At 70.2% G+C, this 43,356-nt stretch carries 37 protein-coding genes and 6 pseudogenes; 16 read left to right on the forward strand and 27 right to left on the reverse strand.

Translation table 11 applies throughout. The features are described 5' to 3' along the window. Together I0C86_RS16660 and I0C86_RS16665 are read right to left on the reverse strand one after the other, a co-directional pair. The coding region (locus tag I0C86_RS16660; RefSeq protein ID WP_196202152.1) for a hypothetical protein at window positions 1-807 on the reverse strand (807 nt) is incomplete at its 3' end. 97 nt (window positions 808-904) lie between these two features. Further along, on the reverse strand, window positions 905-2,764 hold the full coding sequence (locus tag I0C86_RS16665; protein ID WP_196202153.1) for a phosphoenolpyruvate carboxykinase (GTP): 1,860 nt from the start codon (window positions 2,762-2,764) through the stop codon (window positions 905-907). 505 nt (window positions 2,765-3,269) lie between these two features. Here I0C86_RS16665 and I0C86_RS16670 point away from each other — a divergent pair. The 3 genes and pseudogenes from I0C86_RS16670 (at window position 3,270) to I0C86_RS16680 (ending at window position 5,268) form a co-directional block, all read left to right on the forward strand. Beyond that, window positions 3,270-3,749: a GtrA family protein gene (locus I0C86_RS16670; RefSeq protein ID WP_230394277.1), complete on the forward strand. Its 480-nt coding sequence runs from the start codon at window positions 3,270-3,272 to the stop codon at window positions 3,747-3,749. 62 nt (window positions 3,750-3,811) lie between these two features. Beyond that, window positions 3,812-4,261: pseudogene (locus tag I0C86_RS43480) on the forward strand (GtrA family protein); the annotation flags it as partial. Window positions 4,262-4,767: 506 nt separating this feature from the next. After that, the gene (locus I0C86_RS16680; protein WP_323373683.1) at window positions 4,768-5,268 is read left to right on the forward strand and encodes a MaoC/PaaZ C-terminal domain-containing protein; all 501 of its coding nucleotides are present in this window, start codon (window positions 4,768-4,770) and stop codon (window positions 5,266-5,268) included. A 65-nt stretch (window positions 5,269-5,333) separates the two neighbouring features. Here the strand turns inward: I0C86_RS16680 and I0C86_RS16685 are convergent, their stop codons facing one another. From I0C86_RS16685 to I0C86_RS45070, 3 genes and pseudogenes are all read right to left on the reverse strand, one after another. Beyond that, entirely contained in the window at window positions 5,334-5,909 is a 576-nt protein-coding gene (locus I0C86_RS16685; RefSeq protein WP_196202156.1) for a PH domain-containing protein, read from the reverse strand. A gap of 158 nt (window positions 5,910-6,067) precedes the next feature. Then, a pseudogene (locus I0C86_RS45065) lies at window positions 6,068-6,514 on the reverse strand (biotin--[acetyl-CoA-carboxylase] ligase); the annotation flags it as partial. Window positions 6,515-6,676: 162 nt separating this feature from the next. Beyond that, a pseudogene (locus I0C86_RS45070) lies at window positions 6,677-7,090 on the reverse strand (biotin--[acetyl-CoA-carboxylase] ligase); the annotation flags it as partial. A 114-nt stretch (window positions 7,091-7,204) separates the two neighbouring features. Here I0C86_RS45070 and I0C86_RS16695 point away from each other — a divergent pair. Then, a complete protein-coding gene (locus tag I0C86_RS16695; RefSeq protein WP_196202158.1) occupies window positions 7,205-8,797 on the forward strand; it encodes an acyl-CoA carboxylase subunit beta in 1,593 nt (530 codons plus the stop codon). A gap of 106 nt (window positions 8,798-8,903) precedes the next feature. Here I0C86_RS16695 and I0C86_RS16700 read toward each other — a convergent pair whose 3' ends face one another. From I0C86_RS16700 to I0C86_RS16720, 4 genes are all read right to left on the reverse strand, one after another. Beyond that, the gene (locus I0C86_RS16700; RefSeq protein ID WP_230394279.1) at window positions 8,904-10,040 is read right to left on the reverse strand and encodes a ketopantoate reductase family protein; all 1,137 of its coding nucleotides are present in this window, start codon (window positions 10,038-10,040) and stop codon (window positions 8,904-8,906) included. 55 nt (window positions 10,041-10,095) lie between these two features. Then, window positions 10,096-10,836: a M50 family metallopeptidase gene (locus I0C86_RS16710; RefSeq protein WP_196202159.1), complete on the reverse strand. Its 741-nt coding sequence runs from the start codon at window positions 10,834-10,836 to the stop codon at window positions 10,096-10,098. Window positions 10,837-11,013: 177 nt separating this feature from the next. Next, window positions 11,014-11,274 (reverse strand): hypothetical protein, encoded by a 261-nt coding sequence (locus tag I0C86_RS16715; RefSeq protein WP_196202160.1) that lies wholly within the window; start codon window positions 11,272-11,274, stop codon window positions 11,014-11,016. 59 nt (window positions 11,275-11,333) lie between these two features. Then, entirely contained in the window at window positions 11,334-13,382 is a 2,049-nt protein-coding gene (locus tag I0C86_RS16720; protein ID WP_196202161.1) for a serine/threonine-protein kinase, read from the reverse strand. Between the two features lie 92 nt (window positions 13,383-13,474). On the opposite strand from I0C86_RS16720, the gene I0C86_RS16725 reads away from it, so the two are divergent. The 6 genes from I0C86_RS16725 to I0C86_RS16750 all read left to right on the forward strand — a co-directional run bounded on the left by I0C86_RS16725 (window position 13,475) and on the right by I0C86_RS16750 (window position 18,278). Further along, window positions 13,475-13,696 (forward strand): acyl-CoA carboxylase subunit epsilon, encoded by a 222-nt coding sequence (locus tag I0C86_RS16725; RefSeq protein WP_196202162.1) that lies wholly within the window; start codon window positions 13,475-13,477, stop codon window positions 13,694-13,696. Window positions 13,697-13,820: 124 nt separating this feature from the next. Further along, entirely contained in the window at window positions 13,821-14,240 is a 420-nt protein-coding gene (locus I0C86_RS16730) for a hypothetical protein (RefSeq protein ID WP_230394280.1), read from the forward strand. A gap of 61 nt (window positions 14,241-14,301) precedes the next feature. Next, the gene (locus I0C86_RS16735; RefSeq protein ID WP_196202163.1) at window positions 14,302-15,618 is read left to right on the forward strand and encodes a hypothetical protein; all 1,317 of its coding nucleotides are present in this window, start codon (window positions 14,302-14,304) and stop codon (window positions 15,616-15,618) included. Beyond that, window positions 15,615-16,769: a type VII secretion-associated serine protease mycosin gene (gene mycP / locus I0C86_RS16740; protein ID WP_407676313.1), complete on the forward strand. Its 1,155-nt coding sequence runs from the start codon at window positions 15,615-15,617 to the stop codon at window positions 16,767-16,769. The genes I0C86_RS16735 and mycP overlap by 4 nt, the downstream gene beginning before the upstream one ends. Window positions 16,770-16,845: 76 nt before the next feature. Further along, a complete protein-coding gene (locus I0C86_RS16745) occupies window positions 16,846-17,532 on the forward strand; it encodes a Maf family protein (protein ID WP_196202164.1) in 687 nt (228 codons plus the stop codon). A 92-nt stretch (window positions 17,533-17,624) separates the two neighbouring features. Beyond that, window positions 17,625-18,278, forward strand: coding sequence for an O-methyltransferase (locus I0C86_RS16750; protein ID WP_196202165.1), 654 nt, complete (start codon window positions 17,625-17,627; stop codon window positions 18,276-18,278). A 116-nt stretch (window positions 18,279-18,394) separates the two neighbouring features. On the opposite strand, the gene I0C86_RS16755 is transcribed toward I0C86_RS16750, so the two are convergent. From I0C86_RS16755 to I0C86_RS16765, 3 genes are all read right to left on the reverse strand, one after another. Next, a complete protein-coding gene (locus I0C86_RS16755; protein WP_196202166.1) occupies window positions 18,395-19,150 on the reverse strand; it encodes an ABC transporter permease in 756 nt (251 codons plus the stop codon). A 36-nt stretch (window positions 19,151-19,186) separates the two neighbouring features. Beyond that, the gene (locus I0C86_RS16760; protein ID WP_196202167.1) at window positions 19,187-20,143 is read right to left on the reverse strand and encodes an ATP-binding cassette domain-containing protein; all 957 of its coding nucleotides are present in this window, start codon (window positions 20,141-20,143) and stop codon (window positions 19,187-19,189) included. Window positions 20,144-20,267: 124 nt separating this feature from the next. Next, window positions 20,268-20,981 carry a PadR family transcriptional regulator gene (locus I0C86_RS16765; protein ID WP_323373684.1) on the reverse strand — a complete coding sequence of 238 codons (714 nt, stop codon included), beginning with the start codon at window positions 20,979-20,981 and terminating at the stop codon, window positions 20,268-20,270. 297 nt (window positions 20,982-21,278) lie between these two features. Between I0C86_RS16765 and I0C86_RS16770 the strand changes: the two are divergent. Then, window positions 21,279-23,035: pseudogene (locus I0C86_RS16770) on the forward strand (acetyl/propionyl/methylcrotonyl-CoA carboxylase subunit alpha). A gap of 39 nt (window positions 23,036-23,074) precedes the next feature. Continuing rightward, window positions 23,075-24,514 (forward strand): GuaB1 family IMP dehydrogenase-related protein, encoded by a 1,440-nt coding sequence (locus tag I0C86_RS16775; RefSeq protein WP_196202168.1) that lies wholly within the window; start codon window positions 23,075-23,077, stop codon window positions 24,512-24,514. Between the two features lie 28 nt (window positions 24,515-24,542). On the opposite strand, the gene I0C86_RS16780 is transcribed toward I0C86_RS16775, so the two are convergent. From I0C86_RS16780 to I0C86_RS16815, 8 genes are all read right to left on the reverse strand, one after another. Next, the gene (locus tag I0C86_RS16780) at window positions 24,543-25,154 is read right to left on the reverse strand and encodes a TetR/AcrR family transcriptional regulator (RefSeq protein WP_196202169.1); all 612 of its coding nucleotides are present in this window, start codon (window positions 25,152-25,154) and stop codon (window positions 24,543-24,545) included. A 55-nt stretch (window positions 25,155-25,209) separates the two neighbouring features. After that, the gene (gene thrS, locus I0C86_RS16785) at window positions 25,210-26,457 is read right to left on the reverse strand and encodes a threonine--tRNA ligase (protein ID WP_323373686.1); all 1,248 of its coding nucleotides are present in this window, start codon (window positions 26,455-26,457) and stop codon (window positions 25,210-25,212) included. Window positions 26,458-26,676: 219 nt separating this feature from the next. Next, entirely contained in the window at window positions 26,677-27,540 is an 864-nt protein-coding gene (locus tag I0C86_RS16790) for a transglutaminase family protein (RefSeq protein ID WP_323373685.1), read from the reverse strand. Between the two features lie 112 nt (window positions 27,541-27,652). Further along, window positions 27,653-28,606 (reverse strand): alpha-E domain-containing protein, encoded by a 954-nt coding sequence (locus I0C86_RS16795; RefSeq protein ID WP_196202171.1) that lies wholly within the window; start codon window positions 28,604-28,606, stop codon window positions 27,653-27,655. Next, complete coding sequence (locus I0C86_RS16800) at window positions 28,600-30,234, reverse strand: circularly permuted type 2 ATP-grasp protein (RefSeq protein ID WP_196202172.1); 1,635 nt, start codon at window positions 30,232-30,234, stop codon at window positions 28,600-28,602. The genes I0C86_RS16795 and I0C86_RS16800 overlap by 7 nt, the downstream gene beginning before the upstream one ends. Before the next feature lie 80 nt (window positions 30,235-30,314). Beyond that, the gene (locus I0C86_RS16805) at window positions 30,315-31,394 is read right to left on the reverse strand and encodes a hypothetical protein (RefSeq protein ID WP_196202173.1); all 1,080 of its coding nucleotides are present in this window, start codon (window positions 31,392-31,394) and stop codon (window positions 30,315-30,317) included. Continuing rightward, the gene (locus tag I0C86_RS16810; RefSeq protein WP_196202174.1) at window positions 31,391-31,735 is read right to left on the reverse strand and encodes a PadR family transcriptional regulator; all 345 of its coding nucleotides are present in this window, start codon (window positions 31,733-31,735) and stop codon (window positions 31,391-31,393) included. The genes I0C86_RS16805 and I0C86_RS16810 overlap by 4 nt, the downstream gene beginning before the upstream one ends. Before the next feature lie 143 nt (window positions 31,736-31,878). After that, on the reverse strand, window positions 31,879-32,265 hold the full coding sequence (locus I0C86_RS16815; RefSeq protein WP_196202175.1) for a hypothetical protein: 387 nt from the start codon (window positions 32,263-32,265) through the stop codon (window positions 31,879-31,881). Window positions 32,266-32,500: 235 nt separating this feature from the next. Between I0C86_RS16815 and cutA the strand changes: the two genes are divergently transcribed. Then, complete coding sequence (gene cutA, locus I0C86_RS16820; protein ID WP_196202176.1) at window positions 32,501-32,833, forward strand: divalent-cation tolerance protein CutA; 333 nt, start codon at window positions 32,501-32,503, stop codon at window positions 32,831-32,833. Here cutA and I0C86_RS16825 read toward each other — a convergent pair. From I0C86_RS16825 to I0C86_RS16840, 4 genes and pseudogenes are all read right to left on the reverse strand, one after another. Beyond that, a pseudogene (locus I0C86_RS16825) lies at window positions 32,757-33,962 on the reverse strand (helix-turn-helix domain-containing protein). The gene cutA and the pseudogene I0C86_RS16825 overlap by 77 nt on opposite strands. Window positions 33,963-34,168: 206 nt before the next feature. After that, the gene (locus I0C86_RS16830; protein WP_196202177.1) at window positions 34,169-35,383 is read right to left on the reverse strand and encodes a WD40 repeat domain-containing protein; all 1,215 of its coding nucleotides are present in this window, start codon (window positions 35,381-35,383) and stop codon (window positions 34,169-34,171) included. Beyond that, entirely contained in the window at window positions 35,380-35,907 is a 528-nt protein-coding gene (locus I0C86_RS16835) for a SigE family RNA polymerase sigma factor (protein WP_196202178.1), read from the reverse strand. Before I0C86_RS16835 ends, I0C86_RS16830 begins: the two co-directional genes overlap by 4 nt. 290 nt (window positions 35,908-36,197) lie before the next feature. Continuing rightward, window positions 36,198-37,601 (reverse strand): NAD(P)H-quinone dehydrogenase, encoded by a 1,404-nt coding sequence (locus I0C86_RS16840; RefSeq protein WP_196202179.1) that lies wholly within the window; start codon window positions 37,599-37,601, stop codon window positions 36,198-36,200. A 106-nt stretch (window positions 37,602-37,707) separates the two neighbouring features. On the opposite strand from I0C86_RS16840, the gene I0C86_RS16845 reads away from it, so the two are divergent. Next, complete coding sequence (locus tag I0C86_RS16845; RefSeq protein WP_196202180.1) at window positions 37,708-38,163, forward strand: gamma-glutamylcyclotransferase; 456 nt, start codon at window positions 37,708-37,710, stop codon at window positions 38,161-38,163. Between the two features lie 99 nt (window positions 38,164-38,262). Here the strand turns inward: I0C86_RS16845 and I0C86_RS16850 are convergent, their stop codons facing one another. Then, complete coding sequence (locus tag I0C86_RS16850; protein ID WP_196202181.1) at window positions 38,263-40,215, reverse strand: sensor histidine kinase; 1,953 nt, start codon at window positions 40,213-40,215, stop codon at window positions 38,263-38,265. A gap of 132 nt (window positions 40,216-40,347) precedes the next feature. Between I0C86_RS16850 and I0C86_RS16855 the strand changes: the two genes are divergently transcribed. Then, window positions 40,348-41,085 (forward strand): ABC transporter ATP-binding protein, encoded by a 738-nt coding sequence (locus tag I0C86_RS16855; protein WP_196202182.1) that lies wholly within the window; start codon window positions 40,348-40,350, stop codon window positions 41,083-41,085. A gap of 58 nt (window positions 41,086-41,143) precedes the next feature. Then, window positions 41,144-41,959, forward strand: a complete 816-nt coding sequence (locus tag I0C86_RS16860) for an ABC transporter permease (protein ID WP_196202183.1) — start codon at window positions 41,144-41,146, stop codon at window positions 41,957-41,959. 95 nt (window positions 41,960-42,054) lie between these two features. On the opposite strand, the gene I0C86_RS16865 is transcribed toward I0C86_RS16860, so the two are convergent. Further along, entirely contained in the window at window positions 42,055-42,813 is a 759-nt protein-coding gene (locus tag I0C86_RS16865; protein WP_196202184.1) for an SCO6745 family protein, read from the reverse strand. Between the two features lie 98 nt (window positions 42,814-42,911). Beyond that, window positions 42,912-43,356: pseudogene (locus I0C86_RS16870) on the reverse strand (hypothetical protein); the annotation flags it as partial.

A 43,356-nucleotide genomic window follows, 5' to 3' on the forward strand; every position in this document is an offset into this window, starting at 1 on the left:
GGTCAGCGCCGCTGCCGCCACCAACGGTCCACCATCCCGGACCAGGCCGTCGACGCCCAGTAGCGCCCAGCACAGCGGCAGATCGACCAGCAACACCAGTACGGTGATCAGCACCAGCAGCCCAGCAGCCCACCGCTTGCCCCGGAGCAGGAAGAACGTGCTGAACAGCACCGCGTAGCTGACCCCGATACCGACGACGAACCACAGCACCACGGTAGGCGCGGTGACCAGCCGCCCGTCGAGGATCGTGCCGATTGCCACCAGAGCGGGCACCAGGGTCAGCGGGGCGTAGGTGAACGCCGCGACCCGAGCGGTGAGCAGCCAGCCGGCGACCGGGGGCCGGCGTGGGGCGACCTCCCGCCAGGAGACGCCGCGCCGGTCCACCACCAGTCGGTTGGGGTGCCGGACCAGGTGTTCCCGTACCGACGCCGACCGGTACAGCAACCACACCACCGCGGCACAGAGCGCGGTCAGTGCGGCGAATCCGAGCAGTCCCGGCAGGGCGGGCACACCGGCCCGGGGAACGACCAACCGACCGACCGCGAACACCGTGGTCACCGCGAGGATCAGTCCGAGTGGGCGAGCGCCGGCCCGGGCCCGCCGGACGTGCCAGATCAGGATCAGGAAGCCGAGCGTACGCAGCAGGGCCCAGCCGCTGCGTACCGCCAGGCCGAAGCCCCGGTCCGGGGCGTACCACCAGTTGAGCACGTCGACCGCGACGGTGGCCGCAGCGGTCGCCGCGAGCAGCCAGGTCAGGACGCGGACGGCTGACGGCCGCCGGACAGGGGTCTCGGCGGCCGTCGTCATGCCCTCGATGATGCCCGGTACGGGCGACCCGCACACCCGGGCGTTGTGTTAGGAAGGGGCCCTTCTACAACAGAAAGCGATAATGGGGGGCCCTTCCTTACCTCCGGTCCACCCCGACGCGGGTGGCTTCGTCGTCCAGGCGGGCACGGAGGGCGTCCAGTTCCGCCCAGAGGACGCCGGGCAGTTTGTCGCCGAACTTCTCGAACCACTCGTTGATCATGGGCAGTTCGTCGCGCCATTCCTCGACGTCGACCCGCATGGCGATCCGGAGGTTCTCCATGTCCATGTCGAGCCCGTTGACGTCCAGCGCGTCGACCGTCGGTACGAAGCCGATCGGCGTCTCGACCGCGTCGCCCCGGCCCTCCAGCCGCTCGACGATCCACTTGAGCACCCGCGAGTTCTCACCGAACCCGGGCCAGATGAAGTCGCCGTCGGCGTTCTTCCGGAACCAGTTGACGTAGTAGATCTTCGGCAGCTTCGCCTCGTCGCCGTCGGTGCCCTTGCCCATCTCGATCCAGTGCCGGAAGTAGTCTCCGGCGTGGTAGCCGATGAACGGCAGCATCGCCATCGGGTCCCGGCGGACCACGCCGACCTCACCGGAGGCCGCGGCGGTGGTCTCCGAGGAGAGCGTCGCACCCATGTAGACGCCGTGCACCCAGTCCCGGGCCTCGGTGATCAGCGGGATGGTGTCCTTACGCCGCCCGCCGAACAGGATCGCGTCGATCGGTACGCCGCGCGGGTCGTTGAACTCGTCGGCGACGATCGGGCACTGCAGCAGCGGGCTGCAGAACCGGCTGTTGGCGTGCGAGGAGAGTTCGCCGCTCTCCGGCGTCCAGTCCCGACCCTTCCAGTCGATGAGGTGGGCCGGCGGCTCGCTCATGCCCTCCCACCAGATGTCACCGTCGGGAGTCAGCCCCACGTTGGTGAAGATGGAGTTGCCCTGGTCGATGGTGCGCATCGCGTTGGCGTTGGTCTTCCAGCCGGTGCCGGGGGCGACACCGAACAGTCCGAACTCGGGGTTGACCGCGTAGAGCCGGCCGTCCTCACCGAACCGCATCCAGGCGATGTCGTCGCCGATGGTCTCGACCTTCCAGCCGGGGATGGTCGGTTCCAGCATGGCCAGGTTGGTCTTGCCGCACGCCGACGGGAACGCGCCGGCGATGTAGTGCACCCGGCCCTCGGGCGAGGTGAGCTTCATGATCAGCATGTGCTCGGCGAGCCAGCCCTCGTCCCGGGCCATCACGCTGGCGATCCGCAGTGAGTAGCACTTCTTGCCGAGCAGCGAGTTACCGCCGTAGCCGGAACCGAAGGACCAGATCTCCCGGGTCTGCGGGAAGTGCGAGATGTACTTGGTGTCGTTGCAGGGCCACGCCACGTCCGCCGCCCCGGGCTCCAGCGGGGCACCGATCGAGTGCAGTGCCCGGACGAAGTCGGCGTTCGCCCCCATCCCGCTCAGCACCTTCGTGCCCATCCGGGTCATGATGCGCATGGACGCGACCACGTACGGGCTGTCGGTGATTTCCACCCCGAACATGGGCTTCTCCGCCTCCAGCGGCCCCATGCAGAACGGGATGACGTACATCGTGCGGCCGCGCATCGAACCCCGGTAGAGGTCTGTCATGACGCGCTTCATCTCGGCCGGTGCCATCCAGTTGTTGGTGGGGCCGGCGTCCGCCTCGTCCATCGAGCAGATGAAGGTCCGGTCTTCCGCCCGAGCCACATCGGAGGGATCGGTACGTCCCCAGAAGGAGTTCGGCTTGCGGGCCGGGTCAAGCCGCACCAGCGTCCCGGCGTCGACCAGCTCGTCGGTGAGCCGCTGCCACTCCGCTTCCGACCCGTCGACCCAGACGACCTGGTCGGGGCTGGTGAGCTCGGCGACCTCTTTGACCCAGGCGAGTAGTTTCGAGTGCCTTGTCGGAGCCTGATCGAGACCCCGGATGGTAGCCGGAGCGGCCATGACATATCTCCTTTGGTCGACGCTGACCGAATCCAGGGCGCGCGGTGCCTGCGGGCCGGCGACCGCGTCGCCGTTGAAAGCCTGGGATTTCCGTCAGCGTAAACCGAATGGCGGTTGACGGCAGCGAGACTGGTTGTGAAGAACTGCACAAGATGCTGGTGCGCTGCGGCAATTCGATTCTTTCCCCGCTCCCACGCGCAGTTTCACGCAAATCCTTCAGAGCCATTGCATTACGTCACGACATCCTCACCGTCTCCACCGGTGTCAGCACGACGCTGGCGTCACACCGGAAACTGCAGTCCGCCCCGGGCGTCGTCCGTGGACGGACCCCGATCGCCACTACCGCCCGTACGGGCGGTTCGTCCGGCCGGTCGCGGCGCCCGCGAGTCGGCCGTAGCGGGCCGTGAGGAAGTCCCTCAACCGGTAGGCTCAACCCGTGTCCTCGACCGCCACCGGCGAACAACCTTCCCCTCCGGGCGCACGGCACGGCTTCTTTCGAACCCTGTTGGACCGTTTCGGCCACCTCGTCCATGAGTTGGGCAAGTTCGGGATGGTCGGCGCCGTGGCCTTCACGGTCGACTTCGTGCTGTTCAACTACGCCAACGCGAGCCTCGGCTGGGAGACGCTGACCGCCAAGACGTTCTCCACCGTCATCGCCGCGACCGTCGCTTTCGTCGGCAACCGGTTCTGGACCTGGCGACACCGGGAACGATCCGGGATGGCCCGCGAGTATTCGCTGTACTTCCTCTTCAACGCCGTCGGCCTGGGGATCGGCCTGGCCTGCCTGGCCATCAGCCACTACGGGCTGGGCAGCATCTGGCCCGGCGTGTTCAAGTCCCTGGTCGCCGACAACATCTCGGCGAACTTCGTCGGCGCCGCACTCGGCACGTTCTTCCGGTTCTGGTCGTACCGACGGTTCGTCTTCGTCGGTCCCGCCGCATCGGACGCACCAGAGGTGATCACGCAGAGTCACAAGCGGCCGTGAGCGGGGACCCATCGTCGAACTGTCGGCTCACCCGGCCCGCCCGTCTGCCTTAAGGTGTTCGAATGCGTTTCGTCCGTCTGTTGCCTGAACGCTGGCAGAAGCTCCTCCGTGAGGTGCTGAAATTCGGCGCTGTGGGTGGCGTGAACGCCGTCATCAACTACGCGGTGTTCAACGCCCTCGCGCTCACCGTGTTCGCCGACGGGCAACTGAAGGCGAACGTCATCGCAACCGTCGTCGCCGCCTGCTCGTCCTATCTGCTGAATCGGCACTGGACGTACCGGGACCGGCCGAAGTCGGCGATGCGGCGCGAATACCTGCTCTTCTTCGTGTTCAACGCCACCGGCCTGGCCATCGAGCTGGGTGTGTTGGCGGTCGCGAAGTACGGGCTCGGGATCAGCGGTCTCCTCGCGCTAAACGTCGCGAAGACCGTCGGTGTGGGGCTGGCCACGATCTTCCGGTTCTGGTCGTACCGCACCTTCGTCTTCCGGAACACTCCGCCCACGTCGTCCGACGTCGGCTCGAACGCGACGGTGATGGACGCGCCGGTGATGAAGACGTCGACGCCCCGATCCGACTCGGACAGGCGGCCGGACGGGGAGTTTCTGGCCGAGTTGGACCCGGTGGCCGAGCTGGCCGAGGCGGTCAACGAACTGACCGAGTCCGACCACGACCACGACCACGACCACGACCACGACCACGACCACGATCGGGATCGGGATCGGGATCGGGATCGGGATCGGACGACGGCGACCGGCAGTCCCGGAGCCGGCGCACCGGCCGTGAACGGCACGCAGGCGGCGAACGGCACGCAGGCGACAAACGGCGCTCCAGCCGTGAACGGCACGCAGGCGACAAACGGCGTACCGGACGGAGCGGCATCCGGGACCGAACCGGCCCCCGTTGCCGGGCAGCCACTCGAGGTCCAGTTCGCCGAGACGATCGATGTCGCGCTGGAGACGGAACTCGCCGCCGAGCTGAACGCCGCCCCCCGGCGTTCTTCGGCCCGTTGAGCCTCACCGTGTCGCGCTCGGGAACCGGCGCGACCGCCGAGTTGTTCTTCGAGGACCTGACCCCGGGGCGGTCGTTCGACCTCGGCGTCACCGTCGTCGACCGGCAGGAGATGCTCGACTTCGCCCAGCGCTTCGACCCGCAGTGGTACCACGTCGACGAGGAGATGGCCCGGCAGAGCCACCACGGCGGGCTCATCGCCAGCGGCTTCTTCACCGTGAGCCTGTTCATGCGCGCCTACGTCGACCACGTGCTGTCCCGGGCCGCCGGTGACGCCTCACCCGGCCTGGAGGAGCTGCGCTGGCTGGCCCCGGTACGCCCCGGCGACCGGCTCGCGGTCCGGCTCGTCGTACTGGCCAGCAAGCCGTCCACGGCCCGGCCCGGATTCGGTACGGTCACGTTCAGCGCCAGCATGGATCGGCTGAATGCCGTGAACAAGCCGGAACGTGAGGTGCTGCGGACCCGCTTCCGTGGCTGGTTCGTCATGCGGGAGCCCGGCACCGCCGGCTGAACAGGTCCCGTCCACGCCGGCCCGATCGCTCGGGCCGGCGTCCGGAACGCGCCGGGGGCCGTGCCCTACTTCGACTGCTGCTCGCGCAGCGGCTTGCCCTCGCTCATGTCGGCGAGCATCTCGCGCATCTCGCCGTCGCCGAGCGAGTGCTTGTCGTGGTTGGCATCCACCAGCTCGTACAGGGTGGTCTGCACCTTCTCCACGTCCGGGATGTCGACCAGCACCGACTGCCCGCGCTCGCCGGCCGACTCGATCGTCAGCGTGCCGCAGCCGAGCAGCCGCTCAAGGAAGCGCTGGTTCATCGAGTGGTCGTTGATCCGACCCAACGGGATGTCCCGGCGGTCGCGGGAGAAGACGCCGTGCTGCAACAGCACCCGCTCGTTCGTGAACAAATAGTGTGTGGTGCGCCATACCAGGTACGGCCAGACGCTGAACACCACCACCAGAACCAGCGCGATCGCCGCGATCACCCAACCGCCGATGGTCCCCGCCCCGGTCGACGGCAGAAGGACGAGGCCGGCGACCACTGCGGCGATGGCCAGGACCAGCACCACGACCGGCCGGATCAGCGCCTTCCAGTGTGGGTGCAGGTGCGATACGACATGCTCGTCCTGGGTGAGCACGTCCTCAGGGAAAGCCACCCCAACCTCCTCGTCCAAACACGAATGTCGCCGGTGACCGTAACGGTTGCAGGCTACGAAAGCGGCATCCGGTATCGACTCTTTACCGGCCGGTCATACCGCTCTTCACCAACCTGTCGTCCCGTCCGTCTCTGTGTGGCGTAGCGCGGGGTGGGCGGTCAACGCAGGTGCAGGACGTCGCCGGCGGCGATCCGGCGCTCTCCGGCCCCGGTGTCGAGCACCAGTTGACCGTCCGGGTCGATGGTCCGCGCCGTGCCGACCAGGTCGTTCCCGCCCGGCAACAGCACCCGCACCTCCCGGCCGAGGGTCGCGCAGTGCCGCAGGTAGGTCTCGTGCAGGCCGCACGCCTCGGCGTCGCCACCGGCGGTACGCCACCGGCCGTACCAGCGGGCGGTCCCGCGCAGCAGCGCCCGTAGCAGGGGGTCCCGGTCGGTGGCCGTCGCCCCGGCCAGTTGCAAGGAGGTAGCGGGCAGGCCGGTCGGGTTGACCGGCAGCTCGTCGGCACGCAGAGTCACGTTCAACCCCACCCCGAGTACCACCGAAGGTGGCTCTCCGGCGGTCCCGGCCACCCCCTCGGCCAGGATGCCGGCGCACTTCGCCTCGCCCGAGCCCGAACCCGAATCCGAGCCCGAACCCGAATCCGAGCCCGAGCCCGCGTTCGAACCCGAATCCGCGTCCGATACGGAGCCGGAGCCGGAGCCGGAGCCGGAGCCGGAGCCGGAATTTGTCACGGCGTCCGGTTCCGAGTTCGGCCAGACCAGGAGGTCGTTGGGCCACTTGAGTGCCGAATCCAGCTCGGCGAGCAGGTCCACCGCCTCCACCAGCGCGACACCGGCCAGCAGCGGCAACCAGCCGTACCGGTGCGGTGGCGCCGCCGGCCAGCCACGCTCCGGGTCGGCCAGGCCCGGTCGGAGCAGCACGCTGACCGCGATTCCGGCCCGCGCCGGGGACTCCCAGGATCGCCCGCGTCGCCCGCGCCCGGCGGTCTGCCGCTCCGCGACCACCACCAGGCCCTCCGGTTCGCCGGACCGCGCCGCCTCTGCCGCGTCCGCGTTGGTGGACCCGGTCTCCAGCCGCAGGACCAACCGGTTCCACAGGCTGTCCGGGGCGATCAGGGCCCGCTCCAGCCGGCGCGCGTCGAGCGGCGGGCGGTCCAGATCGGTGTACGGCGATCCCGGCATCAGCCCAGCGTACGGACTCGGCACCGACGTATCGACAGCCCCGCCGGGGTGGTACGCCACCCTCGTGCCCCACCGGCGGCGGCCCGGTCACCGGGCGTCGTTACGATCGCGGACGTGACTGGGCAGGAGAGCAGCACCGAGGTCAATCCCCACAGCACGGCCGGCCGCCTGGCGGACCTGGACCGGCGGGTGGACGAGGCGGTGCACGCCGGATCGGCCCGGGGCGTGGAGAAGCAGCACGCCCGGGGCAAGAAGACCGCGCGTGAGCGGATCGACCTGCTCCTCGATCCCGGCTCCTTCGTCGAGCTGGACGAACTCGCCCGGCACCGGTCGACCAGCTTCGGGCTGGAGCGCACCCGCCCGTACGGGGACGGGGTGGTGACCGGGTACGGCACGGTCGACGGCCGGCAGGTGTGCGTCTTCGCCCAGGATTTCACTGTCTTCGGCGGCTCCCTCGGCGAGGTCTTCGGCGAGAAGATCGTCAAGGTGATGGACCTGGCGATGAAGATCGGCTGCCCGGTGATCGGCATCAACGACTCCGGCGGGGCCCGGATCCAGGAGGGTGTGGTCAGTCTCGGCCTGTACGGCGAGATCTTCTTCCGGAATGTCCGTGCCTCCGGCGTGATCCCCCAGATCTCGCTGGTGATGGGTCCGTGCGCGGGCGGTGCGGTCTACTCCCCCGCGGTAACCGACTTCACCGTGATGGTCGACCAGACCTCGCACATGTTCATCACCGGACCCGACGTGATCAAGACGGTCACCGGCGAGGACGTGGCGATGGAGGAGCTGGGCGGGGCCCGGACCCACAACACCAAGAGCGGCAATGCCCACTACCTCGCCACGGACGAGGACGATGCGATCGACTACGTCAAGGCGCTGCTGTCGTACCTGCCGGCGAACAATCTCGACGAGCCACCGGTGCTCGACGCTCCGGGCGATCTCGCGATAAGTGACGCGGATCGTCAACTGGACACCCTGATCCCGGATTCGGCGAACCAGCCGTACGACATGCACCAGGTGATCGAGCACGTGCTCGACGACGGCGAGTTCCTCGAGGTGCAGCCGCTCTACGCGCAGAACATCGTGGTTGGCTACGGCCGGGTCGAGGGACGGCCGGTCGGGGTGGTGGCCAACCAGCCGATGCACTTCGCGGGCTGCCTGGACATCGCCGCGTCGGAGAAGGCGGCCCGGTTCGTCCGCACCTGCGACGCCTTCAACATCCCAGTACTCACCTTTGTGGACGTTCCGGGATTCCTGCCCGGTACGGGACAGGAGTGGGACGGCATCATCCGGCGCGGCGCGAAGCTGATCTACGCGTACGCCGAGGCCACCGTTCCGAAGGTCACCGTGATCACCCGGAAGGCGTACGGCGGAGCGTACGACGTGATGGGCTCCAAGCACCTCGGTGCGGACCTCAACTTCGCGTGGCCGACCGCGCAGATCGCGGTGATGGGCGCACAGGGCGCGGTGAACATCCTCTACCGCGGCGAGCTGGCCGCCGCCGAAGATCCGGCCGCCGTCCGGGCCGAGAAGATCGAGGAGTACGAGGACGCCCTGGCCAACCCCTACATCGCGGCCGAGCGGGGCTACATCGACTCGGTGATCCGGCCGGCGGAGACCCGCAGCCAGATCATCCGGGCGCTGCGAGTGCTGCGCACCAAGCGGGAGACGCTACCGCCGAAGAAGCACGGCAACATCCCGCTCTGAGCGTGCCGGCACGCGGTCGACGACGGTTGTCGGCGGTTCGCTCCGGACCCGTCCCAATGGTGACGGCGTCGCCTTGTCGGCATCTCGGGTCCGTCGCGCCGACCGGTCACCGGAGCAGTACGTCAAGTTCCGCCCTGGGAAAGCCACCGGCCGGGATCCGCTCGCGTACGGCCCGGCGCACAGCCCGCTGCACCGCCGCGTTGACCGGGGTCGGCACCCCGTGCAGCCGGCCCAGCAGCACGATCTCGCCGTTGAGATAGTCCGTCTCGGCCGAGCCCGCGTCCCGGGCCAGGCTCTGCCAGGTCGAACCGCCCTGCCGCTGCCCCCCGCCCACCGGGACCGCCTGGACCTGGTCGCCGCGCTCGGCCGCCTCCTCGGCGCCCGAGGTGTACGAGATGCCGGCCGCCGTCAGTACGGCCTCGCCCTCGACCCGTACCGCCTCGAAGAGGTCGGCGTGTGGCGCAGGCCCGGCACCGGCCGACCGCCCGAACAGCGCCTCGATCCCGTTGCCGAGGTTGCGGAGCAGTTTTCCGTACTTCCAGCGCATCGCATCGGCCCGGACCGGCGCGAGGATCCGGCTGGCCACCAGGTCCGCACCGATCTGTTCGGCTGTCTCATCCGTACCGGACGGAAAGACCCCGAGATGCAACATGCCGGAGTACGGGTGCCCGTTGGCCACGACCCGCCCCGGTTCCAGATGTGTGGCCGGTAGCCAGACGGTGACCGGGTAGACCCGGTCGAAGAGTCGCGCGGCGGCCCGCTCGTTCGCCACCCCGTTCTGCGCCGTCAACAGCGGTAGCCGCTGCGCGGCCGTGCCGCCTCCGACCACGGGCAGGTCCGCCCAGCTCCGCAAGGCGGCCTCGGTGTCCTGTGACTTCACCGCGAGGATCAGCACGGTGTCCGGGGTGAGCCGCAGTCCGGCTGCGCCGTTGCGGGAGGCGTCACCGCCCACCGGTTCGGAAGCTGCGGCACCGACGGATGCCTGACCAGCGGACGCCGCGTCAGCGGACGTCGACCCAGCGGACGTCGACCCAGCGGATGCCGGGTCAGCGGATGCCGGGTCTCCGACGGCGGGCAGTCGGGCGGTGTACTCCCCGTCGGGCGTGGTCAGAGTCAGCCCATGCGCGCGGATAGCCGCCAGGTGTGGTCCGCGGGCTACCAGGGTCACGTCGTGGCCGGCCTCGGTCAGCCGTACGCCGATGGTGCCGCCGACCGCGCCAGCACCGATGATCACGTAACGCATGCCGTCCCCCGCTTCTCCCCGCTCCTCCGCGATCCTCCCCGCTCCTCCGCGCTGCTCAGCCGGGTAGGTTCGCGCTGTTGAGTATCGGTCCGGTGAGCAGGGCCGCGCCGGCCAGCAGCGCAATCAGGTTGATCGCCCCGAACAGTCCGACCCAGAACAGACCCGGTACCCGGGTGAGCCAGGCGAGCTGGTCGGCGTCCGACTGCGGCAACTGTCCGCGCCGACGCAGCGTCTGCAGTTCACCCACCGGCCGTACCCCGCCGAGCAGCAGGAACCACACCCCGGTGTACGCGAACGCGGCCTGCACCTGCGGCGACGCCATCCAGGAAACCCCGAGTACGACTGCCGTGGTGACGACGATCGAGATGATCCCGAAGACGTTGCGGATCATCACCAGCATGGCGAGCAGCAACGCGACGGCCACCCAGAGCAGGAGGGTGATCCGATTTCCGCCGAGCACCCAGGCGCCGGCCAACCCGATCAGCGATGGTGCGAGATAGCCGGCGAGCAGCGTGAACACCATCCCGGGACCGGTCGGTCGGCCCGCCGAGAGGGTCAGTCCGGAGGTGTCCGAGTGCAGCCGGATCCCCTGTAGTCGACGGCCGGTGAGCACCGCAGCCAGCGCGTGCCCGCCCTCGTGGGCGATCGTGATGGCGTTCCGCCCGATCCGCCACGGTAGCCGGGTCAGCACCACGGCCAGCGCCACCAGTCCGGTGATCAGGACCAGTAGCGGAGGTGGATCCGGTTGCGCTCCGAAGAGCCGGTCCCAGAGGTCGGTCAGTCCGTCGGTCGACACAGCGAGCGAGCCTAGCCCACGTCAGGCTGGTCGCCGACGCCCGTGAAGGTCAGTAGGTCCGGGGCAGGGCGCCATCCTCGTGCAGCGATGGACCGGATACGAGTTAGTGGCAGCGGGGCCCGTCATCACCTACGCGGTCGATAACTGACCCGGCTGCCGCTAACGTCGCAAGCCGATTCACCGATACTGACGTACGGCTCCGGTCCTCGGTCGGGCCGTTACCGGAACCGCCATCCGGGCCGGCACCATGTTCCGATCCGCCATGCCACGCCGCAGCAACATCCAACCGCCGACCGTACCGACGGCCACGATCACGACGCTAGCGAGCGCGACCAGCGCGACCATGCCAACGCTCGCGACGAGCAGGGCCAGGTCGCCGATGGCGACCACCATCCACAGTGCAATGCTCGGCTTCGTCGCGCGATGTCGGAAACGCATCAGTCGTACCTCCTTCCGTCGAGATCACCACTACCCCGACGGAGGGCAGGCCATGCGCGTCAACTCTTGGCAGGTTGGAAGCCGGTGGCGATTATCTCGAAGTTTGGGAGATTCTTCTTCCACTCACTCTCCGCGGTGTCCCAGCGGATCGCATACGCCTTCTTCTTCGACGTGACGAATCCCCGGTTGCGGACGTGCATCCGGGTGCCGCCCTCGGTGTGGATCCACTCCCAGTCGGCGGCCGTCAGCCAGTAGTTCTTGACCTCCGTGATCTTCACTCTCTGATAGTTGCTGTAGGTGCCTCGGCGGACCTGCTCCTGGCTCTTCCAGTCCGCGACGGGATCCGGCCGGGGACTGTCCGTCTGGTCGATCATCAGGAAGCGGCTGCTCTCGGGATCGTTGAACTTGACGCGGGGACCGTCCCGGGCCACCGTCCAGTTGGCCGGCACCGGCACCGAGAAGCCGGTCTTGTCCTTATGAAGCCTCCAGCCCGCAGGTAGCTGCGGTTGGGCAGGTTGTCCAGTGGGGGTCGCGGAGGGCTGGGCTGTCGCGGCGGGCGTCGGAGCCGGCGTCGGCGGCGGTGCGCTGGTGGTGGCACGCGGCGGGGTGTCCACAGGCTGGCTGCTGGTGTTGCTGCCCGGCGCGGCTTCGGGATCGTCATCCGAGCCACCGTTGGCCAGGGGCACGATCACGCCGAGTGCGATCAGGAGCAGGACGACGACCCCGCCGATCAACCACACCCTGCGGTTGCCGGCGGTGAGCGCGGCCAGTGGCCCACTTCCGGGCTCGTCATCGTCGTGCGCGGTGTCCCGTGCGGCGGGCACCGTCGCCCGCCCCGCCGGCTGTACCACCGGCTGTCCCGCTGGCGCGACCAGTTCGGTCGGCGCCGCGTCAGGAGTCGGCTGCACCGCCGTCGGGTCCAGCGCCGGCTTCGGCTCGGCGACTTCGGCACCGTCATCCTCGCCAGGTACCACGACGACCGTGGGCTCGGCCGGCGCGGGAGCGACCTCCGGATTTGCGGTGTCGGCCGCGGACTCTGTCGGTGTCGCCTCCGGTGCCGCTGATGTGTCGGCATCGCTGGTAGACGAAACAGGCAACTTCGTCGTCTCCGCCGCTGGCGGAGCAGCCGGAGACGGGGCTGACGTCGCCTGGGTAACCGGCGGCTGTTCCGGAGTGGGCCGGGGCGCCGGCAACGGCACGATCCTCGTACGCGGTTCTCCCGGTTCACGCGGGCCATTCGGCCCGGGTCGCCGTACGCCGTCAAGCAGTGACATCCCCGGGCTTCGCCGCCGGCCAGACGCGCGGCGCAGTAGCCGCTCCGCGACATCCGCAGTGATCCGTTGCGCCGGGTCCTTGCGCAACAGACCGGCCAGCACCGCCTTCATCGGCCCGGCCCGGCGCGACACCGGCGGAGGCTCGGTAGCCAGCGCGGCCAAGGTCGCGATCGCCGACGGCCGGGCAAAGGGCGACTGCCCCTCCACGGCGGCGTAGAGCGTCGCGCCCAGCGACCAGAGGTCACCCTCGGGCCCGGCGGTGCCATCCCGAGCACGCTCGGGAGCGATATAGGCGGGCGAACCGAGCACCAGGCCGGTACGGGTCACGTTCGGGTCACCCGGCACGGTCGCCAGGCCGAAGTCCGTCAGAACGACCCGGCCGTCGTCGCCGAGGAGCACGTTGCCAGGCTTCACGTCCCGGTGCATCACGCCGGCCCGGTGTGCCGAGTTCAACGCGCCGAGCACCCCGAGCCCGATCTCGGCCGCCCTGGTGGCGGAAACCGGCCCATCAGATGCCAGTACGTCCTGCAGCGAACGCGAGGGAACGTACTCCATGACGATCCAGGGGTCACCGTCCGTACGTAACACGTCGAAGACGCGGACCACGTTCGCGTGATTGAGTCGGGCAATCGCACGGGCCTCACGCAGCGAACGCTCACGCATTTCGCGACGCTCGTCCTCCGTCAGGCCTGGCGGCGGGACCAACTCCTTGATCGCAACGTCCCGGTGCAGGACTTCGTCGCGTGCCTTCCAGACACGACCCATCCCGCCCTGGCCTAGCGGCTCGACAAGCCGGTATCGGTCAGCGATGAGTTGTGGGGGCGCACTGGACACCCGTGGACGGTACCCAACGTCAACCTGAGTCACACCTGCGGCACGCCTATCTGAGACGTCCACCAACCCGATGACCACGTACCCTCGAGCCCATGGCTGACGAAGAGAGACTACTCCGGGTGGTCCGAGGCGTTCCCACCCCGGAAGAGTTGGCCGCGCTGGTCGGGGCTGTCTTCCTTCGCGCCCGACCAGACACATCGGCCCGACCGGCTCCCGTGTCGACCTGGGCACAACGCGCCCGCCCCGGTACGGTGTCCGGAATGCCGGCCCGAAGTGGCCGCGACGGCTGGCGGGTCTCCGGCCTTCCCCACTGACCCGTCCTCAGGCCACCAAACGGGGCTGCCCACGCGGGCCCGGACCCACTAACCTTGACGTGGGGCAGTACGTAGTACCTGGGGAGAAGACGTGATACCTGAGGAAGACCGCGGCCCTGCGTGGTTGCGTGACTATGGCGGCTCCATCGAGGCCGACATCCAGCGGATGGAAGAGTTCGCCAAGCAGCTCATGACTGAGGTGCAGAAGAACTACGTCCCGCACATGGAGGAAGTCCAGTCGGACATGCTGCCCGACCTTCCTGGACCGGTCGGGTTCCAGGAGTTGCTCGACTTCATGCAGGCGCACCGGGACGTTCAGCAGAACACCTCTGACCGGGTCTGGGAAGTCGGTGACGGTACGGGTGGGCTCGCGACCGCTGCCGAGACCGTCAGCAAGAACTACGGCCAGGCTGACGCGTTCTCCCAGGCTCGTGTACGCGACGTCGAGAACGCCTTGAACCAGACTAATGTGGCGCCACCGCCACCAGCCGGAACGCAGACTCCGCAGGGCGGCACGGACAACTCGGGGGGTTCGGATGCTTGACGGAGGCGGGTCCGGCGGAGTCTCCGGCACGACCAACTGGGTCGGGCAGACGGTTGACGACATGTGGCCGAAGCTCGCGAACCAGCAGACCGACACGCACTGGCAGCACGTGAGCGGCTGGCAGAAGACGTCGGAACTGAGTTTGATGCATATCTCGCGCCTAAAGCAGTACCGCGAGAGCCTGATCGACGCGTGGCCGCCGGAAAAGAGCGAGGCGTCGAAGGCATACGTGGCGCGGCTCGACTTCCTCATCGAGACCGTGCAGGGCGTCCACGACACCGCGGTCACCAACCACCAGACCTTCAAGAGTGTCACGCAGGCGATCTGGGAATCGCGTAGAAATCTCGAGAAGCTCTACAACGACTACCAGGTCAAGAAGCAGGCTAAGCAGCGGTACGACGCCGATGTTGCGGCGAACAACGGACGCCCGCCGTCCGGCCAGACGCCGACGACTGACGCCGACCTTGAGGATCTGAACTGGCAGGCCCGGCACATCATGTACGGGCTGAGTAGCGAGCTTGCCACCGCCCAGATGCAACTCCGGCAACCCCCGAAGTACCGACCTGCCAATACCGGCAAGGATCCCGGTACTGATGGTGGCGGATCGGGCGGCAGTGGCGCGATGGGCGGTTCGACTCCACCGGTCTTTCCGCCGGTCGTGCCGATCTCGAGCGGCGGTGGCGGCGGCGCGAGTTACACGGCTTCGCCAACCCCAGCTATCCACACTGTCGTTCCGACCACGTCCGTGCCTGGTGCCGGTCCGATCCTCGGCACTACAGCACCGACAGTACTTCCGCCAGTCACATCGACGCCTCCAAGTGTCATACCACCCGCACCTCCGCCTACCACCGGCCCTGGGCTACCGCCCCCGATTGCACCCCCCGGATTGCCACCCGGAGTCAAGCCTCCGGTCGGGGGCTACCCCATCTCAGCAACTAACACCGGTCTGAACAAGGCGACAGGGTTTGGACCCAACGCTGGCTTGACGCCACGGGCGATGCCTCCAGGCGGAATGATCGGCGGGGCTCCCGGGGCCGGACTGACGCAGCCGGGTTCAGGAGCCGGAGCAGCCCGACGGATCAACCCGGTAGGCGGCGTCATCGGTGGCGCCAGCGGTGGGAACGGCACGACGCCGCTTGGCGGCGCCGGGCAGCGACCGGGTTCCGGAATGGGTCGGGGTCCAATGGGTAGCGGCCAGAACCTCGGAATGGGTCCGGGTGGACGTGGTGGCGTTCGGAGCAATGAGGAGCAGGGCGGCGTCCAGCACTGGGACCCCGACAACCCCTGGGAGACCGACGAAGGAGTAGCACCGGTCATGATGCCGGGCCGCGACAACCGCCGGATCGACCCTGGCCCGGCGATTGGCCACAACCGGTGACTTCTCGCACGACCCGCGCGGCCGTGGCACTCCTGTGTGCCACGGCCGTCGCCGTTCTACCCGCCGCGCCAGCCCAAGCTGACCAGATTCGCAACGACCAGTGGCACCTGCGCTATCTCAAGGTGGCCGAGGCCCACAAGATAAGCCAGGGCGTAGGCGTCACCGTCGCTGTAATCGACAGCGGGGTCGACCCTCATCCCGACCTGCGCAACAACCTTTTATCAGGAACCGTCACGTATGCCGGCGGGTCAGGAGATGGGCGCCGAGACGGCGACCCCGGCGGCCACGGGACCGGAATGGCCGGGCTCGTAGCTGCCCACGGTCACGGCAGCAACGGCGCCCTTGGTATTGCCCCTAAAGCAAAAATACTTCCCATTCGGGACGAAAAGAATAGAAAAGATGGCACCGCCGACGACACTGCAAAAGCAATCGAGTGGGCGGTATCTAAGAGGGTTGGCGTTATTAGTCTCTCCTCAGGTGGAGGGTCTACGCCACGACTCAACACAGCATTACAAGCTGCGTTCAAGGCCGATATTGTCGTCGTTGCAGCAGCGGGAAATCGACCAGGTGATCTGCTGGTGCAATTCCCAGCCGCATCACCCGGCGTCGTGGCGGTTGGCGCCACTGACCGCAATGGGAACCACGCCGAGTTATCAGTAACAGGCAAAAGGCTGGTTATCAGCGCACCTGGAGTAGCCATCAGCAGCACGTCGACTGACGGTGGCTACCGGAAGGGCGATGGAACCTCGCCGTCCACGGCGATCGTTGCTGGGGCGGCTGCGTTGGTACGGAGCAAGTTCCCGGATCTGTCGGCGGAGGAAGTCGTACATCGGCTCACGGCGACGGCTGTCGACAAGGGTGCTCCCGGGCGGGACGAGGAGTACGGCTACGGCGTGGTCGACCTCGTCGCCGCGCTGACAGCAGACGTACCGCCGCTGGAGGGGGGCGCCGGCCCGAGCACAGCCGCCACGCCCAGCCCCACCTCGAACGGGCCCGACAGCAACGCGGCACCGGATCCCGACGACAAGTCAAACGTCGGTTCGACGGTCCTGGTGATCGCTCTCACCGCGCTCGTCGCCGTCGGGCTTCTGGTCACCCTGCTGGTGCTGTTGCTGGTACGCAGACGTCGACGTCAACCGGGTGCCTACTGAGCCGGTCGCGCTGTTCCGCACCGAGGCGACACCCGGACACGACCGGCCGCGCAGACGCCGGGTAGCGTAGGTCGGCGTGCGTACGACAAAGCGACTGCGCCTGGTGCTCGCCTCGGCAAGTCCGGCCCGCCGTAAGCTCCTTCGGGCTGCGGGGATCGAGCCGGAGGTGCTGGTCAGTGGCGTTGACGAGTCGAAGGTGGATCCCTCGACGCCGGAGGCGCTCAGTCTCACGCTGGCCCAGCTCAAGGCACGAACGGTAGCGGAACGACTTGGCCAACCAACCGGCAACGGGTCGGCGTCCGAGTCGACTGATCTCCAGACTCTCGTACTCGGGTGCGATTCCGTACTCGCCTTCGACGGGGAGATCCTGGGCAAGCCGGTCGACGCCGACGAGGCAACCCGCCGTTGGCATGCGATGCGGGGTCGGAGTGGGGTCCTACACAGCGGGCACTGCCTGATCGACCTGTCCAGCGGGCGGGAGGTGGGTGCGGTCGCCCACACGGTCGTGCACTTCGCGGCCATCACCGACGACGAGATCGCCGCGTACGTCGCGACGGGCGAGCCCATGCAGGTAGCCGGTGCCTTCACGATCGACGGCCTGGGTGGCCCGTTCGTCGACCGGGTCGACGGCGATCACGGTACCGTGATCGGGTTGTCCCTGCCGCTGCTGCGTGCTCTGCTCGGCGAGTTCGGCCTGCGGATCACCGATCTCTGGACAGCGGCCCCTGTCCCGTCGACCGCAACTGAGCACGCCGAGCGATAGCGGGTCGCCTCGACGGCGGGAACATGGACGGCGGCTCCGGAGGATACTGCTGAACGCCGGGTCCGGTGCCGACGATGGGCTAGCGTCTGGACGTGCCCACAAAATCAATTCCACTCACCGAAGATCTGTCCGCGTACGTCTTGGCGCATGGTTCCCCGCCGGACGACCTCGTCCGCGAGTTGATCGACGAGACGGTGGCGGTCCTGCCGGCGGACGCTGGGATGCAGATCGCCCCGGAACAGGCGGGGCTGCTCACCTTCCTGACCCGACTGGTGAATGCTCGGCAGGCGGTCGAGGTCGGCACTTTCACCGGCCTGTCCTCGTTGGCCATTGCCCGTGGCTTGCCGGCGGACGGCCGGTTGACCTGTTTCGACATCTCGGAGGAGTACACCGCGATCGCGCGACGGTACTGGGCGCGGGCCGGGGTCGACGAGAGGATCGATCTGCGCATCGGGCCGGCCGCCGAGATGCTGCGGTCGCTGCCGACGGAGCCGCATCTCGACCTGGCGTTCATCGACGCCGACAAGACGGGTTACCTGTCCTACTGGGCCGAGTTGGTGCCGAGGATGCGGAGCGGTGGCCTGATCGTGGTGGACAACGTGCTGCGGGCTGGTCGGGTCCTGGCTCCGGAGAACCCGGGCGACCGGGCGATCGTCGAGTTCAACGAGGCCGTTCTCGACGATGGCCGGGTCGACCTGGTGATGCTGCCGGTCGCGGATGGGCTGACCCTGGCCCGCCGTCGCTGAGCCTTTTGTGCCCCGCCGGGCGGGCGGCACGTCGTACCGGAGACGAGACCGCGGGCGGGCGGTGTCGGGCGCCTGATCGATGCCGCCCGACACCGCCCGCACCCGTCGGGTGCTCGTCAGCGGACGCTGCGGGCGAATTCGCGGGCCGCCCAGGTCACCGCCAGCGTGGTGATCACTGCCATCACGGACAGCCCCTGCCAGACCGCGTCGTTGCCGAGGTCTCCGGCGAAGAGCGCCCGGGCGCCGTCCACGGCCCAGGAGAAGGGGTTCCAGTCGGCGATCCCCTGCAGCCAGCCCGGCGCGAAGCTCAGCGGCAGCAGGATCCCGGAGAGCAGCAGCACCGGTTGGGCGATCGTGTTCATCAGCGGCGCGAGCGCGTCCTCGCTCTTCACCACCAGCGCGATGCCGTACGACAGTGCCGATGTCATCAGCGCGATGAGGGCCAGCAGCAGGTACGCGAGCAGCAGGTCTCCGATGAACACGGTCAGCCCGAAGGCCAGCGCGAGCAGGGTGATGATGATCGCCTGGGCGATCAGCGAGACCACGTCCCGCAGTGACCGTCCAAGTAGCAGGGCGAGCCGGCTGACCGGGGTGACCCGGGATCGTTCGATCACTCCGGCCCGCAGCTCGGCGATCAGGCCGAAGCCCTGGAACAGGCCGCCGAAGATGGCGAGCAGCACCAGCAGGCCGGGGACGAAGATGCGGTACGCCTCCGCGTTGCTCGACGCCTGCAACGCGGGCTTGAGCAGCGGGGCGAAGAGCAGTAGGTACATCACCGGCTGGAAGATGCCGACGAAGAGCCAGACGGGCTGACGGACCAGCAGCAGGAACTGCCGCTGGAAGATCAGCCAGGTGTCGCGGGCGAATTTCATTGCGAAGTCTCCTGTTCGGCGGACGCGCGAGGGCGGTCAGGACTCGCGCAGCGAGCGGCCGGTCTTGGTGAGGAACACGTCGTCGAGGCTGGGCCGGTGCAGCTCGATGGAGCTGAGCGCGAAGCCGGCGGTGTCGAGGGCGCGCAGGATCTGGGGCATGTCCCGGGCGCCGTCGTTGACGTAGAGCCGCAGCCCGCTCTCGTCCGAGGTTTCCAGCCTGGTGACGTACGGCTCGGTTTCCAGCACCTTGGCGGCGTCCTGTGCCGATCCTTCGACGGTGACGAGCACCACGTCTCCGGAGATTTCCCGCTTCAGCTCGGCCGGGGTGCCCTCGGCCACGATCTCGCCGTGATCCATGATCGCGATCCGGTCGCAGAGGGCGTCCGCCTCGTCGAGGTAGTGCGTGGTGATGAAGACGGTCATGCCCTCGGCGCGCAGCCGGCGGATCTCGTCCCACATGTGTGCCCGGCTCTGCGGGTCGAGGCCGGTGGTCGGCTCGTCCAGGAAGACGATCTTCGGATCGTGGATGATGCCGAGCGCGATGTCCACCCGACGGCGTTGGCCGCCGGAGTATGTCTTGCACTTGCGGTCGGCGTACTCGGTGAGCTGGAACGCTTCCAGGGCGCGTTCGGCCCGCTGCCGCGCCTCTGCCTTGCCGATGCCGTACATCCGGGCGTGCAGTACGAGTTCCTCCCGGGCGGTCGACTCGTCCCAGGTGCTGCCCCCCTGAGCCACGTAGCCGATCCGGCGCCGCACCTCGCCGGGGTTGGTCCGGAGGTCCGCGCCGGCGAGGTTCGCCTCACCGCCGTCCGGCTCGATGAGGGTGGCGAGCATCCGCAGGGTGGTGGTCTTGCCCGCGCCGTTCGGCCCGAGGAATCCGAAGATCTCTCCCTGGGCGACGACGAGGTCGACTCCGCGGACCGCGTCGACGGCCTTCTTACTTCTGCCCTGTCGGGAGCGGAACGACTTCCGCAGCCCTTTTGTCTCGATCATGCCTGCTCCTGGTCCGCCGGGTCGGCATCCCGACCGACCCATCCCCCGGGGGCCGCCAGAAGGCGCCCACCTCAACACTTCGGGGAGGCTAACGCGATATAGCTCATCTAGTCAACGTTGATTATTACTCGTTGGTCCCAGACTCGCCGGAAGTCTCGGGCGGCTCCGCCCGCTCCGCTTGCCCTACCCGCTCCGACGGCTCCGCCCGCTCCGGCCCGGCGTCCGCCCCGCCCTCGCCGATCAGCGTGCCGAACTGGTTCCACTCAGGAAACTGCGTGAACTCCTCCGGTATGTACGGCACCCCCGCGTCGACCAGGTCGGCGATCCGCTCGCACCAGGCGATCTCGCCCTCCGCGCGGGCGATCGACAACTGCCACATCCAGGCCACGTGGGTGGGCTTGCCCTGCTTCATCCATCCGGATTCCATTGCCGCCCGCAGGCTGTCGTTGCCGGACCGCAGCAACCGGGCCCGGTTGCGCAGCGCCGCCGAGGCCTCGTCCCGCGGTAGTGCCGGCAGGAACGAGAAGGCGGCGAGGAAGGGGTCGACCACCTCGCCGAGGTTCCACCAGAGGCCACGCAGCAGGTTCTGGAACTCGTCCTCGCCCTTCGGCGTGATCTCGTACGTGATCCGCGCGGGGCGGGCCCCGACCTGCTCGGTGGCCACCTCCCGCAACTGTCCCTCCTCGGCCAGTTTGCGCAGCGCGTGGTAGATCGAGCCGGGCTGGACGTTCGCCCACTTGTCCGCACTCCAGCTCAACAGCTCACGACGTACGTCGTAGCCGTGAACCGGTTGCATCCACCGGACCAGGCCCAGAATCATCATTCGGGTAGCTGACACAGATGAAGCGTAATAGCCAAAATTGACTAACGCCCAACGGCACCGTGTCGCGGCCGGATCCACCGCCCGCTCGTCGGCGGGCCCCGGCACAAACCGTCCCACCCGCCGACTGGACTACGCGACAGACCGCCCCGCCCGTCGGCGGGATCACCGCCGTCATCGACAATGTCCAGGCGAGAACGTCGGCCGATCGGCGGGCAGTCGGTGTGTCGGGCTCCGGTGATCATGCCGGCGGCCCCGGCAGCCGCCGTACCGGCACCCACCGTCGGCGGGGGCAACCTGAGGAGGAGCAGCCGCGTGCGCAAAGTACTGATCGCCAACCGGGGCGAGATCGCCGTCCGGGTCGTCCGCGCCTGCCGGGACGCGGGACTGTCCAGCGTCGCCGTGTACGCCGGCTCCGACCGCGATGCGCTGCACGTCACCCTCGCCGACGAGGCGTACGCGCTGGGCGGGGAGACCGCGACGGAGACGTACCTGCGGATCGACAAGCTGCTCGACGTGGCTGCCCGGTCCGGGGCTGACGCCGTACACCCGGGCTACGGGTTCCTCTCCGAGAACGCGGATTTCGCGGCGGCCGTGATCGACGCGGGGTTGACCTGGATCGGGCCGACCCCGCAGGCGATCCGCGACCTGGGTGACAAGGTCACCGCCCGGCACATCGCGCAGCGCGCCGGTGCTCCCCTGGTCCCCGGCACCCCAGACCCGGTGAACGGCCCGGACGAGGTGCTGGCGTTCGCCGTCGACCACGGGCTGCCGGTCGCGATCAAGGCCGCGTTCGGTGGCGGCGGCCGTGGCCTCAAGGTGGCCCGGACGATGGAGGAGATCCCCGCGCTCTTCGAGTCGGCCACCCGGGAGGCGCTCGCGGCCTTCGGCCGGGGCGAGTGTTTCGTCGAGCGGTACCTGGACCGGCCCCGGCACGTCGAGGCGCAGGTCCTGGCCGACCAGCACGGCAACGTCGTGGTCGTCGGCACCCGGGACTGCTCGTTGCAACGCCGGCACCAGAAACTGGTCGAGGAGGCACCGGCGCCGTTCCTGACCGAGGCACAGCGGGCGCAGATCCACTCCAGCGCCAAGGCGATCTGCCGGGAGGCGGACTACCACGGTGCCGGTACCGTCGAGTACCTGGTCGGCGCCGACGGCACGATCTCGTTCCTGGAGGTCAACACGAGGCTTCAGGTCGAGCACCCGGTCACCGAGGAGACCGCCGGCATCGACCTGGTCCGCGAGCAGTTCCGGATCGCGGCCGGGGAGAGGCTCCGGCTCGACGCCGATCCGGCGCCACGCGGACACTCGATCGAGTTCCGGATCAACGGCGAGGACCCGGGCCGGAACTTCCTGCCGGCGCCCGGCACGGTGACCGCGCTGCGGCTACCGACCGGCCCCGGCGTACGGGTGGACGCCGGAATCTCCGCGGGCGACGTGATCGGCGGCAACTTCGACTCCCTGCTCGCCAAGGTGGTCATCACCGGGGAGACCCGTACCGAGGCGTTGGAGCGCGCCCGTCGGGCCCTCGACGAGATGGTGGTCGACGGGATGGCGACCGCGCTGCCGTTCCACCGCCTGGTCGTCCGGGACCCAGCGTTCACGAGCGCCCCGTTCGCCGTACACACCCGGTGGATCGAGACCGAGTTCGACAACACGGTCCCGCCGTACGCCGTGCCCGCGACGGACCCCGACGCGGAGCCGGGCGGTGGTGAGCGGGAGACCGTCGTGGTCGAGGTGGCCGGCAAGCGGCTGGAGGTCAGCCTTCCGGCCGGCTACGGCGCGGGTACGGCCGGCGGCGGCCCGGGTACGTCCGGTGCGGGCGGCCGTCGCGCCCGCCCGGAGCCGGCGGTGCCGGTGGCGACGCGCTGACCTCGCCGATGCAGGGCACGATCGTCAAGATCGCAGTCTCCGACGGGGACACCGTCGCCGAGGGGGACCTGGTCGTGGTGATGGAGGCGATGAAGATGGAGCAGCCGTTGCACGCGCACAGGGCCGGGGTGGTGAGTGGGCTCTCCGCCGAGGTCGGCGGGGTACTTTCGGCCGGTGCCGTCATCTGCGTCATCAGTTGACTCCGGGCCGGGCGGATCTTCGTCGGGCATGATGGCCAGGTGCAGTTCATCACCGGTGCGCCACCCGCCCAGGACCTGACCTACAACGACGTCTTCCTCACCCCGGCCCGATCCGCCGTGGAGTCCCGGCTCGACGTCGACCTTTCCAGCAGCGACGGCACCGGCACCACGATCCCGATCGTGGTCTCCAACATGACCGCCGTGGCGGGGCGCCGGATGGCCGAGACGGCGGCCCGGCGCGGCGCGCTCACCGTGCTGCCGCAGGACATCCCGATCGACGTCGTCACCGAGGTCGTCTCCTGGGTCAAGCAGCGGCACCTGGTGCACGACACCGCGATCACGCTCGGCCCCACCGACACCGTCGGCGACGCCATCCACCTGCTGCCGAAGCGGTCCCACGGGGCGGTGATCGTCGTCGACGCCGGAGGACGACCGGTCGGCGTGGTGACCGAGGCGGACACCGTCGGGGTGGACCGTTTCGCGCAGTTGCGCCATGTCATGTCCACCGAACTGCACACGGTCCCCGCCGAGGCGGATCCCCGGACCGGATTCGACCGGCTCTCCCGGGGCCGCCGCCGGCTCGCTCCGGTGGTCGACGTCGACGGACGGCTGGTCGGGGTGCTCACCCGGCAGGGAGCGCTGCGGGCCACCCTCTACCGGCCGGCGCTGGACGCCAAGGGCCGGCTGCGGATCGCCGCCGCGATCGGCATCAACGGTGATGTCGCCCGGAAGGCCGCCGCGCTCTTCGACGCCGGGGTGGACACGCTGGTCGTGGACACCGCGCACGGCCACCAGGAGCGGATGATCAGGGCACTGCGCGCGGTACGGGCCCTCGACCCGCCCGTACCGGTGGCCGCCGGAAACGTGGTCACCGCCGACGGCGTACGGGATCTCGTCGAGGCCGGAGCGGACATCGTCAAGGTCGGCGTCGGCCCGGGGGCGATGTGCACCACCCGGATGATGACCGGGGTGGGTCGGCCCCAGTTCTCCGCCGTCCTCGACTGCGCGACCGCCGCCGCCCGGCTGGGTCGGCACGTCTGGGCCGACGGCGGGGTACGTCATCCGCGTGACGTCGCGCTCGCCCTCGCCGCCGGAGCGTCCAACGTCATGATCGGTACCTGGTTCGCCGGCACCTACGAGTCACCGGGGGACCTCTACACCGACGCCGACGGCCGCCGTTACAAGGAGAGCTTCGGCATGGCGTCGGCGCGTGCCGTCAGTGCCCGTACCGCCGAGGACAGCCCGTACGACCAGGCCCGGAAGGCGGTGTTCGAGGAGGGCATCTCCAGTGCGCGGATGTACCTCGACGGGGCGCGGCCCGGCGTGGAGGACCTGATCGACGAGATCGTGGCGGGCGTACGCAGCGCGTGCACGTACGCGGGCGCGGCCGACCTGTCGGAGTTCCACGCGAACGCGGTGGTCGGGGTGCAGAGCGCCGCCGGTTACACCGAGGGGATGCCGCTGCCGACGAGTTGGTGACGGGCACGCGAGCCCGTCGTGCTCCGGGTCAGCCTCGGCGGTCGGGCTGGCCGTCCTGACGGGTGAAGAGCAGCCGGATCACCGCCCTGGAGGCCGCCTCCGGGTCGGTGCCGACCTCGGCCGGAAGCGCCCCGCCGAGCCACAGTGTGGCGAAACCGTGCACGATGGACCAGGCGGCCAGTTGGGCGTTCGCGGCCTCCGGCCCGGCCGCCGTGTCGGGCAGTGCGGCGACGCCGGTCCGGAGCGCCTCGGAGGCCCGCCGCTTCGCCGCCACCAGTGCCGGGTCGTCCCGATCGAAGAGTTCGGGCCGGAACATCACCTCGAAGTGGGCCCGGTGTTCGACGGCGAATGCGACGTAGGCGACCCCGATCTCCAACAGGTTGTCGGCGTCGGTCCGGACCCGGTTCAGGCTGTCGGCCAGCATCCCGAAGCCCTCGGTGGCGAACGCGGTGAGCAGGCCGGCCTTGTCGCCGAAATGATGCGCGGGGGCGGCGTGGGAGACGCCGGCCCGGCGGGCCAGGTCGCGCAGACTGAGCGCCGTCGGGCCGGACTCCTCGATCGCCTCGGCGGCGGCGGTCAGCAGCGCGCGCCGTAGATCTCCGTGATGGTAGGGCCGCCCTGCGGCACTCTCCTCGCTCATCCGGCCAGCATAACTTGCCATTGACAAGATACCCTCACAGGGCGGCGGCCGGGGCTCAGGGCAGGAGTTCCACCGAGTGGGCCGCCACGATCCCGGCGATCATGCGCAGCGCGTCCGGCGCCGCCATCGGCTCCACCGCGCGACCATCCCGCAGTCGCAGCGCCACCTGACCGGACGACACCTCCCGGGCACCCAGCACGGCCGCGTACGGAACCCGGCGCTGGGCGGCACCCCGGACCCGGGCGCCCAACGAGCCGTCGCCGACCAACTCGGCCCGCAGCCCGGCCCGTACGCAGTCTCGCCGGAACGCCTCCGCCGCGTCGAGCTGCTCCGGACCGACCGGAAGGACCTGCACCTGCACCGGCGCGTACCAGGCCGGAAAGGCACCGGAGTGCACCTCGATCAGGTACGCGAACAGCCGCTCCATGCTGCCGACCAGGCTCCGGTGCACCATCACCGGTCGGCTGCGCCCGCCGGAGGAGTCGGTGTAGGAGAGGTCGAACCGGGCCGGTTTGTCGAAGTCGAGCTGGATGGTGGAGATGGTCGACTCCCGACCCGCCCCGTCCAGGATCTGGATATCGATCTTCGGGCCGTAGAACGCCGCCTCGCCGGCCGCCTCCACGTACGGCAGTCCGGACAGCGCATCCCGGAGCAGGTTCTCGGCGTGCTGCCACATCTCGTCGTCACCGAGGTACTTCTCGCCGGGGCCGCGCAGCGAGAGCCGGAACCCGGCCGGTCGTACGCCGAGCGCCGCGTGTGCGACCTGGATCAGGTCGAGGATCTCGGCGACCTCGGCCCCGACCTGCCCGACGGCGCAGAAGTTGTGCGCGTCGTTGAGCGAGATCGCCCTGACCCGGCTGAGTCCGCCGAGCACCCCGGACCGCTCGGACCGGTACATCCCGCCCAGTTCGGCGATCCGCAGCGGCAGTTCCCGGTAGGACCGTCCCCGGGCCCGGTAGACGAGGGCGTGGTGTGGACAGAGCGCCGGGCGGAGCACGAACTCGTCGTCGGCGGAGAGCCGCAACACCGGGAACATGTCGTCGGCGAAGTAGCCGAGATGCCCGGAGAGTTCGAACAGCTCGCGCTTGCCCAGCGGGGGCGAGTAGACGTGCTGGTAGCCGGCCCGGCGCTCCAGCTCCCGGACGTATTCCTCGACGCTGTGCCGGGCTGCGGCGCCGGCCGGCAGCCAGATCGGCAGGCCGGCACCGGACAGCGGGTCGGCGTGGAAGAGTTCGAGCTCGCGGCCGAGCCGGCGGTGGTCAACCATGTCATCCTCCTGGAGAACGGAACCCTCGGCGGCGATCCCGATCTCCAGGTACGACGAAGCCCCGGAGCGGATCGCCCCGGGGCCTGTCGACGAAGTGTTCGCGTCAGTGCGGCACGCCGGGGTCTCCCGGCGTGGTCGTCACGTTCGCGCGGTACATGGCGGCCACGGTACGCCACCGTCCGCGAGCCGCGCACCGCATTTCCGCCCGGCTCCTCGGCATCCCCGCTCGGCTCTCCGGCATCTCCGCCCGGCTCCTCAGCGCAGCCGGGTGATGGTCACCTCGACACCCTGCCCGGTGTTGGCCGGGCCGGCGTAGACGCCCTTCAACGGCGGTACGTCGCCGTACTCCCGGCCCCGGCCGACCACCACGTGCCGCTCGCCGACCGGTACCCCGTTGGTCGGGTCGAAGGCCGTCCACCGGCCTACCCACCACTCGACCCAGGCGTGGCTCTGCCCGACGATGCTCTCCCCGATCCCCGCGTCCGGTACCGGGTGCAGGTATCCGGAGACGTACCGGGCGGGAACGCCGATGCTGCGTAGCAGTCCGACCACCAGATGGCTGATGTCCTGGCAGACGCCCTTGCGCTGCCGCCAGGCCTGTACGGCGTCGGTCTGCACCCCGGTGGCCCCCGAGGTGTACGCGACCTCGTCGCGCACCTGTTCGCACAGCGCCATCGCGGCCGCGTGCGGAGTCGGCCGGGCGGCCCGGACGGACTCGGCCAGTTCGACGAGTTCCTCGTCCAGCGCCGTACGCGGGGTGGGCAGCAGCAGCTCGTACCAGCGGTCCCGGCTCTCCGGCCCACGCAGCTCCGCCCAGCCGATCCCGTCGGTCGGGGTCAACTGGTCGCCGGGGCCGAGCGTCTCGACCGTGGAGGACGCGGTGACCCGCAGCGACTCGTGTGGTTCGTGCAGGTCGAAGGCGGTCACCACGGTTCCCCAGTAGTCCTCGTACCGGTAGGTCCGGGCCGACGGCCACACCTCCACCCGCGCCTCCAGCACCGCCTGGCGGGCATCGTTGCGGGGTGACATCCGCGCCTCGTTGTAGGACCCGGCGACCGCTCCGGCGTAGGTGAACCCGGTCTGGTGTTTGATCTTCAGCCGCCAACTGCCCACCGTCACCGGGACCTCCCGCCGGACCGGAGTCGAGGATGCGGCCGGCCACCCGACCAGGGTCGAGGATGCGACCGGCCACCCGACCGGAGTCGAGGATGCGACCGGAGCCGGGGCCGGGTCACGCGACCGCTCCCGGGACCCAGGCGACGGCGGAGGTCTGCCGGAAGTAGCGGCGGGAGACCGCGTCGTTCACCTGTGAGCAGGTCCGTTCGAGGCCGGCGAGCACCGCGCCGAGGTCGCCGATCAATTCGTCGGCGGCCCGGAACTCCAGGCCGGTCCGGGCCCGACCGATGATCCGTTGCGCGTCGGTGGCCACACCGGTCCGGCCGGACTGACCCGGGCCGCCGTACGGCTCCAGTTCGGTGAGGCAGCCCTCGGCCCGGGACAGCGCGGCGAAGACCGAGCGTGGGAAGAGCCGGTCGAGCAGCAGGAACTCTGCGGAGTGCCGGTCGTCGAGCGATCCCCGGTACGTCCGCAGGAACGTCTCCCATGCGCCGCAGGAGCGCAGCAGCGTCAGCCAGGACGGGATGCTGCCGCCGGCACGTTCGTGGGTGGAGAGCAGCCGGGCGGTCATGTCCACCCGTTCCACGCTGCGGCCCAGCACCAGGAACAGCCAGCCCTCGTCCCGGCTCATGGTGGCGTCGGTGAGGCCGGCCATCACCGCGCAGCGTTCCCGGACCCAGCGGAAGAAGGCGTGTACGCCCTGCTCCTCGGCCCGACGCCGGGCGCCCGGCAGGCCGTGCCAGGTCGAGTTGAGGCACTCCCACATGTCGGCCGAGATGGTCTCCCGGGCGCCCCGGGCGTTCTCCCGGGCGGCGGCCAGGGCGCCGACCACGGAACTCGGGTTCTCCTCGTCGAGGCCGAGCACTCCGATGACCCGGGCGACGGTGAGCGGCTGTTCCAGCGGCCCCACTCCCATCACGCCGAGCAGGGACCGGCAGGCCGTCGTCTCGTCGACCCACGGATCGGCGAGCATCCGGTGCAGGTGTACGTCGAGGATCCGTGCGCTGTCCTCGGCCCGTTCGACGTACCGGCCGATCCAGTAGAGCGACTCCGCGATCCGGCTCAGCATGCCGACGCCCCTGCACCAACCCTGGCATCTTGGGCGGACTGCTGCTGCTGTTGCTGCTGTTCCGCGACGGAACCGGCACCCGGCCCCGGATCGGGGCTGCGCGGCGTGGTTACCGGGGGCAGCACTGCGAGCCCGGAATCGTCCGGATCGATCGGCTCGATGCCCGTACTCAGGTCCACCGGGCTGAGTTCGGACGGCGGTTCGGCCAGGATCCAGGTGTCCTTGGACCCGCCGCCCTGGCTGGAGTTGACCACCAACGCGCCTTCGGGCAGCGCGACCCGGGTCAGCCCGCCCGGCAGTACGGTGACCCGCTGGCCGTCGTTGACCGCGAACGGGCGCAGGTCGACGTGCCGGGCCCGCAGCCGGTTGCCGATCAGCGTCGGCACCATGGAAAGTGCCACCTCCCGTTGGGCGATCCAGCCGCGCGGGTCGGCCGTGATCCGGGCGCGCAGTTCGGCCAGTTCGGAGTCGGACGCCTGGGAGCCGATCACGATGCCCGCCCCGCCGGACCCGTCGACCGGCTTGCACACCAGCCGGTCCAACCGGTCGAGGACGTGTTCGAGCACATCCGGGTCCTCCAGCCGGTGCGTCTCCACATTGGACAGCGTTGGCTCCTCGTTCAGGTAGTAGCGGATCAGGTCCGGAACGTACGAGTAGAGGAGTTTGTCGTCCGCGACGCCGTTGCCCACGGCGTTGGCGATGGTGACCCGGCCGGCGCGGGCCGCGTTCAGCAGTCCGGCGACCCCGATCACCGAGTCGGCCCGGAAGTGCACCGGGTCCAGGAACTCGTCGTCGATCCGCCGGTAGATGACGTCGACCCGCTGCTCGCCACCGGTGGTCCGCATGGCGACCTCGTTACCCACGCAGACCAGGTCCCGGCCCTCGACCAGCTCGACGCCCATCTCGCGGGCCAGCAGGGCGTGTTCGAAGTAGGCCGAGTTGTGCACGCCGGGGGTCAACACCACCACCGTCGGGTCGGTGATCCCGATCGGCGCCGCCGCGCGCAGGGCCCGCAACAACTGCCCGGGGTACGACTCCACCGGCTGGATCCGGGTCGCGGCGAAGACCTCGGGCAGTACGTGGGCCATCGCCCGGCGGTTCTCCATCACGTAGCTGACCCCGGAGGGGACCCGGACGTTGTCCTCCAGGACCCGGAAGGCGCCCTCCTCGTCGCGGACCAGGTCGACTCCGGCGACATGGATGCGTACCCCGTTGTGCGGGCTGATCCCGGCGGCCTCGCGGTGGAAGTGCGCGCTGGTGACCACGACCCGCCGGGGTACGACGCCGTCGGCGAGCACCTGGCCGGCGCCGTAGATGTCGGCGAGGAACGCCTCCAGCGCCCTCACCCGCTGGGCGACGCCGGCCTCGACCACCCGCCACTCGCTGGCGGCGATGATCCGGGGCACGATGTCTAGCGGGAAGGGCCCCTCGACGCCCTTGAGCGCGAAGGTGATCCCCTGGTCGAGGAAGGCTCGGGCCAGTACTTCGGCCCGGATCCGGAGTTCGGCACTGGACAACGGTTGCAGGGTCGCGTGCAGGGCTTCGTACGTCTCCCGGGGCATGCCCGGCGCGCCGAACATCTCGTCCCAGCCAGGGCCGAGGCGGTAGTCCTCGAACAAGTCCGCCATGGCCTGACGTTACGCCGGGCTCGTTGCGTGCACGTAACACGACGGCGTCGCGTGATCGCGAAAACGGGCCGGCCCGCAGGTCAGCGAGCCGGCGACGGCGGATCAGGATGATGTCGGTCGATGTCCCGGCCGAGGGCCAGCAGGCGGAGAGTCTGCTCCCGCCGACGCAGCAGCACCAGCCCGAGGGCAAAGGTCAACAGCGGAACGCCGGCCAGCATCGTCCACTGGATCGGTACCAGGTACACCGGATGCCCCATGTGTCCGTTGGAGTAGGCCCAGCCGGACAGCCCGAGGCGTACCACGAAGTAGACCGCGACCACCGGGCCGAGCAGGACGAGGCTGCGACGGCGGATCGGCGCCGGCAGGCCCGGCACGGCGGCGAGCAGCGCGGCGACCGCGACGAGGTAGAGCGGAGTGGTGTATCCCATCATCCAGTTGAGAACCGGCATCTGGATCAGCCCGGCATACCCCCGGTACGCGTACCCCGCCATTGCCAGCAGCAGGAACACGAAACAGCCTCCGATGAACACGACCCGGCGCCGTCCGAGGATCGACACCGCTCTGCGGCGCGGGGCCGGCACGGTCAGCGCGACCGCGCAGACGAGCCCGAGAACGGCCGGCCACAGCGCCTCCACCACGAAGACCGGCTCGGTGGCGTACCCGGAACTGAGGACGACGCCCTCCAGCAGCACCGCCACCCATCCGAACGAGGCGGCGAGCCGGGGGAATCCGATCAACACCGCCCCGACCACCAGGCACCACAGTCCGGCGTGCAACCATCCGTACGGATCGGCGCCGTACCAGGGACCGAAGCTGTATTCAGGATGACCGAGCGCCCAGGCGGCCCGGCTGGCGACCGCTCCCACGCTCCAGAGGGCCAGCAGGAGCGCCGCCAACAGGCCGAAGACCGCCGACGCGTCATGCCAGGCCCGGTCCCCGACCTGCCGAACGGTGAGCCCGAGCCGGGCCCGTACGGCGGTGAGGATGAGGTTGCCGACGTCTCCCGGCGCCGGCCAGCGTTGCCCGGGACGGGCGTCGGCCAGCAGCGCGCCCAGCATCTCGTCCTCGTACGTCCGGCGGTGCTCCCACGGATACCAGGCCAACAGCCAGCGGTACCGACGCTCCAGGTCGGTGTCGTGCTGCGGCTCGTCGCCGGTCATGCCGGACCTCCCTCGATGGCGAATCCACTCCTGCGCAGTCGAGCCGACGCGGCGGTGGCGTTACTGCGGAGTCGCGTCACCTCCTCGGCGAGGCGTTGCGCCCCGAGCCCGGTGATCCGGTAGTAGCGCCGCAGCCGCGACTGCACGACCTCCTCCCGGTCCACTTCGACCAGTCCTTCCTCGCGAAGCCGGTCGAGCACCGCGTAGAGGGTGCCGGCGCGCAGCCGCACCCGTCCCTCGGAGATGCGTCGGACGTCCTCCATCACGCCGTAGCCGTGCTGTGGCTGGTCGGCCAGCGCGGTGAGTACGAGGAACGTCGGTTCCCGGAGCGCCTCGGTCATGAGGACAGCATATACAGAGCATCGGTATATGTGGGTACCGGTTCATCGGTATGGCCTCCGGACCCGTCGCCACCGCCGGTCGTCCCACCAGTACTCCCGGAGCCGGGGCCGGCGGAGTCGGCTCCAGAGCCGTACCAGTGCCCTCATTGCGTGGCCCGGAGGAGCGCATCCACCCGGGCCAGCACCGCGACACACGGCGGATGCCCGTCGCCGTCCCGCCAGGCGCACTCCAGGAGGTGCCCGGTCACACCGACCCACGCTGCCCCGTCGTAGACGATGATCCGGTCGTCGAGCTGCGACACGCGTACGTCGACGTAGGCGTCGGGCGGGACGTCGGGCTGGTTCCGCCACTCGCCGGCCCGCAGGTAGAGGGCAGCGCCGGCGGTAACGCGTTGCAGGTTCGCGGCGACGAGCAGCCGGTCGCGAGCCCGGGTCGCCTCCTCTGCCTCGTCGGCGGCAGCCGCCGCGAGAATCCGATCCCGGTACGCCACCCGCCGACCGGCCCGCCACCTCGCCAGTACGCCCACCATCGACCTCCCACCCGACCTAGCCGGCTGATCTGGACATGGCACCCGGCCAGGCTCGTACAGACCTGGTCGGGTGGAGGTGCGAGCCGGCAGGCCGGACACCCACAGGCCGTGTCGTCGCACCTCATCCGTAGCCTCTCGGTCACCAGCCGTGGGCGGCAGGGGGTGGCTGTCCTCCGGATGTCCGCAGTCACGCGGCTCAGGCGTCCGCGGACAACCCGACCGCTACGCTCGGCCCGTGACCGACTTCTTTCAGGTGGCTACGGCGACCGAGACCCGGGAGGCCGCGCTGGCACTCGCGGAGCATCTCGTCGGGGCACGACTCGCCGGCAACGCACAGGTGATCGGACCGGTCACCAGTGTCTTCTGGCATCTCGGCCAGCAGGGCACGGGCGAGGAATGGCGGCTGCTTCTCTACACCACGGCGGGCCGGTACGCCGAGTTGGAGGCGGCCCTGCTTGATCGGCACCCGTGGGACAACCCACAGGTGACGGCTACGCCGATCGTGGCGGGGTCGACGGCGTGCCTGGGCTGGCTCCGCGAGGCGGTCGCCGACGCCCCCGATCAGTGACCAACTCGCGCAACTCGGCGACGCAGGGCAGCGAGTAGGGGCCAAGTCGGCTGACGAATGCCTCGATCCGTTGGCCGGGCCGGATAGATCCGACGCCAGCGGAGAGCCGAACAGCCCTTCTTGCGGTCACACAACCCTGTTCGATCTCGTTCGCGTCCAGATAGGCGTCTGCCAACCAGGACAGATAGAGCGCCTTGTCGCGGGCGTGGGTGTCCTCGTATCGCGCCAGGGCCGATTCGAGTACAGCGATGGCCCGTAAGGGCCGACGCAGCACCGTCCAGCACCTACCGGTCATGATCTCCGCCTCCCGGCTGTCCACCCAGTACACCCAGTCGGGCTCGGGCCGCTCGTCGGGCACGGTCAAGCAGGCCGTACCGATCCCGAGGTGCCGCTCGGCCTCGTCCGGCTGCCCGTTCGCCGCATGCGTCCAGGCGCGGCGCAGGTGCAGCAGTGCCCGGACCCGGGGCGTCGCAGTGCCGTCAGCCGTGTCGCAGGCGGTGGCGGCCGTGCTCGTGCCCCGGCGCCCCAGGGCAAGTTCCTAATAGGCGAGGAATGCCAGAGCGTTGCCGGCGAGCGCCGCATCCCCGGCGTCCTCGGCCGCCGCCAGGCTCATCCGGTACAGCCGCTCGGCATCGACGTGGCGGCCGGCGTCGAACGCCGCCCAACCGGTCAACTGGGCCTGCTCGGAAAGGACCGCGAACAGGGCGCGACGGGTGGTATCCGAGTAGCTGCCGTCTCGGATGAGTCGCGCGGTCGAGTTCAGCTCAGCCGTGTAGAGATCGTAGGTGTCGGCCCCGCCGAGGTAGTCGTCGATCCGCCGCAGCCGGGCGGTTCGCTCGACGATCTGTTGCGGCACCTCGGCACCGACCCGGCGTCCGTACGACAAAATTGTCTGCGGCAGGGCGACCGCGATGCCCGCGCGCGCGATCACCTCTCTACGCCGTATGCCGGTGGCCGCCAGCACTACCAGTTCGCCACCCGCTCCGAGGGCATCGTCAATCCGCTGGGCGGCCTGCTGCGTCGGTTCCTTCACGCCAGTCTCCAGCTCGTGCAGGTAGCTCTTGCCGTAGATCGCGATCCTGGCCAGCTCACGCAGCGAGAGCCCGCGCTCGTCGCGCAGCTCACGCATCCGGGCCGCGAAGTCTGGTTCCGAGGTGTCTGGCACAGAAGCTCCCAGGTAACTGGCTGGGCGGCACCCGGCCAGCCGTCCTGCCGGATCGCCACTCCGGACGCTACACCGATCCAGTTGTCAGGTGGTCACTCTCAGCGCCGATCAGTAAGGGGCCGGCCGGGGCCCGGAGCGCTCAGGCTCCGGACCCCGGCCGGTCGGAATCGTCAGAAGGTCAGCTTCGCGGCACTGCCGGGCAGACCCTCGGAGGAACCGATGAACATCTGCTGCGGCGACTCCTCCGCCGGCCGGATCGTCCGGACGGTCTGCCCGGCCAGGTCCACCACCAACAGGGCGTCGCGCTCGTCGGCGCCGGGAGTTTCGGCGTCGCCGTAGACGTACACCAGGAGGTGGCGTTCGTCGGTCCAGCCGAGCAGCCGGACCGGCCGGTGCAGGGCGATCACCTGCCGGGTGGCCCCGGTCTCGGCGTCGGCGACGGTCACCTTCGGCTGCGCGCCGACGGGAACCGGCTCGGTCAGCGCCATCTGGCTCCCGTTCGGGGAGAACCAGCCGGCCTCGACCAGCGACGCGCTGGCCGGCACCGTACGCAGCAGCCGCCCGGTGAGGTCGTAGAAGCGGATCCCGGTCACATTCCCGGACGCGCCCGCGGAGGTCTCCGGACTGGTCGTCAGGGCGAACCCGTCGCTGCCCGGGGTCCAGACCAGATCGAGGCCGTGGGTGTTCTGCGTTCCGAGATCGGGCAGCGGCCGGAACGTCGTCCGGAGCGTCTCCGGATCGACCAGCAGGAAGCCGGAGTCCGCCGCTGTCCGGGGCCGGTAGGTGAAGAGGATCTGCCGCCCGTCGGGTGACCAGCGACCCAGGTTCGTGTATCCCCAGACCGTCGGGACGCCGAGTTCGGGGGTCGGGATCCACCGGACGTTTCCGTTTGCGAGGTCCAGGACCCCCACCTCGGTCGGTCCGGCCCCGCCGCTGGCGCCCTTGCCAGACATCCCGCGGCTGTTGTCGCCCCTGCCCACCAGCACCCGGCTGCCGTCGGGCGACGGCATGGCGAACGGGTACGGCACCCGGTCGTAACGGCCCTTCTTCCGGTTCAGCACCAGTGAGTAGTTGAAGGCGGGGCTGGGATCGGTGACCTTCGGGTCCCGGACACCGCTGTACGCCGTGACCACACTCGGGAGGACACCCTCGCCACCGGTAGCGGCCTGGTCGGCGGCGCCGCCGGTAAGCGGGACGATCGCACCGAGCAGCCCGACCAGCGCAGCGCACAGGACGGCGGCCAGCCCACCGCCCACGGTCAACCGGGCGACCCGCTGCCGTCGGGCACGGCCCAGCGTGGCCGGGACCAGCCCGGCGGGCGGCGGCGCGGAGTCGGCCATTTCCTCGAACACGTTCCGGAGGGCACCGCTGACGTCGGAACTCATCGGCCTACGGCCTCCTTCGGGATGGTGAGGATCTCGAGCTTGGGGCAGAGGTCGCGCAGCCGGGCCAGGGCGCGGGCCGCCTGGCTGCGTACGGTGGACTCGGTGCAGTGGAGGATCTCGGCGATCTCGCTGTCCGGCCGGTCCTCGAAGTAGCGCAACACCAGCACCGCGCGGTGCTTGGGGGCGAGGTGGGCCAGCGCCTGCCGCAGCGCGAGGTGCAGGTCGACCGTGGCGGTGTCGTCGGCGGTCGCGGCGACCTCCGGCACCTGCGCGGCGCTCACCTCGCGACGTCGGCGCAGGCTGCGCCACCAGCTCACCTGCTCGCGGTACAGGGCGGTGCGCAGGTACGCCTCGGGCGTGCCGGTGCGGATCCGTGTCCAGTGCCGGGCGCCCCGGGCCAGCACCGTCTGCAACAGGTCCTCGGCCTGCTGGCGGTGACCGGTCAGGGCCAGCGCCGTACGGAACAGGGCGTGCGACCGGGCCTCGACGAACTCGCTGAACTCCCGCTCCAGGTCAGCGTTCATCTGGATGTCTTTCCGTCATACGCCTAACAACGCGACCACCACGGCGTCTGCTGCCTCCACGCGGACGGAACCTGATCTGCCCGTCGCCGTTCGGCCCGATCCGGCCGATTCGGCGCGGGTTGGTCACGGGGCGGGCCGCCGGCGCGGGACCCGCCGGCGGCCCTGACGGCGAACCGCTTCACCACCAGGAACGGGGGACCCGGCGGGTACGGCTCGCGCGCCGACAACGGTACGCCGGCCACTATCGGACCGCCGCCCCCGCGCGTACTCGTACCAACCGGGCAGGACGGCTACTCCAGCTCGTGCAGCATCAGTTGTCGGGCCGCCTCGGTGATCGAGCCGGACAGCGACGGGTAGATGGTGAAGGTCAACGCCAACTGGTCGACGGTGAGGTTGTTCTCCACCGCGATCGTGATCGGCAGGATCAGCTCGCTGGCCTTCGGTGCCACCACCACACCGCCGACGACCTGACCGCTGGCGGGCCGGCAGAACAGCTTGATGAAGCCGTCCCGGAGGTCGGCCATCTTGGCGCGGGCGTTGCCGGCCAGCGGCAGCATCACCTGGCGGGCCGGAACCTTGCCGGAGTCCACCTCGTTCTGCGACACCCCGACGGTGGCCAGTTCCGGGTCGGTGAAGACGTTGGCGGCGACGGTACGCAGCCGCAGCGGCGAGACCGCGTCGCCGAGGGCGTGCCACATGGCGATCCGGCCCTGCATGGCGGCCACGCTGGCCAGCGGCAGTACGCCGGTGCAGTCACCGGCGGCGTAGATGCCGGGCACGTTGGTCCGGGAGACCCGGTCGGTGCTTACGTAGCCGCCGGGGGCGACCGCCACGCCGTACTCGGTCAGGCCGAGGTCGGCGGTGTTCGGCACCGAGCCGACCGCCATCAGCGCGTGCGAGCCGTGCACGATCCGGCCGTCGGAGAGTTCGACCTCCACACCGTCGTCGGTCCGGCGTACGCCGTTGGCACGGCTGTTGTTCAGGATGGTCATGCCCCTCGACCGGAACACCTGCTCGATCGCCATCGCGGCGTCGGGGTCCTCGTGCGGCATGACCCGGTCCCGGCTGGAAACCAGGGTCACCTTCACCCCCATCGCCAGGTAGGCGCTGGCGAATTCGGCGCCGGTGACGCCGGAGCCGATGACGATGAGCTCCTCGGGCAGTTCCCGCAGGTCGTACACCTGGCGCCAGTCCAGGATCCGCTCACCGTCCGGTACGGCGGTGGGCAGCACCCGCGGGGTGGCGCCGGTCGCGATCAGGACCGTCGAGGCGTCCATCGAGTACGTGGAGTTTCCGTCCGACGGTGTCACCAGAACCCGGTGGGTGTGACCGAGCGTGTCCTCGCCCAGTTTGGCCCGGCCGGAGACGAACGTCACGCCAGCCTTGATCAGCTTTGCCTGGATGTCGGCCGACTGGGCGAGCGCGAGGCGCTTGACCCGCCCGTACACCGTCGACGCGTCGACGGTGATCGCATCCAGGCCGTCCGAGTGCACGCCGAACTCCTCGGTGTCGCGGTACCCGGTGACGACCTCGGAACTCGCGATGAAGGTCTTGGAGGGGACGCAGTCGTGCAGTACGCAGGCGCCCCCGGCGCCATCGGTCTCGACGACCGTGACGTCGGCGTCCAACTGGGCGGCGACCAGGGCCGCCTCGTAGCCGGCCGGCCCCCCGCCGATGATCACAATCCGGCTCACAGCTCTCGTCCTCCGTCGATGCTCACAGTGACAATCTTGCGCCGAACCTGTCCGACACGCACGGTCGTATTCTCCACCACCCCTCCGCCGGGCTATCGTCATCGCCGTGCGTCATTACGCCGCGTACGGCTCAAACCTCGATCCCGCCCGGATGCGTGCCTACTGCCCGCACTCGCCGATGGTCGGCACCGGCTGGCTGGAAGGCTGGCGCCTCACCTTCGCCGGCGAGGGGGTGATCGGCTGGGAGGGTGCGGTCACCACCATCGTCGAATCTCCTGGTGATCGTGTCTTCGTCGCACTCTACGACGTGCATTCCTGGGACGCCGCCCAACTCGACGAGGTCGAGGGCGTCGTCTCCGGCACCTACCGGAAGCTGCATGTCCGGGTGGTCACCCTGGACGGCGAGGTGACCGCCTGGGTGTACGTCTTCACCGGCTACGAGGGCGGCCTGCCGACCGCCTGGTACCTGTCGGAGATCGCCAACGCGGCGGAGAAGGCCGGCGCCCCGGACGACTACGTGTCCGAACTGCGCGCCCGGCCCACCGGCACCGCCTCCGCCTGAGACCGCGAACCAGCGGGCCAGCAGGCCAGCGGGCAGCAGTCCAGCGGGCAGCAGTCCAGCGGGCCAACAAGCCAGCGGACCAGCAGGAGTAGGCAGGGATCATCCTGGCCTGGGGCACGGGATCTCCACCGTCACCAGTGTCGGGCCACCGACCGGGCTGTCCAGCGTGAGTACGCCGTCGAAGGTGCCGAGCCGGCGCCGGACGCCCCGCAGTCCACTGCCGTGGGCCGGATCGGCGCCACCCCGGCCGTCGTCGGCGACCGTGATCCGCAGCACCGTACCGGTGTACGTGACGTCGATCTCCACCGTGCTCGCACCGCCGTGCCGGGTCGCGTTGGCCAGCGCCTCCAACGCGCAGAAGTACGCCGCCGACTCCACCGGGGGCTCGAGCCGGCCGGGCAGGTGACCCGTCACCCGTACCGGCACCGGGTTGTCCAGTGCCACCGCCCGGAGCGCGTCCGGCAGGCCACGCTCGGCGAGCACCGGCGGATGGATGCCGCGTACCAGATCACGCAGCTCGGTCAGGGCGGTCGCCGACGCATGCCGGGCCTGGGCGACCAGTGCCCGCGCGGCGGCCGGATCCTCCTCGATCAACCGTTCCACGCCGGCCAGGCTGAGCCCGACCGCGATCAGCCGGGCCTGCGCCCCGTCGTGCAGGTCCCGCTCGATCCGGCGCAGCTCGGCCGCCTGGCTGTCGACGGCGTCGGCCCGGGTCTCGGTGAGCTGGTCCACCCGCTGTGCCAGCGACGCCGACCGGGTCGGGGCCAGCAGCAGCCGGTCGTACCACGCGCGCGTTCGGAGCAGCGCCGTGCCGAGCAGCATCCCGAGGGCCGCCATTGCGAGACCGAGCAGCGGGCTCGTCCAGCCCGGAATCCAGCCGAGGTCCGGCCAGAGGTAGGTGACGCCGTACCAGATGTACCAGGGGGTGACCCACTCCCCGGTGAACAGCCCGATCGGCACCGCCCACGGCGCCCACCACAGCGGCTGGGCGACCAGCCCGAACAGTCCCAGTCCGAGCAGCACCGCCGGAACCAGCCCGAGCACCCCGAACAGCGGGTTGGTGGCCATCCACAGGTGGTCCCGCCAGGTCGCCGGGTCGGTGAACCACCACCCGTACCGCTGGGCCCGGACCGCCGCCGCCCGGTCGTCGTAGAGGGTACGTCCGACCCGGTACCGACCGTCGGCGTCCGGCGGCACGGGCTCCGGATACGGCCGGTACGGCTCCGCGACGACCGCCCCGGCCCACCTGCCGAGGTAACGGCGGTGCCGGCTCACCAGCGGCCGGGTCAGCCTCGACACCTGCGGCGACAGCCCACCCCAGGCGACCAGCAGTGTCACCAGGTCGAGCAGGAAGCCGCCGAACGCCACGACACCCAGGCCGGTGAGCCCGGCGCCGTGCCAGGCGTCGTCGTACCGCCGTCGGATCCAGCCGACCAGTCCCGACCGCTGCCACCACCCGGTCGGCGGCCCGAGCATCAGCCGGGTCCATCGGGCGTGCAGCCGCAATGCCAGCGGCGCGAGCCCGAACCCGAGCACGACCAGCGCCAGTCCGACCGGTAGGGCCAGGGCCGGCGGAACCGCACCGAGCACCGGGACGGCCCCACCGGTCAGGGCGAGCGTGCCGAGTCCGACCCCGGCGGTGGCCAGGGCCGGCGGAACCAGCACCGCGAGCCCGCCGACGAGCGGGGTGAGGTGCAGCCACAACCACTCGCGCAGCGCCGCCGGGTCCTCCGACTGCCAGGCCAGTTCCAGGAAGTACGCCGGCAGCCGGGGCGACCGGTACAACTGTTTCTCGTACAGGTACCACCCGTCGGCCCGGCGCTGCGGAGCCGGCGGGCCGGGACGTCGATCGACCTCCACCGCCACCCCGCCCCACTGCCCGGCCAGCCGCCGGCCGAGGTCCGTCATCCGCTTCGCGACCCGCGCGGTGTGCAGGAACGGCACGACCACGCTGGCCGCGGCGACCAGCAGGATGGACATCGCCAGGCCGAGCAGGCCCAGCCCGAGCTGGGCGAGGTTCCGGACGAACGCGATCGTGTGCCGACGCAACATGCGTTCAGTGTGGCCGCTCGGCGTCCCGGCGCGGACTGCGGCTGGACGCCGGACCGGGGTGTAGTTACCCCCACCCCGGCCGGGTACGTGGACGCATTCCGGCGGCCGCCCGGAATTTCTAGCGTTCTCCCCATGACAGTCATCGAGGTCAGCAACCTTCAGAAGCGGTACGGCGACCAGGTCGCGGTCCGGGACGTCTCCTTCGAGGTACGGGCCGGTGAGATCTTCGGAATCGTCGGCCCGAACGGCTCCGGCAAGACCACCACGGTGGAGTGCCTGACGGGGCTGCGCCGCCCCGACGGCGGAACGATCCGGGTGCTCGGCCTGGACCCCGACCTGGCCCGTGCCGAGCTGCGCCGTTCGGTCGGCATCCAACTCCAGGAGAGCCAGCTGCCCGACCGGTTGAAGGTCTGGGAGGCGCTCGACCTGTACAGCTCGTTCTACGCCGACCCGGCCGACTGGCGGGCCCTGATGGCCGACATGGGGCTCACCGCGAAGCGGAACACCGTGTTCGCCAAGCTCTCCGGTGGGCAGAAGCAGCGGCTGTCGGTCGCGCTCGCCCTGGTCGGCAACCCCCGGATCGCGGTACTCGACGAACTGACCACCGGGCTCGACCCGCAGGCCCGCCGGGACACCTGGCAGCTCGTCCGGGACGTCCGGGACCGGGGCGTCACGGTCGTACTGGTCACGCACTTCATGGACGAGGCCGAGCGGCTCTGTGACCGGCTGGCCGTCGTCCGGGCCGGTGAGGTCGTCGCGATCGACACCCCGGCCAACCTGATCGCCCGGACCGAGCTGCCCGGGATCGAGCGTCCCAGCCTGGAGGACGCGGTCCTCGCCCTGACCAACCCGCCCCGCGCCGCCGCCTGAGAACCGACCGCCGCCGTTCCCACTTCCTACCAACTACCAACAGGATCGAGGAAACATCATGAATGCCACCGCCTCCCCCGACACCGCCCGGTCCGGCTCCGGTACCCGGGCCACGCCGCGCCGGATCGCCATACGGAGCACCGCGAAGCTGGTCGTCACCGAGGCGAAGCTGTTCGTCCGGGAGCCCCTCGGCGCGTTCTTCGCGATCGTCTTTCCCGCCGCGCTGATCCTGGTGTTGGGCGGCGCCATGCCGGGCTTCACCGAGCCGAGTGCGGATGTCGGCGGACGGTTACCGATCGAGGTCTACCTGCCGATCACCCTGGCCCTGGCGATCGGCACCGTCGCACTGGTCAACCTGCTGAACGCGCTGGCCGCCGATCGCGAGAAGGGGGTGCTGCGCCGGCTCTCCACCACCCCCGTCTCCCCGGTCAGGTTGCTGGGGGCCCAACTCGTGGTCAACGTGAGCGCCTTGGTCGTCGGCTGTGGACTGGCCCTGCTCGCGGCCTGGGGCGCCTTCCGGATCACCGCCCATCCGAACGTGCCCGGACTGCTGATCGCCTTCGTGCTCGGCGCGGCCTCGATGGTGGCGCTCGCCCTGCTCGTCGCCGCCTTCACCCCCACCGGCCGGGCCGCGACCGGACTCGGCAGCCTGGTCTACTACCCGATGCTGTTCGCGGCCGGCGTCTGGACGCCCGGTCCGCTGATGCCGGACGCGGTACGCCGGGTCGCCGACTTCACCCCGCTCGGCGCGGCCTCCCAGGCCCTGCAGGACGCCTGGGCCGGCGACTGGCCCAGGCCGCTGCACCTGGCGGTGATGGTCGGGTTCACAGTGGTTCTGGGCGGGCTGGCGACGAAACTGTTCCGCTGGAGCTGAGCCCGGACGGCGCCGAGCGCGTCGCCTTCGAAGACGTGGTCCCGCCGCCCGCCGGTGGGCCCACGTCTTCGAAGGGTCCGAGGCGCGAACCGCTCTCAGTCCGGTACGGGCGGCGTCATCCGCACGCCGGTCGACGCCGTGCACAGGAGGCTGGCCAGTTCCGACCGCTCCGCCGGGGCGAGCACCCCGAACGCCTGCGCCACGATCCGGTCACCCACCGACTCGGCCCACAGCCGCCGTCGTACCAGCGGCCCGACCGGCGGGTACGGCGGCGACCAGCCGTACGCCACCGCACCGGACTCACCCTCGGGACCGGCGAGGATGATCTCCATCGGCGACATTCCGGCGGCCCGCGCCGCCATCAGGGCCGCTCCGGAGTAGTACTCGAAGAGCAGGTGCAGCTGCACCGCCGCCCGTGCGGCCGGAGCGGCGTCGGCCGGCACCGGCATGGCCCGCCAGGCGGCGAAGAGCGGCATCCCGGTCACGTCGGCGGCGGCCACCACGGGCTCGATCAGCTCGATCAGGCGTCCCACCGGCGGGAACTTGGCCAGGTAGTCGATGCCCCAGCGACAGCATTCGGCGCGGGCGACCTCGGCCACCTGGCAGGGCGTCGCCACCCGGACGGCGCTCTCCCAGCCGTCGGCCACGGCGTCCGGCGCGAGGATGCCGATGGCGGCGGCCACCGTCTCGGTCCGTACGTCGCCGAGCACCGCGCCGCGACCCGTCACGAAGAACGCCCAGCCGGAGATGCCCATCTGGCGTGCCCGGCGCAACGTCCGGGGACACTCAATGAAGGCGCCACCCAACTGCAACACGCTCGGCCTGGCCGCACCAGCGGCCTGCTCGGGGGTCAACGACACCGCCTTCCGGTCCGGGGCCGCGGGGACAGTCCCGGGTCACCCGTTTGAGTCTGCCTGGCGTGCCACCCTTTCGACAGCCCCGCCTCCCGCCGTTACGGTCCACTCTCCGCCGTCATCGCCTCGACGGCGGCTTCCACCTCGCCGACCCGTCGCCGAGCGGCGACCGCGCCGCGCTCGGCGGTCTTCCGGGCCAGCTTGCGCCGGCCGACCTCCCGCTCGGCGGTGGCACGCCGCCGCTCCAGGTCGGCCAGCATGGACTCGATCTCGGCCAGTGTGGCGGCGCCGTCCCGCTCGGCCTCGGCGGCCCGGGCAAGCTCCGCCTCCGCCCGCTCCTGCCGGGTACGCGCCTCGGCCAGCGCCCGGTCGAGTGCCCGGCGCCGGGCGGTCCGAGCCGACTCCTCGGCCCGTACCGCCCGCTCGCTCCGCGTACCGCCGCTCGGCTCCGCCGCCGGCCGCGTGCCGGGCTCTCCCGCCGGTCCCTTCCGGCCGGCCCGACCCGGCCTGGCCCCGCCCGGCCCTGCTCCGCCGCCCGCCTCG

This window comes from Plantactinospora alkalitolerans, assembly GCF_015690345.1.
GTDB lineage: Bacteria > Actinomycetota > Actinomycetes > Mycobacteriales > Micromonosporaceae > Plantactinospora > Plantactinospora alkalitolerans.

Bases quoted from the DNA above. Each gene is read 5' to 3' on its own strand.
- I0C86_RS16755 (WP_196202166.1), bottom strand. From the start codon at position 19,150: ATGAAATTCGCCCGCGACACCTGGCTGATCTTCCAGCGGCAGTTCCTG.
- I0C86_RS16780 (WP_196202169.1), bottom strand. From the start codon at position 25,154: ATGAGCGAGGAGAGTGCCGCAGGGCGGCCCTACCATCACGGAGATCTA.
- I0C86_RS16855 (WP_196202182.1), top strand. From the start codon at position 40,348: ATGACAGTCATCGAGGTCAGCAACCTTCAGAAGCGGTACGGCGACCAG.
- I0C86_RS16665 (WP_196202153.1), bottom strand. From the start codon at position 2,764: ATGGCCGCTCCGGCTACCATCCGGGGTCTCGATCAGGCTCCGACAAGG.
- I0C86_RS16715 (WP_196202160.1), bottom strand. From the start codon at position 11,274: ATGCGTTTCCGACATCGCGCGACGAAGCCGAGCATTGCACTGTGGATG.
- I0C86_RS16725 (WP_196202162.1), top strand. From the start codon at position 13,475: ATGGCTGACGAAGAGAGACTACTCCGGGTGGTCCGAGGCGTTCCCACC.
- I0C86_RS16860 (WP_196202183.1), top strand. From the start codon at position 41,144: ATGAATGCCACCGCCTCCCCCGACACCGCCCGGTCCGGCTCCGGTACC.
- I0C86_RS16810 (WP_196202174.1), bottom strand. From the start codon at position 31,735: ATGACCGAGGCGCTCCGGGAACCGACGTTCCTCGTACTCACCGCGCTG.
- I0C86_RS16835 (WP_196202178.1), bottom strand. From the start codon at position 35,907: ATGAACGCTGACCTGGAGCGGGAGTTCAGCGAGTTCGTCGAGGCCCGG.
- I0C86_RS16850 (WP_196202181.1), bottom strand. From the start codon at position 40,215: ATGTTGCGTCGGCACACGATCGCGTTCGTCCGGAACCTCGCCCAGCTC.
- I0C86_RS16800 (WP_196202172.1), bottom strand. From the start codon at position 30,234: ATGGCGGACTTGTTCGAGGACTACCGCCTCGGCCCTGGCTGGGACGAG.
- I0C86_RS16815 (WP_196202175.1), bottom strand. From the start codon at position 32,265: ATGGTGGGCGTACTGGCGAGGTGGCGGGCCGGTCGGCGGGTGGCGTAC.
- I0C86_RS16830 (WP_196202177.1), bottom strand. From the start codon at position 35,383: ATGAGTTCCGACGTCAGCGGTGCCCTCCGGAACGTGTTCGAGGAAATG.
- I0C86_RS16795 (WP_196202171.1), bottom strand. From the start codon at position 28,606: ATGCTGAGCCGGATCGCGGAGTCGCTCTACTGGATCGGCCGGTACGTC.
- I0C86_RS16805 (WP_196202173.1), bottom strand. From the start codon at position 31,394: ATGACCGGCGACGAGCCGCAGCACGACACCGACCTGGAGCGTCGGTAC.
- I0C86_RS16700 (WP_230394279.1), bottom strand. From the start codon at position 10,040: ATGCGTTACGTGATCATCGGTGCTGGCGCGGTCGGCGGCACCATCGGC.
- I0C86_RS16735 (WP_196202163.1), top strand. From the start codon at position 14,302: ATGTGGCCGAAGCTCGCGAACCAGCAGACCGACACGCACTGGCAGCAC.
- I0C86_RS16760 (WP_196202167.1), bottom strand. From the start codon at position 20,143: ATGATCGAGACAAAAGGGCTGCGGAAGTCGTTCCGCTCCCGACAGGGC.